Annotated in this window: 54 protein-coding genes and 1 pseudogene (2 of these 55 running past the window's edge); 38 read left to right on the forward strand and 17 right to left on the reverse strand. The window is 61.4% G+C overall.

Going from position 1 to position 56,212, the window contains the following annotated elements; all coding sequences use genetic code 11:
- The 4 genes from ACSQ2W_RS09785 to ACSQ2W_RS09800 all read left to right on the forward strand — a co-directional run.
- On the forward strand, nt 1-675 hold the 3' portion of the coding sequence (locus ACSQ2W_RS09785) for a type II secretion system F family protein (RefSeq protein WP_436087734.1). The gene continues 279 nt to the left of window position 1, outside the view; the window shows 675 of its 954 coding nt (coding positions 280-954); its start codon lies beyond the left edge, outside the window; its stop codon occupies nt 673-675.
- 7 nt (nt 676-682) lie between these two features.
- The gene (locus ACSQ2W_RS09790) at nt 683-1,630 is read left to right on the forward strand and encodes a type II secretion system F family protein (RefSeq protein WP_436079902.1); all 948 of its coding nucleotides are present in this window, start codon (nt 683-685) and stop codon (nt 1,628-1,630) included.
- A 16-nt stretch (nt 1,631-1,646) separates the two neighbouring features.
- Entirely contained in the window at nt 1,647-2,951 is a 1,305-nt protein-coding gene (locus ACSQ2W_RS09795; RefSeq protein WP_436086070.1) for an AAA family ATPase, read from the forward strand.
- Between the two features lie 116 nt (nt 2,952-3,067).
- Nucleotides 3,068-3,637: a hypothetical protein gene (locus ACSQ2W_RS09800; RefSeq protein ID WP_436086071.1), complete on the forward strand. Its 570-nt coding sequence runs from the start codon at nt 3,068-3,070 to the stop codon at nt 3,635-3,637.
- Between the two features lie 231 nt (nt 3,638-3,868).
- Here the strand turns inward: ACSQ2W_RS09800 and ACSQ2W_RS09805 are convergent, their stop codons facing one another.
- Nucleotides 3,869-4,396, reverse strand: a complete 528-nt coding sequence (locus ACSQ2W_RS09805) for a tetratricopeptide repeat protein (RefSeq protein ID WP_436086072.1) — start codon at nt 4,394-4,396, stop codon at nt 3,869-3,871.
- Nucleotides 4,397-4,728: 332 nt separating this feature from the next.
- Here ACSQ2W_RS09805 and ACSQ2W_RS09810 point away from each other — a divergent pair, with 332 nt between their 5' ends.
- On the forward strand, nt 4,729-5,229 hold the full coding sequence (locus ACSQ2W_RS09810; protein ID WP_436086073.1) for a hypothetical protein: 501 nt from the start codon (nt 4,729-4,731) through the stop codon (nt 5,227-5,229).
- 105 nt (nt 5,230-5,334) lie between these two features.
- Here ACSQ2W_RS09810 and ACSQ2W_RS09815 read toward each other — a convergent pair whose 3' ends face one another.
- Entirely contained in the window at nt 5,335-6,141 is an 807-nt protein-coding gene (locus ACSQ2W_RS09815) for a class I SAM-dependent methyltransferase (protein WP_436086074.1), read from the reverse strand.
- A gap of 123 nt (nt 6,142-6,264) precedes the next feature.
- Between ACSQ2W_RS09815 and ACSQ2W_RS09820 the strand changes: the two genes are divergently transcribed.
- The 4 genes from ACSQ2W_RS09820 to ACSQ2W_RS09835 all read left to right on the forward strand — a co-directional run bounded on the left by ACSQ2W_RS09820 (nt 6,265) and on the right by ACSQ2W_RS09835 (nt 10,438).
- Nucleotides 6,265-7,401, forward strand: coding sequence for an ABC transporter substrate-binding protein (locus ACSQ2W_RS09820; protein WP_436086075.1), 1,137 nt, complete (start codon nt 6,265-6,267; stop codon nt 7,399-7,401).
- Between the two features lie 78 nt (nt 7,402-7,479).
- A complete protein-coding gene (locus ACSQ2W_RS09825) occupies nt 7,480-8,622 on the forward strand; it encodes an ABC transporter substrate-binding protein (RefSeq protein ID WP_436086076.1) in 1,143 nt (380 codons plus the stop codon).
- Complete coding sequence (locus tag ACSQ2W_RS09830; RefSeq protein WP_436086077.1) at nt 8,622-9,689, forward strand: FecCD family ABC transporter permease; 1,068 nt, start codon at nt 8,622-8,624, stop codon at nt 9,687-9,689. Before ACSQ2W_RS09825 ends, ACSQ2W_RS09830 begins: the two co-directional genes overlap by 1 nt.
- Complete coding sequence (locus ACSQ2W_RS09835) at nt 9,683-10,438, forward strand: ABC transporter ATP-binding protein (RefSeq protein ID WP_436086078.1); 756 nt, start codon at nt 9,683-9,685, stop codon at nt 10,436-10,438. Before ACSQ2W_RS09830 ends, ACSQ2W_RS09835 begins: the two co-directional genes overlap by 7 nt.
- Nucleotides 10,439-10,661: 223 nt before the next feature.
- On the opposite strand, the gene ACSQ2W_RS09840 is transcribed toward ACSQ2W_RS09835, so the two are convergent.
- Both ACSQ2W_RS09840 and ACSQ2W_RS09845 read right to left on the reverse strand, forming a co-directional pair.
- Nucleotides 10,662-13,895 carry an efflux RND transporter permease subunit gene (locus ACSQ2W_RS09840; RefSeq protein WP_436086079.1) on the reverse strand — a complete coding sequence of 1,078 codons (3,234 nt, stop codon included), beginning with the start codon at nt 13,893-13,895 and terminating at the stop codon, nt 10,662-10,664.
- Between the two features lie 37 nt (nt 13,896-13,932).
- Nucleotides 13,933-15,153 carry an efflux RND transporter periplasmic adaptor subunit gene (locus tag ACSQ2W_RS09845; RefSeq protein ID WP_436086080.1) on the reverse strand — a complete coding sequence of 407 codons (1,221 nt, stop codon included), beginning with the start codon at nt 15,151-15,153 and terminating at the stop codon, nt 13,933-13,935.
- Nucleotides 15,154-15,336: 183 nt separating this feature from the next.
- On the opposite strand from ACSQ2W_RS09845, the gene ACSQ2W_RS09850 reads away from it, so the two are divergent.
- Nucleotides 15,337-15,936 (forward strand): TetR/AcrR family transcriptional regulator, encoded by a 600-nt coding sequence (locus tag ACSQ2W_RS09850; protein ID WP_436086081.1) that lies wholly within the window; start codon nt 15,337-15,339, stop codon nt 15,934-15,936.
- A 55-nt stretch (nt 15,937-15,991) separates the two neighbouring features.
- On the opposite strand, the gene hutC (ACSQ2W_RS09855) is transcribed toward ACSQ2W_RS09850, so the two are convergent.
- Nucleotides 15,992-16,759, reverse strand: a complete 768-nt coding sequence (gene hutC, locus ACSQ2W_RS09855; protein ID WP_436086082.1) for a histidine utilization repressor — start codon at nt 16,757-16,759, stop codon at nt 15,992-15,994.
- Nucleotides 16,760-16,958: 199 nt separating this feature from the next.
- Here hutC (ACSQ2W_RS09855) and ACSQ2W_RS09860 point away from each other — a divergent pair, with 199 nt between their 5' ends.
- The 5 genes from ACSQ2W_RS09860 to ACSQ2W_RS09880 all read left to right on the forward strand — a co-directional run bounded on the left by ACSQ2W_RS09860 (nt 16,959) and on the right by ACSQ2W_RS09880 (nt 21,692).
- Entirely contained in the window at nt 16,959-17,798 is an 840-nt protein-coding gene (locus ACSQ2W_RS09860; RefSeq protein ID WP_436086083.1) for a transporter substrate-binding domain-containing protein, read from the forward strand.
- Between the two features lie 143 nt (nt 17,799-17,941).
- Nucleotides 17,942-18,664: an ABC transporter permease gene (locus tag ACSQ2W_RS09865; RefSeq protein ID WP_436086084.1), complete on the forward strand. Its 723-nt coding sequence runs from the start codon at nt 17,942-17,944 to the stop codon at nt 18,662-18,664.
- Between the two features lie 15 nt (nt 18,665-18,679).
- The gene (locus tag ACSQ2W_RS09870) at nt 18,680-19,390 is read left to right on the forward strand and encodes an ABC transporter permease (RefSeq protein ID WP_436086085.1); all 711 of its coding nucleotides are present in this window, start codon (nt 18,680-18,682) and stop codon (nt 19,388-19,390) included.
- Between the two features lie 32 nt (nt 19,391-19,422).
- A complete protein-coding gene (locus tag ACSQ2W_RS09875; protein WP_436087735.1) occupies nt 19,423-20,193 on the forward strand; it encodes an ABC transporter ATP-binding protein in 771 nt (256 codons plus the stop codon).
- Between the two features lie 14 nt (nt 20,194-20,207).
- Nucleotides 20,208-21,692: an HAL/PAL/TAL family ammonia-lyase gene (locus ACSQ2W_RS09880; RefSeq protein ID WP_436087736.1), complete on the forward strand. Its 1,485-nt coding sequence runs from the start codon at nt 20,208-20,210 to the stop codon at nt 21,690-21,692.
- 108 nt (nt 21,693-21,800) lie between these two features.
- On the opposite strand, the gene ACSQ2W_RS09885 is transcribed toward ACSQ2W_RS09880, so the two are convergent.
- A complete protein-coding gene (locus ACSQ2W_RS09885; protein ID WP_436087737.1) occupies nt 21,801-22,334 on the reverse strand; it encodes a HutD/Ves family protein in 534 nt (177 codons plus the stop codon).
- A 126-nt stretch (nt 22,335-22,460) separates the two neighbouring features.
- Here ACSQ2W_RS09885 and ACSQ2W_RS09890 point away from each other — a divergent pair.
- Nucleotides 22,461-22,532: pseudogene (locus ACSQ2W_RS09890) on the forward strand (type II toxin-antitoxin system Phd/YefM family antitoxin); the annotation flags it as partial.
- A gap of 240 nt (nt 22,533-22,772) precedes the next feature.
- On the opposite strand, the gene hutU reads toward ACSQ2W_RS09890, so the two are convergent.
- From hutU to hutI, 4 genes are read right to left on the reverse strand one after another with little or no spacing between them, the layout of a single operon-like run.
- Complete coding sequence (hutU, locus tag ACSQ2W_RS09895) at nt 22,773-24,446, reverse strand: urocanate hydratase (protein ID WP_436086086.1); 1,674 nt, start codon at nt 24,444-24,446, stop codon at nt 22,773-22,775.
- Complete coding sequence (gene hutG, locus ACSQ2W_RS09900) at nt 24,443-25,261, reverse strand: N-formylglutamate deformylase (protein WP_436086087.1); 819 nt, start codon at nt 25,259-25,261, stop codon at nt 24,443-24,445. Before hutG ends, hutU begins: the two co-directional genes overlap by 4 nt.
- Nucleotides 25,262-26,797, reverse strand: a complete 1,536-nt coding sequence (hutH, locus tag ACSQ2W_RS09905; RefSeq protein ID WP_436086088.1) for a histidine ammonia-lyase — start codon at nt 26,795-26,797, stop codon at nt 25,262-25,264. It lies immediately after the preceding gene.
- Nucleotides 26,798-26,845: 48 nt separating this feature from the next.
- On the reverse strand, nt 26,846-28,096 hold the full coding sequence (hutI, locus tag ACSQ2W_RS09910; protein WP_436086089.1) for an imidazolonepropionase: 1,251 nt from the start codon (nt 28,094-28,096) through the stop codon (nt 26,846-26,848).
- A 97-nt stretch (nt 28,097-28,193) separates the two neighbouring features.
- Here hutI and ACSQ2W_RS09915 point away from each other — a divergent pair, with 97 nt between their 5' ends.
- Nucleotides 28,194-29,543 carry a formimidoylglutamate deiminase gene (locus ACSQ2W_RS09915; RefSeq protein WP_436086090.1) on the forward strand — a complete coding sequence of 450 codons (1,350 nt, stop codon included), beginning with the start codon at nt 28,194-28,196 and terminating at the stop codon, nt 29,541-29,543.
- A gap of 162 nt (nt 29,544-29,705) precedes the next feature.
- Entirely contained in the window at nt 29,706-30,467 is a 762-nt protein-coding gene (gene hutC, locus ACSQ2W_RS09920; RefSeq protein WP_436087738.1) for a histidine utilization repressor, read from the forward strand.
- A gap of 14 nt (nt 30,468-30,481) precedes the next feature.
- Here hutC (ACSQ2W_RS09920) and ACSQ2W_RS09925 read toward each other — a convergent pair whose 3' ends face one another.
- From ACSQ2W_RS09925 to ACSQ2W_RS09945, 5 genes are all read right to left on the reverse strand, one after another.
- On the reverse strand, nt 30,482-30,622 hold the full coding sequence (locus ACSQ2W_RS09925) for a hypothetical protein (protein WP_436079928.1): 141 nt from the start codon (nt 30,620-30,622) through the stop codon (nt 30,482-30,484).
- Nucleotides 30,623-30,761: 139 nt separating this feature from the next.
- Entirely contained in the window at nt 30,762-31,331 is a 570-nt protein-coding gene (locus ACSQ2W_RS09930) for a sarcosine oxidase subunit gamma family protein (protein ID WP_436086091.1), read from the reverse strand.
- Nucleotides 31,324-34,281: a sarcosine oxidase subunit alpha family protein gene (locus ACSQ2W_RS09935; protein ID WP_436086092.1), complete on the reverse strand. Its 2,958-nt coding sequence runs from the start codon at nt 34,279-34,281 to the stop codon at nt 31,324-31,326. The genes ACSQ2W_RS09930 and ACSQ2W_RS09935 overlap by 8 nt, the downstream gene beginning before the upstream one ends.
- Nucleotides 34,278-34,550, reverse strand: a complete 273-nt coding sequence (locus tag ACSQ2W_RS09940; RefSeq protein WP_436086093.1) for a sarcosine oxidase subunit delta — start codon at nt 34,548-34,550, stop codon at nt 34,278-34,280. The genes ACSQ2W_RS09935 and ACSQ2W_RS09940 overlap by 4 nt, the downstream gene beginning before the upstream one ends.
- A gap of 9 nt (nt 34,551-34,559) precedes the next feature.
- Nucleotides 34,560-35,810 (reverse strand): sarcosine oxidase subunit beta family protein, encoded by a 1,251-nt coding sequence (locus ACSQ2W_RS09945; protein ID WP_436086094.1) that lies wholly within the window; start codon nt 35,808-35,810, stop codon nt 34,560-34,562.
- Between the two features lie 90 nt (nt 35,811-35,900).
- On the opposite strand from ACSQ2W_RS09945, the gene ACSQ2W_RS09950 reads away from it, so the two are divergent.
- Together ACSQ2W_RS09950 and ACSQ2W_RS09955 are read left to right on the forward strand one after the other, a co-directional pair.
- Nucleotides 35,901-36,881: a GlxA family transcriptional regulator gene (locus tag ACSQ2W_RS09950; RefSeq protein ID WP_436086095.1), complete on the forward strand. Its 981-nt coding sequence runs from the start codon at nt 35,901-35,903 to the stop codon at nt 36,879-36,881.
- A gap of 80 nt (nt 36,882-36,961) precedes the next feature.
- Nucleotides 36,962-37,657 (forward strand): helix-turn-helix domain-containing protein, encoded by a 696-nt coding sequence (locus ACSQ2W_RS09955; RefSeq protein ID WP_436086096.1) that lies wholly within the window; start codon nt 36,962-36,964, stop codon nt 37,655-37,657.
- Between the two features lie 39 nt (nt 37,658-37,696).
- Here ACSQ2W_RS09955 and ACSQ2W_RS09960 read toward each other — a convergent pair whose 3' ends face one another.
- Nucleotides 37,697-37,906 (reverse strand): type II toxin-antitoxin system prevent-host-death family antitoxin, encoded by a 210-nt coding sequence (locus tag ACSQ2W_RS09960; protein ID WP_436086097.1) that lies wholly within the window; start codon nt 37,904-37,906, stop codon nt 37,697-37,699.
- Nucleotides 37,907-38,052: 146 nt separating this feature from the next.
- On the opposite strand from ACSQ2W_RS09960, the gene ACSQ2W_RS09965 reads away from it, so the two are divergent.
- From ACSQ2W_RS09965 to dhaK, 18 genes are all read left to right on the forward strand, one after another.
- Nucleotides 38,053-38,958 (forward strand): class II glutamine amidotransferase, encoded by a 906-nt coding sequence (locus ACSQ2W_RS09965; RefSeq protein WP_436086098.1) that lies wholly within the window; start codon nt 38,053-38,055, stop codon nt 38,956-38,958.
- 38 nt (nt 38,959-38,996) lie between these two features.
- Nucleotides 38,997-39,683: a protein GlxC gene (locus ACSQ2W_RS09970; RefSeq protein WP_436087739.1), complete on the forward strand. Its 687-nt coding sequence runs from the start codon at nt 38,997-38,999 to the stop codon at nt 39,681-39,683.
- Nucleotides 39,684-39,698: 15 nt separating this feature from the next.
- On the forward strand, nt 39,699-41,027 hold the full coding sequence (locus ACSQ2W_RS09975) for an FMN-binding glutamate synthase family protein (protein ID WP_436086099.1): 1,329 nt from the start codon (nt 39,699-39,701) through the stop codon (nt 41,025-41,027).
- 92 nt (nt 41,028-41,119) lie between these two features.
- Complete coding sequence (gene glnT, locus ACSQ2W_RS09980) at nt 41,120-42,427, forward strand: type III glutamate--ammonia ligase (protein ID WP_436086100.1); 1,308 nt, start codon at nt 41,120-41,122, stop codon at nt 42,425-42,427.
- A gap of 161 nt (nt 42,428-42,588) precedes the next feature.
- Nucleotides 42,589-43,473, forward strand: coding sequence for a formyltetrahydrofolate deformylase (gene purU, locus ACSQ2W_RS09985; protein WP_436086101.1), 885 nt, complete (start codon nt 42,589-42,591; stop codon nt 43,471-43,473).
- Nucleotides 43,474-43,859: 386 nt separating this feature from the next.
- Complete coding sequence (locus ACSQ2W_RS09990; protein WP_436086102.1) at nt 43,860-45,185, forward strand: ABC transporter substrate-binding protein; 1,326 nt, start codon at nt 43,860-43,862, stop codon at nt 45,183-45,185.
- Nucleotides 45,186-45,265: 80 nt separating this feature from the next.
- The gene (locus ACSQ2W_RS09995) at nt 45,266-46,234 is read left to right on the forward strand and encodes a carbohydrate ABC transporter permease (protein ID WP_436086103.1); all 969 of its coding nucleotides are present in this window, start codon (nt 45,266-45,268) and stop codon (nt 46,232-46,234) included.
- On the forward strand, nt 46,231-47,184 hold the full coding sequence (locus tag ACSQ2W_RS10000) for a carbohydrate ABC transporter permease (protein ID WP_436086104.1): 954 nt from the start codon (nt 46,231-46,233) through the stop codon (nt 47,182-47,184). Before ACSQ2W_RS09995 ends, ACSQ2W_RS10000 begins: the two co-directional genes overlap by 4 nt.
- Nucleotides 47,181-47,384 (forward strand): hypothetical protein, encoded by a 204-nt coding sequence (locus tag ACSQ2W_RS10005; RefSeq protein ID WP_436086105.1) that lies wholly within the window; start codon nt 47,181-47,183, stop codon nt 47,382-47,384. The genes ACSQ2W_RS10000 and ACSQ2W_RS10005 overlap by 4 nt, the downstream gene beginning before the upstream one ends.
- 3 nt (nt 47,385-47,387) lie before the next feature.
- Nucleotides 47,388-48,485 carry an ABC transporter ATP-binding protein gene (locus ACSQ2W_RS10010; protein WP_436086106.1) on the forward strand — a complete coding sequence of 366 codons (1,098 nt, stop codon included), beginning with the start codon at nt 47,388-47,390 and terminating at the stop codon, nt 48,483-48,485.
- On the forward strand, nt 48,478-49,488 hold the full coding sequence (locus ACSQ2W_RS10015; protein ID WP_436086107.1) for an ABC transporter ATP-binding protein: 1,011 nt from the start codon (nt 48,478-48,480) through the stop codon (nt 49,486-49,488). The genes ACSQ2W_RS10010 and ACSQ2W_RS10015 overlap by 8 nt, the downstream gene beginning before the upstream one ends.
- A gap of 72 nt (nt 49,489-49,560) precedes the next feature.
- Nucleotides 49,561-51,207: a dihydroxyacetone kinase subunit DhaK gene (locus tag ACSQ2W_RS10020; protein WP_436086108.1), complete on the forward strand. Its 1,647-nt coding sequence runs from the start codon at nt 49,561-49,563 to the stop codon at nt 51,205-51,207.
- Nucleotides 51,204-51,845, forward strand: a complete 642-nt coding sequence (gene dhaL / locus ACSQ2W_RS10025; RefSeq protein WP_436086109.1) for a dihydroxyacetone kinase subunit DhaL — start codon at nt 51,204-51,206, stop codon at nt 51,843-51,845. Before ACSQ2W_RS10020 ends, dhaL begins: the two co-directional genes overlap by 4 nt.
- A complete protein-coding gene (gene dhaM / locus ACSQ2W_RS10030; RefSeq protein WP_436086110.1) occupies nt 51,842-52,243 on the forward strand; it encodes a dihydroxyacetone kinase phosphoryl donor subunit DhaM in 402 nt (133 codons plus the stop codon). Before dhaL ends, dhaM begins: the two co-directional genes overlap by 4 nt.
- Nucleotides 52,243-52,584, forward strand: coding sequence for an HPr family phosphocarrier protein (locus ACSQ2W_RS10035; RefSeq protein ID WP_436087740.1), 342 nt, complete (start codon nt 52,243-52,245; stop codon nt 52,582-52,584). The genes dhaM and ACSQ2W_RS10035 overlap by 1 nt, the downstream gene beginning before the upstream one ends.
- On the forward strand, nt 52,568-54,154 hold the full coding sequence (locus ACSQ2W_RS10040) for a putative PEP-binding protein (protein ID WP_436086111.1): 1,587 nt from the start codon (nt 52,568-52,570) through the stop codon (nt 54,152-54,154). The genes ACSQ2W_RS10035 and ACSQ2W_RS10040 overlap by 17 nt, the downstream gene beginning before the upstream one ends.
- 1 nt (nt 54,155) lies before the next feature.
- On the forward strand, nt 54,156-54,566 hold the full coding sequence (locus ACSQ2W_RS10045) for a hypothetical protein (protein WP_436086112.1): 411 nt from the start codon (nt 54,156-54,158) through the stop codon (nt 54,564-54,566).
- Between the two features lie 90 nt (nt 54,567-54,656).
- Entirely contained in the window at nt 54,657-55,652 is a 996-nt protein-coding gene (dhaK, locus tag ACSQ2W_RS10050; RefSeq protein WP_436086113.1) for a dihydroxyacetone kinase subunit DhaK, read from the forward strand.
- On the opposite strand, the gene ACSQ2W_RS10055 is transcribed toward dhaK, so the two are convergent.
- Nucleotides 55,653-56,212, reverse strand: the 3' end of a protein-coding gene (locus tag ACSQ2W_RS10055) for an NAD(P)/FAD-dependent oxidoreductase (RefSeq protein ID WP_436086114.1). The gene runs 772 nt beyond the window's last position; the window shows 560 of its 1,332 coding nt (coding positions 773-1,332); the start codon falls outside the window, past its right edge; the stop codon is at nt 55,653-55,655. It abuts the gene before it with no gap.

The following is a 56,212-nucleotide window of genomic DNA, read 5'->3' on the forward strand; positions in this document are numbered from 1 at the left end:
GCGATAGCCGGCGCATTGGCTGTCTGGCTGGTCGTTCAGTTTCTGGTGCCGAGCAATCTGATCCGGATTCCGATCTTCGTGGCGGTCTGCTTTCTCACCCCCGTCCTCGTCGTCTGGCGGGTTCGCGCGATCAGGATGCGCAAATTTACCCAAAAACTCCCCGAGGCGCTTGACGTTGCCGTTCGCAGCCTCGCGGCCGGGCATCCGCTGCCTGCGGCGATTTCTCTTGTGGCACGCGAAATGCCCGATCCCGTCGGCTCCGAATTCGGTCTGCTATCGGACGAACTGACCTATGGGGTGGCGCTTGAGGATGCCCTCGTCAACCTTGCGGATCGCGTCGGTGTGGAAGATCTGAACCTGCTGGCGATATCGCTGAGCGTGCAGGCCGGCACCGGCGGCAATCTCGTCGAAATCCTGCAGAATCTCTCGAAGACGCTGCGTGACCGGTTCATGTTGAGGGCGAAGGTCAAGGCGATCTCTTCGGAGGGGCGCATCACGGCGATATTCATGTCGCTCTATCCTTTCCTCCTTTACGGAATGATCAAGGCGCTGTCCCCGACCTACTTCGACCCGGTCTGGGACAGCGGCTACGGACCGACCGTGGTGGCCGTGTTGCTGGCCATTATGACAGTCGGAAACATCATTCTCTACAAGATGGTTAACTTCGAATACTGAGGCTGCGATGTTCGGCGAATACGGAATATACCTCGTCGTGTTTTTTTCGGTGCTGATCTTTTCCGCCGCCGCTTCGGAGTTTGTTTTCCGGCGGCGCGAGGTCGGTGTCCGGCTATCGGAAACGGCGGCGCAGGCGGCGGGCGACGAATCCAATTTTAGCGATGCGTCCATTGCCGACCTTGGCGAGGCGGAAAATCGTCTGATTCGCCGCTATTTCGAGATCACCCGGCGCGACACGAATGTCAATTCCACTCAGAACCGCCTGATTCGCGCCGGATATTTCAGTGCCAGCGCAGTCACGACGTTTCAAATGATCCGCGCGCTCGCCTGCGTCGTGGTGCTGGTCGCAACCGTCTGGGCGGTCGACCATTTCTTTCCTGAGATGTCGCGGCTGTCGACCCTGCTGGTCGCGATGTTTGCCGCAGGCATCACCTTCATCTTGGTCAATATCCATATCGACCGGCGCGGCGCCGCCAAGGAGCGGGAGTACCGGCGTCTGTTTCCTGATTTCATGGATATGCTGATTGTCTGTCTGGACGCCGGCATGAGCGTCGAGGCGGCGGCAAACCGCGTCGCACGGGAATTCGTCAGCAAACGGCAGGATTTCGGCCTTCATCTTTCCATCATGATGCTGGAAGTCCGCGGCGGGCGCCGCCTGCGGGAGGCATTGGCCAATCTTGCGACACGATTGCGGATAGACGAGGCCCGGGCACTTTCCGTGCTGTTCCGCCAATCGGAGGAACTCGGAACGAGCGTTACCCAGACCTTGCGGGTCTACAGCAAGGAAATGCGCGATCTTCGCATCGTGCGGGCCGAAGAAAAGGCCAACGCGCTACCGATCAAGATGTTGCTGCCGCTTGGGGCCTTCCTGTTTCCTGTCAGCCTCATCATCGTGCTCGTGCCCGTTGTCGCCCGTGTCGTCAGTCTTCTCATCGGCTTGACGCCCGGTGGATAAAAACAGCGAGGTCAACATGCAGTATTCCCTGGATCAAGATCGTGAAGACGTCGCCCTGGCGCTCGATCGGCGCATGCCGCTGGCGCCGACAAGCCTCGAGGAGACCGGGCTTGAATTGTCGTTCATGCTGAGACTGGCGGCAAAATGCGCAGCCGAGCAGGATACCGTCACGCCATCGCATCTGGCGGGCCGGATGAAATTGCCGAAAGTGCTGATCAATATTCTGATCAAGGAACTGGTGAAGCTTGCCTTCCTCGAGGCGCGCGGGTTGGCGGGTGAGGACGTCAGGTCCGACATTCGCTACGCGCTTTCGACGAACGGTCTGGCATACGCGCATGAGGCGTCACGGCAGTCGCAATATGTTGGGCCGGCCCCGGTGTCGCTGGGGGCCTTCTGCCGACAGATCCGATTGCAGTCCATCCATGATGAGCGCGTAACGTATGCGCGGTTGATCGAGAGCCTCGAAGGGCTGGTGTTGTCGCAATCCTTGATCGAGAAACTTGGCCCGGCAATGAATTCGGGGCTCTCTATTCTGCTCTACGGCCCGCCCGGCAACGGCAAGACAAGCATTGCCGAACGAACGTCGCGCCTGTTTCTGCAGACGATCTGGGTGCCATATGCCATCGAAGTTGGCGGCCAGGTAATCAGCTTCTATGACGAGGCTGTGCATCAACCCGCCGTCGGGGCGACGGAAAGGCCCTATCCGAAGGCGGATCAGCGATGGATTGAATGCCGCCGTCCGGTCATCAAGACCGGTGGGGAACTCACTCTCGATCTGCTCGACTTGACCTTCAGCGAGGGCTCGACGGTCTATGAAGCACCAATGCATCTCAAGGCGTCAGGCGGCGTTTTCATCATCGACGACTTTGGCCGGCAGCAAGTCGCGCCCCAGGCGCTCATCAACCGCTGGATCGTGCCGCTCGAACGTGGATATGACTTCCTCACGCTGCATACGGGCAGGAAGTTCAAGGTCCCGTTCGACGAACTTGTCGTCTTCTCGACCAATATCGCCCCAAAGGATCTCTCCGATGAGGCAGGTCTGCGGCGTCTCAAGTACAAAATATATGTGAAAAACCCTTCGCGGGACGACTATATCCAGATCTTCCAGGCATATGCGGGCACCGCTTCGGTCGAAATAGTTCATCGTGATTTAGAATTGTTTCATGATAGCAAGTACAATTGCAACTTTCCGGCGTCCTGCTATCATCCCAAGTACCTGCTAGATTTCATCAGGTCCTATTGCGAATTCAACGCAATGCCCAAGGTTGCATCGCTGGAGATGCTGGAACGGGCATGGGATGGGGTGTTCACGTTAGACTAGGGAGGTGCCGATGGGACATGATCATCGCAACGGCATAGGCGGATATTAAGGAATTCCTGAGAAACTGGTGTAGCATACGCGGAGCGCCAAGGTCCGATTCGCGGGGAGTAACGTCGATGACCAGCATTGCAAATGTCGATGTCGAATCAGATGGCCCAAGGCCACGCGAGCAAACGGCTAAGGAGCCGCCTCGCTCGAAAGGCGCGCCGTTCATCGCAATCGCGCTGATGCTTCTGCCGTTGAATGCGGGTATTCTGCTCTACACCGCGAAGAATGCCGCCGACGTGCGAGAGAGCGGCGAGACGCTTGCCGCACTCAAGCTGTCGATCGATGGCCTGAAGGTGCAGATCGACAAGCAAGCGCATAATATCACCAAGGGTGCAAAGGCCGACGACGTGGCGATCATTCGGCAGCGTGTGGACAGCCTGCTGAAAGAAGTGGCGGATCTGGACGGCCGAATGCGTACTGGCCTGTTTGCTTCCGGCGGTGCGCAGATTTTGAGCGCACCCGGCAAGGAGGCGATGCAGCATATCGAACCCTCCTTTGGCGCGGTATCGGTTCCTCGCGGGATTCCGAATGACAGCCTGGCCTCGATCGACGCCCAGGGCGTTTCCGCTTCTGACCTGCCGCGTTATGAACGATCGGTCTCGCCGGAAGGCAAACTGATTCTTCGGAAAGTGCAATAATCGCCGGATTTGCGGCACGGCGCTGCGCGTCTTTTCGGATGCAAGAAGCGATTGCAGCGCCTTTGGTGCCCGATTTTTATCCCCGCATGATGTGAGGGTTCGCAATGCGCCTCCTACGGGGCGCATTTTCGAGGTCACGGCATTTTATTGAGGCTACGACAAAGCCGCAGCGCGAACTCGCTTTCGACGCGCTGACCCGTGTCTTAATACATCGCCGAGCGTCAAGCGTTGCTATCGCTGCGCGACGTTCACGCTGTTCTTCATCAGTTCAAGGTTTCGGGCAGTCGTCTCGTTGGTGGGATCGAGTTCGTAGGCTTTGAGGAAATAACGCCGGGCCTTGGGCAACTCACCGCGCAAGAGGTGGGAGTATCCGATATTGTTGTAATAGACGGGCGTGTTGCCGATCATGCGCGAGAGCTGCAGATAAGCGCGGTCGGAGGTGTCAAACCGGCCGATCATATCAGACGATGCCGCAAAGCCTAGCCATGCCGCCGGATCTTGGGGAAAGACTGTAACGGCACGCTTGTAAATTGCGTATGACTTTCCGTAGTTCTTTTCCTGGAACTGAAGCTTCCCCGTGGTGATCAACTCGTCGTTCTTGTAGAAGGCCACAGCCGAGTCATCTTCGACAGTCTTCGCGCTGTCGCCAAAAGCGGACATGTCTTCGAGACTTGAAGACTGGCATCCGGCCAATGTTGCGAAACCGGCAAGCAACAGCGTAAGGCATCTGACCCTTGATCTGATCTGAAACGCTACCATTCATTCCCCCGACTTTCAGATATCTTAGCGGTGCACAAGCATGGGCTCACGGAAAATTCTGATGAAAAAATGCTAACAAAGAAAGAATTGACCGAGTGAGTCGCATTAAAGAGACACATGACGCACTTGTATAGTGTCACTCTTGCAACATAGCTCGATGACACGGCGATCTCTCGAAGGTGAAACGTGATTTTTTGCGAGAACGTAGCAGGCTTGTGCGATACCTAGTCCTGCCCCAAGTGGGGCCGGTCTGGCAATCCACCGTCAAGCCTCATCTTATATATTGATTCGATCGGTACAGCTGCGGCTTGGGGCGAGAGGAAGCGAAGTAGATGCGAAACCCGGTTCTTGCACTCGTCCGGCTGGGTCCATCAGCCGTCTATGCGTTGGCGGCGATGTTTCTCATCAGTATGATTCTGCTCACGAATTACCCGTCGAGTGCATGGGCATGGTGGCTCCACATGACGATACTCCCGGTGATGCGGGAACCCATCTCTCTGCTCTTGGCTGCTCCCGGCGTCACGTTCTGGGGTGCCCTGACGATATTAACGCTTGCGGCGCTTCTGGGCACCAACCTTGCGATTCGGCCGGAGCGATACCCGAAGACGGGTTTCATTCACGCGCATGTCGCGCTCATCGTTACTGCGCTTGCCATGATCCGGGTGACAAACGCGCAGGCCGGGCTTTCCGGCTTTTCGCTGCCGCAGGTGCTGCGCGGTGATTGGTCGATGCTCCAGATAACGGATTCACTGCTCGGAATGGCGCTGCTCGGTCTCGTTTTCCTTGCTTGTCTTTGTTCTCACATCGCAATGATTCGGCGCATTTGCGCATAATCCGGGCCGAATGCGGGTTTCAATGAACTTGGCGTGATGCGCCATACACCTCCGACGCCTTCGTGCGGATTCTGAAGTCTTTTCATTGCGCCCGGAACGTGTCGTTCAGCCTGCCTTGGTGGCCCTGATCGCGTAGCGGTGCTGAATGCCCCGGGCGAGGCCTTTAAAAAGATTCCAGTGTTTCGCCTGGGCGCGATGGATCCTCGCCAGATCGGTGTCGATGATCACCGTGTCGAAGCCGCTCTGACGAAGGAGATCGGCGACCGCCTCCGCGCGCGCGCCTTGCGAGAAATAGACGCGCGAAAGAATGCTGCGATGCGTATCCATCATTGCCGCCGATGCCTGCACCGCATCGCTCTTCAGGATGCGCAGCCGCTGGCCGAAAACGGCGAGCTTGGAGAGCAGCCGCTCGAGCGGCGTCGAACTGACGAAATCGCCGTCGACGATCAGCAACGTTCCACCCGGTTTCAGGACACGCAGCCATTCGGCGAAAGCCGCCTTGGGATCGATCAGCGTCCAGACCAGATGCCGGTTGGTAATCACGTCATAGGCGTTGTCCGGCTCCATCGTGTTCTCTGCGTCTCCCAGGCGGAAGTTGATTCTGCGTTTGCGGGTCTTTGCCTTGGCGTGGGCGCGCTCCATCATCGGCTCCGCCCAGTCGATGCCCGTCACCCGAAAGCCCAGATCATCCATCAGATGCGAAACGACACCGGTGCCGCTCGCAAGATCAAGCGCGGCGCGACCATTGCCCGGGCCGATGTGCCGCAGAAACAATTGGTGCCAGGCGGCGCGCTCTTCCTCCGAAAAGATCTCGTGGCCGGGCGATTGGTCGAAGGTGGCGGCCCGTTCCGACCAGTATGCCTTGATTTCGGCGCGCAGGTCGTAGTTCGTCAGTCTTTCGATATTGCTCATCTTCATGTCCCGGACTTGCGTGCCAGTTTTGTAACTTCCTGGAATCTTTCTAAAAGATAAAACTTGACTGTCAATATCATGAAATATTAAAAGCCCCGCAGTTTCCCCGATGGAGTGATGGCAATGAATGTGTTCGGTAGGGTGGCCTTGGCCGCTGTGGGTTTCTGCGCGCTTTTTTCCGGCTCGTCTCTTGCTGGTGAGAAAGTCACCATAAAGGATGTCACGGGTCGCGACGTCGAAATCAGCGTGCCGGTCGAGCACGTCATTCTCGGCGAAGGCCGGCAGATCTATTTCGTTGCCGCTCTCGATACGGACGCGCCGTTCAGCCGCGTTGTTGGCTGGCGCGACGATTTCAAGAAGGCCGATCTCGACGGCTACAACGAATATCTCGCCAAGTTTCCGGAAATGGACAAGCTGCCGACCTTTGGCGGCATGAAGGACGGCACATTCGACATCGAGCAGGCCGTCGCCCTGAAGCCCGACGTCATCATCATGAACATCGATGCCAAGACCGCGACCGAAGAGGCCGGCTATATCGAAAAGCTCGGCAAGGTCGGTATTCCGCTCGTCTATGTCGATTTCCGCGAAAAGCCGATGGAAAACACCGAGGCCAGCATGCGTGTCATCGGCACGCTGTTCGGCAAGCAGGATAAGGCCGAGGAATTCATCACGTTCCGGGCCGAGCAGATTGCCCGCGTCACTGACGTGCTCGCCAAGGCCGATGCGAAGAAACCGCTGGTCTTCATGGAGCGCGCAGGCGGCTATTCCGACGATTGCTGCATGTCGTTCGGCAGTGAGAATTTCGGCAAGATGGTCGAGCTTGCCGGCGGCGTCAACATGGCCAAGGACATCATTCCCGGCACGTTCGGCACGGTCAATCCCGAGCAGATCATCGCGTCCAACCCGGACCAGATCATCGTCACCGGCGCCAATTGGGAACTCTATGTGCCCGGCGGCAACTGGGTCGGCGTCGGGCCGGGCGCGGATCCGAAGGAATCGGTTCGCAAGCTTTCCAACCTGATGCAGCGCCCTGCGTTCACCGGCGTCAAGGCCGTCAAGGACAACAATGTCCACGCCATCTGGCACCAGTTCTACAACAATCCCTATCAGTTCGTCGCGGTGCAGCAGATTGCCAAGTGGCTGCATCCGGAGCTGTTCAAGGATCTTGATCCGGAGGCCACCTTCAAGGAACTGCACGAGCGCTTCCTGCCCGTCGCGTACAAGCCTGGGTATTTCGCGTCGCTCGCGGTTGCAGGCTGATCGGAAGGACAGACCGGCACGGGGCGGGCTTTCCGCCCCGGTGTCGTTTGGCCAAACTGCTTTTCGAAGGACCCGACAATGAAAACGCTCAAATTCGCGATCCTTGCCCTCGCAGGTCTTTTTGCTCTTGTCGCCGGGCCGGCTGTGGCCGAAAAGACCGTCATTACCGACGTCACCGGCCGCAAGGTCGAGCTTGACCTGCCGGCGAAACGTGTCCTCCTGGGCGAAGCCCGGCAAGTTCATGTGATCGCGGCGCTGAAAGGCGAAAAAACGTTCGAAACGATTGTCGGCTGGCGTGACGATCTCGTTAAGAAGGACGCGGACACCTATGTGAGCTATCGCGACCGCTTCCCCGACATCGAGAAACTGCCGCGCTTCGGTTATGTTGGCAACGGCACCTTCGATCTGGAAGCCGCAATCGCACTCAAGCTGGATGTATTGACGCTCAATCTGGAATCGGTGAAGGCGGCCGAGGAGGCCTCTCTCGTCGAGAAGGCTGCAGCCGCCGGCATCGCCGTCGTCTATCTCGATTTCCGCGTCGATCCGGAGAAGAACACTGAAAACAGCATTGCCCTGCTCGGCGAGATTTTTGGTGCGGAGGAAAAAGCCAAGGCGCTGACCGACTATCGCCGGGCGCAGATTGCCCGGGTGACGGACCGGCTTGCCGCGGCCAAGCCCGCCTTTCCGAAGGTCTTCATCGAGCGCTCGCCGGGCATTTCCGGCGATGTCGCCTGCTGCCGCACGTTCGGGCCGGTCAATTTCGGCCGGATGGTCGAGCTTGGCGGCGGGCATAATATCGGTTCCGACGTGATCACGGGTACATTCGGCGATCTCAATCCGGAACAGCTCGTCGTGGCAAACCCGGATCATGTCATCGTGACCGGCGCCAACTGGGCAGCGGAATCCGACATCAACCAGTTCGTCAATGTCGGACCGGGGGCCGATCCGGAGGCGGCGCGCCAGAGGCTTGCCGATCTCATGCAACGACCCGCTTTTCCAGGACTGAAGGCAGTGAAGCAGAGCCAGGTCCACGCCGTCTGGCACCAGTTCTACGGCAATCCTTACGACTTCGTGGCAATCCAGCAATTCGCCAAATGGTTCCATCCGCAGCTTTTCGCCGATCTCGACGCGGAGGAAACCTTCAGGAGTTTCCATAAGAAGTTTCTGCCGGTCACCTATCGCACCGGTTATTTCGTTTCCCTTGAAGCGGGAGACATGTGATGACGCTCGTCCTAACGCAGTCCGTTGAAGAAGCTGGCGGCGGGCGTTACCGCGCCCTTGCCTTTCGCCGCATGGTCTTGATCCTGTGTCTTGTTGCGACGCTGTTCCTCAGCGTCGCGGTGGATATGGCGCTGGGACCGGCAAATTACGCGCTTTCGGATGTTCTGAAGGCATTGTTTCAGCCGGCATCGGTCGATGACCAGTTGCGTGTCGTCATCTGGGATATCCGTATGCCGATCGCGCTGATGGCGGTCACGGTCGGTGCTTCGCTTTCGGTCGCGGGCGCGCAGATGCAGACGATCCTCGCCAACCCCTTGGCAAGCCCGTTCACGCTCGGCATCTCGGCGGCTGCAAGTTTCGGCGCGGCGTTGGGGCTTGTCGGGGGAGTGGCGATCTTCCCGATCGCCGTCCACTACATGGTGCCCATCAACGCCTTCCTGATGGCTATGATCGCAGCGCTGTTCATTCATTTCGCCTCAACCATGCGCGGCGTCACTGTCGAGACCATCGTTCTTCTCGGTATCGCCCTTGTCTTCACCTTCAATGCCCTGCTCTCGCTGCTGGAATATCTCGCCTCGGAGCAGGCACTGGCTGCCGTCGTCTTCTGGACCATGGGCAGTCTCACCAAGGCGACCTGGGTCAAGGTCTGGGTGACCGCTGCCATACTCGTCTTTGCCGTTCCGCTGTTTGCCCGCCGCGCCTGGGCGCTGACGGCACTGCGGCTCGGCGACGACAAGGCAGCGAGCTTCGGCATCAACGTGCGCGGGCTTCGCCTCGAAACCATGATGCTGGTCAGCCTTCTCGCGGCGATCCCGGTTTCCTTCGTCGGTACCATCGGATTCATTGGCCTGGTCGGACCGCATATTGCGCGCATGCTGGTCGGCGAGGATCAGCGGTTTTTCCTTCCGGCGTCGCTTGTCTGCGGTGCGCTGCTGTTGTCTGTGACCTCGGTCGTGTCGAAGACGATCATTCCCGGCGCCATTCTGCCGATCGGCGTCATCACCGCACTCGTGGGGGTTCCCTTCTTCTTCGTGCTCATTTTCAGCAACCGGAGGCGGTCATGGTAAGTCTCGCACTGAAGGGGCTTGGCGCCAAGTACGGCAAGGATGTCGTCCTGTCCGGCGTCGATACCGGCGTGCTCGCCGGTGGCGTCATCACCGCCGTCATCGGCCCCAACGCGGCCGGCAAATCCACGCTTTTCAAGCGTATCGCGGGCCTCACCTCCGGGCCGGGGACTGTGTATCTCAGCGATACCGACAAGGGGCCGGAAACGATCTGCTACATGCCGCAGGACACCGGTGCCAATGCGGTCCTGACGGTCTACGAATCGATTTTGCTGGCGGCCAAGCAGGGTTCCGGCTGGAAGGTTCACGACCGGGATCTGACGGACATCGACCATGTTCTGCGGGCACTCCGGATCGACGATCTCGCCTTTCGCGGTCTCGGCGAACTGTCCGGCGGCCAGCGCCAACTGGTGTCGATCGCCCAGGCGCTCGTGCGCAAGCCCGAGGTTCTTCTGATGGACGAGCCGACGTCGGCTCTCGACCTCTTCCGGCAGATCGAGGTGCTGGGTTTCATGAAGACGCTGGCGTCCCGATCGGGAATGGCGGTGCTGATTGCGCTGCACGATCTCAACCATGCGCTTCGCTATTGCGACAACACGATCGTCATCGCCGGCGGCAAAATGGCCGCAAGCGGTCCGACGGCGGATGTCATAACACAGGGCATGCTGCGTGACATCTACCGGGTCGAGGCGCGTATCGAGGCCTGCTCCCAGGGAAAACCGCTGGTGATCGTGGACAATTCCATCATCTGATCGCACCGGGAAGGCGGAAGCCGCGAAGTTGGTGAGTTTCGGCGCCCTTCCGCGGTTGTGCGAGCGCTCAAAGCCCTGACCGAATGCCTGTTTCCGGTCGATCGTTCGGCTCTTACGCCAATAGCACGCACGTCGAAGGCTAGAGGTTACATGGCGACAAAAAGAAGCGGCGCCGCACGATGGCGGCGCCGTTTTTCATGATGGCGAGGTTTCTTCTCCCGGCTTATTCCGCCGCTTCCAGCCCCGGCAACGTCGGCTGGGCGTGCAACTGCGTCACGGTGGCGGGCGTCTCGGCGGGAGCCACATGCGCCCCGGTTATCTTCAATGGCCTGTTGCCGGAAAGTGCGCGGACCAAGACGTAGAACACCGGTGTCAGGAACAGGCCGAACAGCGTCACGCCGATCATGCCGGAGAACACCGCGACACCCATGGCGTGGCGCATTTCCGCGCCTGCACCGGTCGAGGTGACGAGCGGCACTACGCCCATGATGAATGCCATCGAGGTCATCAGGATCGGGCGCAGGCGAAGACGGCTGGCCTTGATCACCGCATCGAAGGGTTTGGCTCCCGCGAACTCCAGTTCACGCGCGAACTCGACGATCAGGATGGCATTCTTCGCCGACAGCCCGACCAACACGATCAGGCCGATCTGGGTGAAGACGTTGTTGTCGCCCGCCGTCAGCCAGACGCCGGCGAGGGCAGCCAGCAATGCCATCGGAATGATCATGATGATCGACAGCGGCAGGGAGAGGCTTTCATACTGCGCCGCCAGCACCAGGAAAACGAGCAGGATCGACAGCGGGAAGATCAGCACGCCGGTATTGCCGGCAATGATCTCCTGATAGGTCAGTTCCGTCCATTCGAAGCTGACGCCTGCGGGCAGGGTTTCAGCGGCGATCCGTTCGACGGCGGCGCGCGCCTGACCGGAGGAATAGCCGGGCGCCGTATTGCCGTTGACATCGGCCGAGAGAAAGCCGTTGTAACGCATGGCCCGCTCCGGCCCGGCGGTGGAACTGACATTCAGGACTGCCGAGAGCGGGATCATCTCGCCGGAGTTCGAGCGGACCTGCAGCTTGCCGATGTCCTCGGCCTGCGCGCGATAAGCCGCATCAGCCTGGACGCGGACGGAGTAGGTACGGCCGAACTTGTTGAAGTCGTTGACATAGACCGAGCCGAGATAGATCTGCAGCGAATTGAAAATCTCCGTCAGCGGAACGTTCAACTGCCGGGCCTTGGCGCGGTCGACGTCGGCATAGAGTTGTGGAACGTTGACCTGGTAGCTCGAGAACATGCCAACCAGTTCGGGCGCGGTATAGGCCTTGGCCATGAAACCCTTTACGGCCGCATCAAGAGCCTCGTATCCGAGCCCCGCCTTGTCCTCCAGCTGCAGCTTGAAGCCGCCGATCGCGCCGAGACCCTGGACGGGCGGTGGCGGGAAGATCGCGCTGAAGGAGTCCTGAATGACGCTCAATTCCTGGTTCAGCCGCCCGGCAATTGCGCCGGCCGAAAGATCCGGCGTCGTGCGCTCCTCGAAGGGCTTCAAGGACAGGAAGACGATGCCGGCGTTGGACGAGTTGGTGAAGCCGTTGATCGACAGACCGGGGAAGGCGATGGCGTCTTCAACCCCCGGCACCTTGAGCGCTATGTCGCTGATGCGGCGGATCACGTCCTCCGTCCGGTCAAGCGAGGCGCCGTCCGGAAGCTGGGTGAAGCCGACCAGATACTGCTTGTCCTGCGGCGGCACGAAACCACCCGGCACGGCCTTGAAGAAGAATACGGTCGCGCCGATGAGGAGCAGATAGACGCCCATCATCAGCGTCTTGCGCGAAATGACACCCTTGACGCCGGTACTGTAGGCTTTCGATCCGCGGGAAAAGACGGCATTGAAACCGCGGAAGAACCAGCCGAACAGGAAATCCATGATCCGGGTCAGACGGTCTTTCGGCGCATCATGTCCACGCAGGAGCAGGGCTGCCAGGGCAGGTGACAGGGTGAGCGAGTTGAAGGCCGAGATAACCGTCGAAATGGCGATGGTCAGGGCGAACTGCTTGTAGAACTGGCCGGTGAGGCCGGAGATGAAGGCAAGCGGCACGAAGACGGCAACCAGCACCAGCGCGATCGCGATGATCGGGCCGGAGACTTCGGCCATCGCCCGGTAGGTCGCTTCGCGGGGGGCAAGGCCGTTTTCGATGTTTCGCTCGACGTTTTCGACGACGACGATCGCGTCGTCGACGACGATGCCGATGGCAAGCACCAGACCGAACAGGCTGAGAGCGTTAATCGAAAATCCGAATAGCTGCATGATCGCGAAGGTGCCGACGATCGATACGGGAACGGCGATCAGCGGGATGATCGAGGCGCGCCATGTCTGCAGGAAGATGATGACGACGATGACGACGAGGGCGATGGCTTCGAGCAGGGTGTGAATGACCGCCTCGATCGAGGCGCGCACGAATTGCGTCGTGTCGTAGACGATCTCGTAATCGACGTCCTGCGGCATCGTCGCCTTGATTTCTTCCATCACAGTGCGGACCTGATCGGCGATCTCGATCGCATTGGAGCCGGGGGCCTGGAAGACGGGTACGGCGACAGCCTGCTTGTTGTTGAGCAGCGAGCGCAGCGAATATTCGGCCGAACCGAGCTCGATGCGGGCGACATCGCGCAATCGCGTGATCGCTCCCGTCGGGCTCGTCTTGATGATGATCTCGCCGAACTCTTCCTCGCTTTGCAGCCGCCCCTGCGCGTTCACGGACAATTGCAGGTCGACGCCCTCGAGATTGGGCGAGGAACCGATGACGCCGGCCGCAGCCTGGATGTTCTGGGCGCGGATTTCGTTGACGACGTCGGAAGCTGAAAGGCCGAGCTCAGCCATCTTCTGCGGGTCGAGCCAGATGCGCATCGAATAATCGCCGGAACCGAACAGTTGCACCTGTCCGACGCCGTCGATGCGGGCGAGCCTGTCCTTGACGTTGATCAGCGCGTAGTTGCGCAGATAGGTCATGTCGTAGCGGCCTTCGGGGGAGGTCAGGTGCACGACCATCATCAGGTCGGGCGAGCTCTTGACGGTGGTGACGCCAAGGCGGCGCACCTCTTCCGGCAGGCGCGGCTCGGCCTGGCTGACGCGGTTCTGCACGAGCTGCTGTGCCTGGTCCGGATCGGTGCCGAGCTTGAAGGTAACGGTCAGCGTCATCAGACCGTCGGTGGTCGCCTGGCTGCTCATATAGAGCATGTCCTGGACGCCGTTGATTGATTCCTCAAGCGGCGTCGCGACCGTTTCGGCGATCACCTTGGGGTTGGCGCCCGGATAGTTGGCGCGCACGACGACGGACGGCGGCACGACATCCGGATATTCCGAGATCGGCAGGATCGTCATGGCGATCAGGCCGCCAAGGAAGATGAGGAAAGACAGAACGCCCGCGAAAACCGGGCGATCGATGAAGAATCTGGAGATATTCATGGCGCGATCGCCCTTGTTCTAAACTGCCGATAACGGCTTATTGTGCGATGGAGGCCTGCAACGCTGTGTTCGCGCCGGCACTCATCGACACCATTTCGGGTGCGACGAGCGAGCCGGGACGGATGCGCTGCAGGCCGTTGACGACGATGCGTTCCTTAGCCTTGAGCCCTGACGTCACCACCCGCAGGCCGCCGGATTTCATGCCGACGGTGATTTCGCGGTATTCGGTGATGTTGTCCGGCTTCACGACCATCACGTATTTCTTGTTCTGGTCGGTGCCGATCGCCCGTTCATGAACGAGTACGGCGTCTTCCGTCTTCGCCTGGCCCAGGCTCAGCCGGGCGAATTGCCCCGGCATCAGCGCACCGTTGGCGTTGTCGAAGACGGCGCGGACCCGGATGGTTCCGCTCGCCGGATCGACGCTGTTGTCGACAAGCTGGAGCTTGCCCTTGATATCCGCATGGCCGGCGACGTCCATGCGCACAGGTACGCGATCGAGGAAGTTACGTGCATTCACGCCCTCCGGCAGTTCGGCAAGGATGCCGGACACGATCTGTTCATCCGCCTCGAAGCTCGCATAAATCGGGCTCAGCGACACCAGCCGCGTAAGGATCGGCGAGGACGGGCCGGCGGCGATGAGGTTGCCGGCTGTGATCTCGATCTTGCCGACGCGACCGGTGATCGGGGCGCGGATTTCCGTATAGCTCAGATTGAGCTCTGCCGATTGCAGCACGGCGCGGGCCGCTTCCAGATCAGCCTCGGCACTTGCCTCGCCATTCAGGCGCTGATCGTAGTCGCTTTGCGATACCGCGTTGGAGGCAAGCAGTTGCTTGCCGCGCTTCAGTTCGGTGCGCGCCAGGGAAGCACGGGCCTCGGCTGCAGTTACGCTCGCCTTGGCGCGGGCGACTTCTGCTTGATAGGGGGCCGGGTCGATGGTGACGAGTAGGTCGCCCTTCGCGACGATCGCGCCTTCCTGGAAGTGGACGGACTGGATCGCTCCGGCCACGCGGGAGCGCAGCTCGACGTGATCGATCGCCTCCAGCCGGCCGGAGAATTCGCTCCACTGGGTCACCGACTTCGCCTCAACGATGGCGACAGAGACAGGAACGGCGACGGGCGCGGAGGCCGTTGCGTCGGCCGCATTGCCGGTGCCGGACGGGCTGCCCTGCAGTTCGAAGACGATCGTCGGTGCAATGGTTGTTGCCGCAAGGACGAGGCCCGTGATGAAAAGTCTGTTTCTAAAAGTTCCAAAAGACATGGCGCTATCCTGAATGTCTGGCCCTAGAAGGGGGCTGGCCGTCATCCTTCGTGGAAAGCGAGGGATTTGGGTGAGGTTGCATTGACGTTCAATACCGGTCGGTATAAAAATAGGTTTCAGAACCGGTCACTGTCAATGGAATAGCATACCGATCGGTATAAAAAAATCGGGAGGGCCCGCCCCGTGGGACGGCCAAGAGAGTTCGACGTCGATGAAGCCCTTGAAACGGCGATGGAGCTGTTTTGGCGAAAGGGCTACGAAGGTACGTCTCTGGCCGATTTAACCGAGGGAATGGGCATCACCAAGCCGAGCCTCTACGGCGTCTTCGGCAACAAGGAAGGGCTCTTCCTGAAGGCGCTTGAGCGCTACGAGCGCACAAAAATGGCCTTTTTTCACAAGGCGCTCGAGGACCCCCGGGCTCGCGTTGTCGCGGAAAAGATCTTGCATGGCTTTGCCGATGCGCAGACGGCGGAAAAGGACCCGAGCGGATGCATGGGCATCAATGGTGCGCTCGCCTGCAGCGAGGCTGCAGCCGAAATCCAGAAGTGCCTGATCGAGAACCGTCATCGCGGCGAGCGGGAATTGGCCAAGCGGTTCGAGCGCGCCGCAGCGGAAGGTGATCTGCCGCCCGGCCACGAGCCCCATGATCTTGCCCGCTATATCATGACGATCTCGCAGGGGACGGCCATTCAGGCGGCGTCGGGTGCGGATCGGTCGGCGCTTTATCGGGTCATCGACATGGCGCTGGAATTCTGGCCCGAACCGGTCGCTCAAGACCGTTGATCACATCCGGTCAATCGAGTTCCATATACAACATCATCAATGTTTTGGCGATTAGTCAGTCGTCGGCCATTTTTCCGCTGCGCGATTCCAGCCGATACCGATTGCCGGGATAGACGAGCCGGGCAAAGGAGACGACGCGCTTGGACGACCAGGTGCGCCGGCGGATGAGCAGGCAGGGCTCGGTGCGCAGGATCACCAGAAGCTTGCATTCCCAAGGTTGCGGCATGGCTGCCTCAACGATGTGCTCCGAGCCGCTCAAGGGTGCCTCGGCAGTCAGGTAGGCGTTCGGCGTCTGTTTGGCGAAATCCTGGTCGAGGTAGCCGGGTGCGGCTTCGGGATTGACGAAACGGTCCTCAATCTGGACCGGGACGCCGTTTTCGCTGTGCACGATCAGCGAATGAAACACCGGTGCGCCGATCGGCAGGCCAAACGCGTCGGCAACGTCGGGCGCAGCCGTTTCCTGCGCAAGAACGATCACGGAAGCCTGATGCGCATGGCCTCGCTCGTTGATCTCGTCGGCAATGTTGCGCACCTCGAATAGTTCTGAATAGCCCTTGCGCTCGGCAACAAAGGAGCCGACGCCCTGGATGCGCACCAGTTCGCCCTCGCTTGCCAGTTCGCGCAGCGCCCGGTTGGCGGTCATCTTGCTGACGCCCAGTTCGGCGACCAGCTCGTTCTCCGAGGGGACGCGGTGTTTGGGCGGCCATTCGCCACTCTGGATCCGGTCGAGGATCATTTGCTTGACGCCGGCATAAAGCGGTGCGCCGTCATTGTCGCCGCTGTCCCACTTCAGTTGAGCGGTCTGCTCGTTGCTGCGTTTCATATGCTCATTCCTTGGGCGAAACTAAATTTGCATCCAAATGCGGCGCCCTCTTGCATACCATAAAAATTTGCATATGGTACCATATACAACATGGATGTTCAGGGTCATTTTCCAAGGCTCACCATCCAACACTGCATTTGTAAAGCCGGCGCAAGATCGGCGGATGTTGTTTGAAGACAAACCTCAGAGGAACCTGAACATGAACCTATCCAAATTTCTGATGGCTGGCGCCGTCGCATTCGCAGCCCTTGCCGCTCCGATGGCTCAGGCCAAGGACTGGAAGACCGTCACTATTACGCTCGAAGGCGCCTATGCACCTTGGAACCTGACCAATCCCGACGGAACGCTCGGCGGCTTCGAGCCGGAGCTTGCCAAATATCTCTGCGATCACATGAAGGTCGAGTGCAATCTCGTCGCTTCCGACTGGGACGGCATGATCCCGGCGCTCAACGCCGGCAAGTTCGACGTGATCATGGATGCGCTGTCGATCACCGAAGAGCGCAAGAAGATCATCGACTTCACCATCCCCTACGCCCATACCCACGCCGCCTTCGCGACGCTGAAGGATAGCCCGCTGGCAAACGCTGCCGGCACCGGCACCGTCGTCAAGCTCGATCCGGGCGCGACCGGCGTCAAGGAAGTCGCTGCGATGAAGGAAGTCTTTGCCGGCAAGACGATCGGCATCCAGGCCGCGACCGTCTATTCCAAGTTCATCTATGACAATTTCGGCGATGTTGCCACCGTGCGCGAGTACAAGACCGGCGCCGAGCGCGACCTCGATCTCGAAACCGGCCGTATCGATCTCGTCTTCGACGACGCCGTCTATCTGATCTCCGCCTTCGAGAAGGCCAACGGCACGCTCGCCTTCACCGGTCCTGAAATCGGCGGCACGATCTTCGGCAGCGGCGAGGGCCTCGGCATCCGCCAGGCTGATGCCGACCTGCGCGACATGTTCAACAAGGCCATCGAGGCAGCACTTGCCGACGGCACGGTGAAGACCTTGTCGATGAAGTGGTTCAAGACCGACGTGACCCCCTGATCCCAAGTTTGCCCGCTTGCTTGCTATTCGCCGGCGGCGGGCACACTTTGCTGCGGCAGGCCGCCCTTTCATTCGTGCGGCCTTCCGAATCCACCTGACGATCGGGAAGCCGGCTTTGCCGGAAACGACGGGACGCCTGCGGCATGGCACTATTTCAAATGATTGGATTTGGCCCCACCGGCTGGGGCGGGCTGCTTCTGGTAGCAGCGTTGATGACGCTTTGCGTCACCGCCGTTGCGCTGCTGATCGGCGCCATCCTCGGCGCGCTGGTCGCCTGGGCCAAGCTGTCGGGCAGCAAGATATCGCGCACGCTTGGCGGCACCTATACCACCGTCTTTCGCGGCGTTCCCGAGCTGCTGATCATCTATCTCGTCTATTTCGGCGGATCGAGTGCAGTCACCGCTATCGGCACAGCCATGGGCTTTGAGGGCTTTCTCGGGCTTCCGTCCTTTGCGGCCGGCGCGCTTGCCGTCGGCATCATCTCCGGCGCCTATCAGGCCGAGGTTTTCCGCGGTGCTTTTCTCGCCATCCCAAAGGGCGAGCTCGAGGCGGCGCAAGCCATTGGCATGAACCGGAGTTTGCGCTTCCGCCGCATCATCGGTCCGCAGGTCTTCCGTTTTGCCATTCCCGGCATCGGCAACGTCTGGCAGCTCAGCCTCAAGGACTCGGCGCTCGTGTCCGTGACCGGTCTTGCCGATTTGATGCGGACCAGCCAGGTCGCCGCCGGTTCGACGCGGCAGCACTTCCTGTTTTTCATCGTCGGCGGCTGCCTTTATCTGATCCTCACCAGCTTCTCGGACCGCTTTTTCACCAGCGCCGAAAAGCGCGCCAATCGCAGCATGCCGACCAGTCTCGGCCAGGCCTGATCAAGGAGCCGCGCGATGGATATCGCCTTCATGTTCGAGACCATGCAAACGCTGCTGGCCGCGCTGCCGGTGACGCTGGCGTTGTTTGTTCTCTCTGTCTTTTTCGGCGGTCTGCTGGCCCTCGTCATCGTCTGGATGCGGGTCAGCGGCAATGCGATCGCCCGCAAGTTTGCCAAGAGCTATATCTTTATCTTCCGCGGTTCACCGCTGTTGATCCAGATGTTCCTGATCTTCTACGGCCTCGGGCAGTTCGGCTTCATCCGCTACAGCTTCCTCTGGCCGGCACTGCGCGAACCCTTCGTCTGCGCGGTGCTGTCCCTGGCGCTCTGCACGGCAGGGTATACGGCCGAAATCTTCCGCTTCGGCCTGCGCGCCATTCCGGCGAAGGAGATCGAGGCGGCCCGGTCGGTCGGCATGTCCGGCTTCCTGCTGACGCGCCGTATCCTTGCCCCCGTCGCCTTCCGGCATGCGCTGCCTGCCTATTCGACGGAAGTGGTGATGATGGTGAAGTCGACGGCGCTCGCCAGCCTCGTCACGGTCTGGGAAGTAACCGGCGTTGCCCAGCGGCTGATCTCGCAGACCTACCGCACGATGGAAGTGTTCCTCTGCGCCGCCGCCATCTATCTCATCCTGAACTTCCTTATCCTGCAGGCCATGGCGCTGCTCGAATACAAGCTGACCCCACACCGCCGCGCGGCTCCCCTGTTTCCGGTGCCGCAGCGATGACCCCGACGACCCTCAACCAGACTGGAACGACCATGGCAGGCACGACCCGGCTTTCCGTCCGCAACATCCGCAAGAGCTTCGGCACGCATGAAGTGCTGCGCGGCATCTCGCTCGATGCCCGTGATGGCGACGTTATTTCGCTTCTCGGCGCCAGCGGCTCGGGCAAGTCGACGTTCCTGCGTTGCATCAACCTTCTGGAAATCGCTGACCACGGCGAGATTTCCGTCGATGGCGAACTGATCCAGATGGAGCAACGCGGCGGCAAGAACGTCCCGGCCGACCGCCGCCAGGTGGACCGCATCCGCTCGGAACTCGGCATGGTCTTCCAGTCGTTCAATCTCTGGTCGCATATGACCATTCTTGAAAACGTCATCGAGGGGCCGGTTCATGTGTTGAAACGGCCACGCGCCAAATGCATCGCCGAGGCGGAAGTCCTCCTGGAAAAGGTCGGCATCGCCGAGAAGCGCAATGCCTATCCCGCGCACCTGTCGGGCGGCCAGCAGCAGCGCGCGGCGATCGCCCGTTCGCTGGCGATGAAGCCGAAGGTGATGCTGTTCGACGAGCCGACCTCGGCGCTCGATCCGGAGCTGGTCGGCGAGGTGCTCCGCGTCATGCGCTCGCTTGCCGAAGAGGGCATGACCATGCTGGTCGTCACCCATGAAATGAGCTTCGCCCGCAACGTCTCCAATCGGGTGATCTTCATGAAGTCCGGCGAGATTGACAGTGATGGTGCGCCGGAGGAATTGTTCGGCTCCGGCGGTTCCCCCAGCTTTCGCCAGTTCATCGGCAATTTCGGAGGTTGATCGTGCAGGATATCATGCTCGAAACGGCACTCGACTGGCGCGCCGTGGCGGCGGTTGCCGATGGTGCGGCTGTTTCCCTGTCCGATAGTGCGCGCCAGCGGGTCGAGACCGCCAGCCGCATCGTTGCGGCGATCGTCGAAAGCGGCGTGCGCGCCTATGGCGTCAATACCGGCGTCGGCGCACTTGCCGATACCGTCGTCGATCGCCCTTGCCAGAGCCGCCTGTCGCGCAACATCGTTCTCAGTCATGCCTGCGGCGTCGGTCCGCTATTGGAGCCACGCGAAGTGCGCGCCATCATCGCGGCTCAGATTGCCAATTTTTCCCATGGTCATTCTGGCGTTCGCCCAGTGATCGTTGAAGTCTTGCAGGCTTTCCTTCGCGAAGACTGTATTCCCGATGTGCCGTCCAAAGGTTCCGCCGGTTATCTCACCCACAACGCCCATATCGCGCTGGTGCTGATCTGTGAGGGCGGGGCGCGGCTGAAGGGGACGTCCGTGACCGGAGCCGAGGCGCTGAAAGTTCTCGGCATCGCGCCGCTTGTATTGCAAGCCAAGGAGGGTTTGAGCCTCGTCAATGGCACGGCCTGCTCCACCGGGCTCGGAGCGGTGGCATTGGCGCGGGCCGAGCGGCTTCTTGAGTGGGCGGATGCCATCGCGGCGCTGACCATCGAAGCGCTCGGCGGCCAGACGGCGGCTTTCGATGCATCGCTGCTGGCGCTTCGCAAGTCGAAAGGAATCGACAAGGTTGGCCAGGTGCTGCGTGACCGCCTCGCGGGCAGCGGTCTGATCGAGGCTGCCAAAGGCGCGCGCACGCAGGATGCCCTGAGCCTTCGTTCCGTCCCGCATGCGCACGGCGCCGGCTGGGATGTATTTGATTTCGCCGGTTCGATCGTCAACCAGGAACTTGCCTCCGTCACGGACAATCCGGCTGTCTCCGGTACGCCGGAAGCGCCGATTGTCTCGTCCGAAGCCCACGCCGTTGCGCCCGCCCTCGGACAGGCTCTGGACAGCCTGGCGGTCGCCGTCGCCCAGATATCGGCGATGAGCGAGCGGCGGATCGATCGGCTGGTCAATCCGCTGGTGAGCGGTCTTCCCGCCTTCCTGGCAGCCGATCCGGGTGCTGGATCCGGCTTCATGATCGCGCAATATACCGCAGCGGCCCTTGCCGCAGAAAATCGGCGGCTGGGTGCGCCGGCTAGCCTCGACGGAGGCGTCACCTCGGCGCTGCAGGAGGATTTTCTCGCGCATCCGACGGCTGCGGCTACCAAGCTGCTTGCAGTCCTAGACAATGCCGAGCAAATCCTCGGCATCGAATTCGCCGCCGCCGCGCAGGCCCAGGATTTCAAAGCCGGTGTTGCGCAGCGGGCAAGCGGCACGGACGTGCTCCATCGCCATATCCGCGCGGCCGTGCCACGCTATGCAGACGACCGGCCGCTCGGCTGGGATCTGGAAAAGGCACGCGATCTCCTGCGCGCATCGCCGCCGCCCGCCAGCGTTTAGACTGCCGCCCATGTCAACGTTGCCGTTACAGGACGCGATGGGCCGGTTTCGGCCTGCGCGAGGCGCAACTGTGACGGCAACCGTAATTACCAGGCGGTTGCGAAAGCCTCAGACGGGCGAAATGTGGATCAGATAGGCCTCCGTCGGCATGTCGGAGGTAATCAATACGACGCCTTCCAGGATGGCGCAGTCCAACCTGGCAACTTCAACCGCGTGATCCCCGCAATCGATCCGTATATTGCCGAGCGACAGAAGCAGGGTGACGCCGCCCTCCGCATCCAGGTGATGCTGCCCCTCGACAATACGCTTTTCGACCTGATGCACCCATTGGCCTCGCCGGGTCATGACGTTGAGATCGATGATCGTACCTGAAACCAACCGCGCGGATGTTGGTGCATCGGCCGGAAAGGCAAGCGGCTTGGATGCTTGCGTCAGAACGACCGGCGCCCTCCCGGCGATCTTGAGTTCCATGCCGTCTCCCTGGAGGATTGACAGGGTGCGGTCGATGCCGGGAAAGACGGAGAAGGGACCGTCAGTCGCCACCGTCGCCATGCTGACGCGCCAGCCGAAAGTGGCGAGATCAGCGTCCTGCGGGAACACGGCGATCTCCGTCGTTTCGCCGCTACCGTTCTTCCAGGGCATGCGCCGATACGTGTCCGCCTTTAAAACCAGCGGGCGGCTGTGTTTGGGCTGTTGTTGCGCGATGGACATTGTAAACCTCTATGGAGTGGACCAAGTTTAAGGGACTAAGTCCGCAGGAGGACGATGATGGAAACCGTCAATATACACGAAGCAAAGACACATCTCTCCCGTTTGATGGAGAAGGTGGCCAAGGGCGAGTCCGATATCGGGATTTCGCGATTGATCCGAGTGTCCTTCGGGAAAACCTGCTAAAAAACGGCTATCAGGAGCTCCCTTTGCTTGGCGAACATGCGGCCGCGGTGGTCCGTCTACCGCCCCTATTCACAAAGATCCCTTCGGTCGTGTTTCGGTTGCTCAGGCCCATGTCGAGGGCGTTCGCTGATCACCGTCGACAAGACCGTCGCAAAATACGACGGCCTTATCCTGCTGGTGTAAGCCTCAGTTCCCGAGAATGCCCGGCAGACGCAGGCCCTTTTCCCTGGCGCAATCGAGGGCGATCTCGTAGCCGGCATCGGCGTGGCGCATGACGCCGGTTGCCGGGTCGTTCCACAGCACGCGGCCGACGCGGGCGGCAGCCTCGTCCGAGCCGTCGCAGCAGATGACGACGCCCGAATGCTGCGAAAAGCCCATGCCGACGCCACCGCCGTGATGCAGCGACACCCAGGTGGCGCCGGACGCGGTGTTGAGGAGCGCGTTGAGCAGCGGCCAGTCGGAGACTGCGTCGGAACCGTCCTTCATCGCTTCGGTCTCGCGATTCGGCGAGGCGACGGAGCCAGAGTCGAGATGGTCGCGACCGATGACGATCGGAGCCGACAATTCGCCGGTCTTGACCATTTCGTTGAAGGCGAGGCCGAGGCGGTGGCGATCGCCGAGACCCACCCAGCAAATGCGCGCCGGCAACCCTTGAAAGGCGATGCGCTCGGCAGCCATGTCGAGCCAGTTGTGCAGGTGCTTGTTGCCAGGGGTGAGTTCCTTCACCTTGGCATCGGTTTTGCGGATATCCTCCGGATCACCCGACAGGGCAGCCCAGCGGAACGGACCGATGCCGCGGCAGAAAAGCGGGCGGATATAGGCCGGCACGAAGCCCGGGAAAGCGAAGGCGTTTTCGAGGCCCTCTTCCTTGGCGACCTGGCGGATGTTGTTGCCGTAGTCGAAAGTCGGAACACCCATGTCCTGGAAGGCGATCATCGCTTCGACATGCTCGCGCATGGAGGCGCGGGCCGCCTTTTCGACGGCCTTCGGATCGCTTTCGCGCTTTGCCTTCCACTCAGCCATCGTCCAGCCCTTCGGCAGGTAGCCGTTGATCGGGTCGTGGGCGGAAGTCTGGTCGGTGACCATGTCCGGGCGGATGCCGCGGCGGACCATTTCCGGCAGGATTTCGGCGGTGTTGCCGAGCAGGCCGACGGACTTCGCCTCGCCGGCGGCGGTCCAACGTTTGATCAGTTCCATCGCTTCGTCGAGGGTTTCGGCACGGGCATCGACGTAGCGGGTGCGCAGGCGGAAATCGATCGAATCCGGATTGCACTCGACAGCCAAGCAGCAGGCGCCGGCCATGACGGCGGCCAGTGGCTGAGCGCCACCCATGCCGCCGAGACCGCCGGTCAGGACCCACTTGGCCTTGAGATCGCCGTTGTAATGCTGGCGGCCGGCTTCGACGAAGGTTTCGTAGGTGCCCTGCACGATGCCCTGGCTGCCGATATAGATCCACGAACCGGCGGTCATCTGGCCATACATGGCGAGACCCTTCTTATCCAGTTCGTTGAAATGATCCCAGGTCGCCCAGTGTGGCACCAGGTTCGAATTGGCGATCAGCACGCGCGGCGCATCCTTGTGGGTGCGGAAGACGCCGACCGGCTTGCCGGACTGCACCATCAGCGTCTCGTCTTCGTTGAGGTCGCGCAACGTTTCGACGATCTTGTCGAAGTCGGCCCAGGTACGGGCGGCGCGGCCGATGCCGCCGTAAACCACCAGTTCGTGCGGGTTCTCGGCCACTTCCGGATCGAGATTGTTCATCAGCATGCGAAGCGGCGCTTCGGTCATCCAGGATTTTGCGGTGAGTTCAGTGCCGCGGGCTGCGCGGACGTCGCGGATGTTGTGACGAGGATTGGTCATTTGGTTGCCCTTGTGGTGTGTGCCAGTGTCAGCGCTGATGCTTCGATGCGCGTGAGAATGTCCTTGAGGTGAATGCGGAGCTTTGCCGCCTTGGCTTGGTCATAGGCGAAGGGCGGTGCTTCCGTGCTTAGATGCGTGGATTGCGCCAGTTCCATCTGGATTGCGTGCACGCCGGTTTCAGGCCGGCCGTAGTGGCGTGTCGTCCAGCCGCCCTTGAAGCGGCCGTTGAGGATGCTGGTGTAATCCTGCGCATTCAGGACGACATCGACAGTTGCGTTCTGGATGGCCGGATCGCAGGTCTTGCCGCTGTCGGTGCCGATGTTGAAATCAGGCAGCGTGCCTTCGAACAGGAACGGAATATCCGAGCGGATAGAATGGCAGTCATAGAGAACTGCGATGCCATGGATCGTCTTGACGCGCTCGATTTCGGCCGCGAGTGCCGCATGATAGGGTGCGTGGAAATCGGCTAGCCGGGCGGTGATATCGGCTTCGGTCGGTTCTTCCCCGTCCTTCCAGATCGCCACGCCGTCGAAATCGGTGCCCGGTATGAGCCCGGTCGTGTTCTGGCCGGGATAAAGGCTGACACCTTCCGGATCGCGATTGGCGTCGATGACGTAGCGATGGAAGGTGGCACGCACGGTCGTGACCTCCGGCAGCAATCCGTCATAGAGGCGATGGATATGCCAGTCGGTGTCGGCGAGGATGCGGCCATTGTCGTTCAGCCGCTCCCAGATAACCGGCGGGACGTCGGTGCCGGTATGCGGAAAGCCGAGGATGACCGGCGAAGTGCCCTGTTTGACTTCAAAGACACTCATTTACGCCTCCAGAACCGGAAGAATGCCGGCGGAAACCGCAGCGTTCAGGGCGCCGGAGCCGATGAGGTCGGTCGCCGCCTTGAGGTCGGTCGCCATGTAGCGGTCGATCTCCAGCGTTGGGACGACGGAGCGGATGGCGGCGATGGCCTTGGTCAGTTCCGGGCTGGTGACGAGCGGTGCGCGGAAGTCAATGCCCTGTGCTGCCGTCAGCGCCTCGATGCCGATGATCGAAAACAGGTTGTCCGTCATCTGCAGAAGACGGCGGGCGCCGTGGCAGGCCATGGAGACATGATCTTCCTGGTTGGCCGAGGTCGGGGTGGAATCGACCGAGGCCGGGTGCGACATCTGCTTGTTTTCCGACATCAGCGCGGCCGAGGTGACTTCGGCGATCATCAGGCCGGAGTTGAGGCCGGGCTTCTTGGCCAAGAATGCCGGCAGGCCATAGGAGAGGGCCGGATCGACCAAGAGCGCGATGCGGCGCTGCGAGATGGCGCCGATTTCGCAGATGGCGAGCGCGATCTGGTCGGCCGCGAAGGCGACCGGCTCGGCATGGAAATTGCCGCCGGAGACGACGGAATTATCCGACAGCACCAGCGGATTGTCGGTGACGGCGTTGGCTTCGATTTCAAGCGTGCGGGCAACGGAGCGCATAAGATCGAGGCAGGCGCCGTCGACCTGCGGCTGGCAGCGGATGCAATAGGGGTCCTGGACGCGCTCGTCACCTTCGATATGGCTCTCGCGGATCACCGAGCCCTTGAGCAGGCGGCGCAGGGCGGCGGCCGCATCGATCTGGCCCTTATGGCCGCGCAGCGTATGGATATCGGGGTGGAAGGGGGCCGAGGAGCCCATGGCGGCGTCGGTCGAAAGTGCGCCCGTGATCAGCGCCGACTGCGCGGCGCGGTGGGCGCGGAACAGGCCGGCGAGGGCGAGTGCAGTGGAGACCTGCGTGCCGTTGATCAGCGCCAGGCCTTCCTTTGCGGCAAGCACGACCGGCGTCAGGCCGGCGCGCTCAAGCGCGGCGCGGCCGTCAAGTTGTTCGCCATTGAAGAAGGCTTCGCCTTCGCCCATCATCACCGCTGCCATATGTGCGAGCGGCGCGAGATCGCCGGAGGCGCCGACGGAGCCCTTTTCCGGGATGACCGGGATGACGCCCTTTTCGAGCATGCCCTCGATCAGACGGACGAGTTCGAGCCGGACACCCGATGCGCCGCGTCCGAGAGAGACAAGTTTCAACGCCATGATCAGGCGGACGATGTTTTCGGCAAGCGGCTGGCCGACGCCGCAGCAGTGCGAGAGGATCAGGTTGCGCTGCAGGGTGGCCACGTCGGCGGCATCGATCTTGATGCTCGCCAGTTTACCGAAACCGGTGTTGATGCCGTAGACCGGCGCATTGCCCGCGGCGATCTCGGCGATGCGGGCGGCGGCCTTCTCAATGCCCTTGTCGAAGGAGGGATCGAGCCGGGCTGCCTCGCCGGTCCAGTAGATGGTTTCAAGCGTCGAAAGCGGGACGGAGCCCGGCTGCAGAATAAGAGTCATCAAGAAGTCCTCACCAATGCGCGGAGCCAGGCTCACGCGTCTCCAATTTCAATGTCCGTTGCGGACGCGCGCATGCAGCGGGTTGAAGCCCATGCGGTAGACGAGTTCAGCCGGTCGCTCGATATTCCAGATGGCGAAATCGGCCCATTTTCCGGGTTCCAGCGTCCCCACCTCGTCGACGAGGCCGAGCGCGCGCGCCGCCTCCCGCGTCACGCCGGCGATGCATTCGGTGATCGTCATGCCGAACAAGGTCGCCGCCATGTTCATGGTCAGAAGCAGCGAAGTGAGCGGCGAGGTGCCGGGATTGCTGTCGGTGGCAATCGCCATCGCAACGCCCGCCTGGCGGAACAGCTCGATCGGCGGCTTCTTGGTTTCACGGATGAAGTAAAAGGCGCCGGGCAGGATGACGGCGATCGTGCCGCTCTTCGCCATGGCTTCGGCGCCGGCTTCGTCGGTATATTCGAGGTGATCGGCCGACAGCGCGCCATACTCGGCGGCAAGGGCGGCGCCGTGCAGATTGGAGAGTTGGTCGGCATGCAGTTTGACAGGCAGGCCATGCGCCTTGGCCGCATCGAAAACCAGGCGCATCTCGTCCGTCGAAAAGGCGATGCCTTCGCAAAAGCCGTCAACGGCGTCGGCCAGCCCTTGCGCCGCGATCGCGGGCAGCATCTCGCCTGCGACCTTGGCGATATAGCCGGCCTTGTCGCCCTTGAATTCCGGCGGCAGCGCATGGGCGCCGAGGAAGGTGGTGCGGATGGCCACATCGCGTTCTTCGCTGAGACGGCGCGCGGCGCGCAGGGTCTTCGCTTCGTTTTCGAGGTCGAGGCCGTAGCCGGACTTGATTTCCACCGTCGTGACGCCCTCGGCCATCAGCGCGTCCAGACGGGGGAGCGTCTGCCGCACGAGTTCGTCTTCGCTGGCTTCACGCAGAGAACGCACGGAGGAGACAATGCCACCGCCGGCGCGCGCCACTTCCTCATAGCTTGCGCCTGAAAGCCGCATTTCGAATTCGTTGGAGCGGTCTCCGGCATGAACCAGATGGGTGTGGCAGTCGATCAGGCCGGGCGTGATCCAGCGGCCGCTGCAATCTATGACGTCGGCGGCATTTTCGATGGAGAAAGGCAGGTCTGCTTCGCTGCCGGCATAGACGATACGACCGTCTTCGACGGCTATGGCGCCATTCTCGACGAGGCCGAGACCCGGCAAGGCAGGGTTCAAGGTCGCGAGCCGCGCGTTTCGCCAAAGGCGATCGCAAGCGGTTGGCCGGGATCCGTCCGGTGCCGATTTTATGGAAGACATCGTTTTCCAGCCTTTCCTTTTCGTGCTATTATGTATAGACATAAAGAAAATGAGCGCAAGTGGTTTTTTGATTTTGTCGAAAACGGGAGAGGGTGCCTTGGACAGCATTCATGTGAAATCGGCCTTGTTGCCGGCAGGGTGGCAGAAGGATGTGCGGATATCGTACGACGGCTGGCGGATTGTCTCGGTCGAAACCGGAGCGGCGGCACAGGCGGGTGACGAGCGCCACGATATCCTCGTATCCGGCATGCCGAACCTCCACAGCCACGCATTCCAGCGCGGCATGGCGGGGCTTGCGGAAACGCGCGGGCCTGGTGCCGACAGTTTCTGGAGCTGGCGCAATGTGATGTATCGCTTCGCCCTGTCGATGACGCCGGATCATGTCGAGGCCGTCGCCAGCCAGCTCTATATGGAAATGCTGGAAGCCGGGTTTTCCCGCGTCGGCGAATTTCATTATCTCCACCACGATATCGACGGCCGCCCCTATGCCGATATTTCCGAGATGGCCCAGCGGATCGCCTCGGCGGCTTTCAAGACAGGCATCAGCCTGACGCTGCTGCCGGTCTTCTATGCGCATTCGACCTTTGGCGGTGCGGCTCCGACCGAGGGCCAGCGGCGCTTCATCAACACGATCGAGAGCTTCGAGCGGCTGCTCGACGGCTGCCATCGGGCGGTCAAGGGTTTGCCGGATGGACGCGTTGGCGTGGCGCCGCATAGCCTGCGGGCGGTGACGCCGGAAGAATTGGCGACCGTCGTTGCAATGGCAAAGGATGGGCCGATCCATATTCATGTGGCCGAGCAGGTCAAGGAAGTGGAGGATTGCATTGCATGGTCCGGCGCGCGACCGGTCGAATGGCTGCTCGATCATGCCGGGCTTGATGGCCGCTGGTGCCTGATTCATGCGACGCATATGACGGATGACGAAACCCGGCGCATGGCTGAAAGCAGGGCCATCGCCGGCCTTTGCCCGGTGACGGAGGCCAATCTTGGCGATGGCACGTTCAACGCGGTCGTGTTCGATGAAGCGGGCGGGAAATTCGGCATCGGCTCGGATTCCAATGTCCTGATCGGACTTCCCGATGAGCTTCGCCAGCTTGAATATTCGCAGCGCTTGTTGCATCGCTCGCGCAATGTGCTGGCCTCGCCGGGTCAATCGACTGGCCGCGCCTTGTTCGACGGCGCGGTCGAAGGCGGCGGTATTGCTTTGGGATCGGGGGCATCGAAGTCGGGCATTGCCGCCGGCAATCCGGCGGATTTCGTCAGCCTGCGGGTGCCGGATGGTGATCTCGCTGATGACGCGGCCCTCGATTCGTGGCTCTTTGCCAACGGGACGAAGCCCGACAGTGTCTGGGTGGCGGGCCGCAAACAGGTCGAGGGCGGGCGGCACCACAGGCGGGACGAGATATCAGCCCGGTTCCGCACCGTGATGCGCGAACTGCTGGCCTGAGCGTTTCGGTTTGGCGCCGCATCGTCTCCGGATATGCGGCGCTGGATAATGTCTGCTGTAGCAAATTGAGACTGCTGCATAATTTTATCCTTAAATCGAATCCGATTTAAGGAATCATGCAGTAGGACCAAACAGTTTGTCGAAGGTGAGCGCGTGGTGAAATTGCAGGATGCCAGCCCGAATGTTGAGACGCCGCCTGCCGACGTGGCAAGCGACCTGTCGCTGCATCAGCGCATTCTCGGCGACATCGAGGATCGGATCCTTTCCGGCGAATGGCAGCCTGGCTTTCGCATTCCGTTCGAGGTCGATCTTGCCGAGCAGTACAAATGCTCGCGGATGACCGTGAACAAAGCGCTGACGCAACTGGCGAAGACAGGGCTGATCGAGCGGCGGCGGAAATCGGGCAGCTACGTGACGCAGCCGCGCGCCCAGTCGGCGGTGCTCGAAATCCGCGACATCAAGCTCGAAGTCCAGTCATTGGGTCTCGCCTATGACTATAAGCTGTCCGCAAAGACACGGCGCCGGAGCAATGCCGAAGATAGATCCAGGCTCGGCCTCGACGCGGCAGCACCCATTCTGGATGTGACTTGCACGCATTTTGCCGGCAACAGGCCATTTTGCGTCGAACAGCGCCTGATCAATCTGGCGGCTGTGCCTGACGCGGCGGCCGAGAGTTTCGAAGAGGTGGCGCCTGGCCCCTGGCTCTTGAACCGGGTGCCGTGGAGTGCGGCCGAACATACGATAAGGGCGGTGGCGGCGGATGAACCGGTCGCCACGGCCCTTGATATTGCCGTTGGAACGCCCTGTCTGACGGTGGAGCGGCGCACCTGGAGCAATGGTTCCTACATCACCCATGTGCGCCTGATCTATCCGGGCGAGCGGCATGCACTGGTTGCCAATTTCACGCCGTCGCAGCCGAAGTGACGGCAAGCTGCCGATTACTTCTTCGGCTTGGCGCCGGATAGTTTGGGAACTTCCTTTTGGGTGGTCGCGCTGAAAGGGGTGGCTGCCTTGGCCGCAACCTTGTCCTTCTTCGGTTTTCTGACTTCCTTGTTGCTCTTTGCTTGTCCCTTGGCCATTGCGTGTTTTCCTCGTGCGAAATGAACTATCCGCGGATGCGAACAGTGCAACGCGGCGGATATCGTGACCATGAACGATGCCGTGGTTCGAGACAATCGGAAAAATTTGAATGGGATCGGCGAAGCGTAAACCTGTTGCTCAGCCAGCCGTTTTGGCATCCACGCCGAATTCGAGGCCCATCTGCACGAGTTCGTCCCATAGGCTTTCCGCGAAGCCGCGCAGGACCATGAGTTCGAAGCAATCCACATCGGTTCGCGTCATCAGCGCCGAGATATGGCCGATCAACGTCATGGCCGAGTGGCCGATGGCGAAGTTCGCCCGGTCGAGATCGACAGCCGTGCCCTTGGCGAGGACGGCTTCGACGGATGCACCACTGATGCCGATCCGGACGCGACCGTGGCTTTGATCGGCAATCGACGCCTTGCCTGCAAGGAGCGTCGCCTTGCCGGCGATATGTGCGGCGGAAAGAGGCGCATCGCCGACAACGAACCACTGTCCGGGGCCGTAAGGGCGCACGGCATGAGGGGCGCCATCGCCGATCTGCAGGATCAAGTTCTGCAGGCCACTTCCATGTGCGGCGAGCACCTGCAGGACATGGCCTTCCGGCAGGGCTCCGAGCGTTATCCTTGCCGTCATCGAGGAGGCGCCGAAAGAACCGGACCTTGCGCCCGCCAGAGCGGAACGATGAAGGAGAGCGAAATCAACCATGGAGTTTTCCGTTTTCCGGATCGAAGAAGACAGGGCTGCAGAGAACGGCCTTGGTGTATTCATTTCTCAGGTCGTTCCAAACCGTGACATGCTCGCCATGCCGCTTCGGCCCATGCTTGACGAGCGCCAGGCCGATGGTTGAGCCGAGGTTGGGCGAATAGCAACTGGAGGTCACATAACCCTGATCGTTTTCCAGCGACGGAGTGGCGCCATCTGAAAGGATGTGCGAGCCGGTCTTGAATGTTGTTGCGGGGTCGAGCGGCTTGACGCCGACGAGCGATGGGCGGTCCTGCGCCACAATGCCCTCGCGCGAAAGCATCGCTTTGCCGATGAAGTCCGGTTTGGTTGGCGAGACCATCTTCGCAAATCCGAGATCGGCCGGAACGACGGTGCCGTTGATCTCGGAATGGGTGACATGACCTTTCTCGATGCGCATGACACCGAGCGCTTCGACGCCATAGGGGCAGATGCCGTGAGGCTTGCCCGTTGCCATGATCGCATCCGCGACGGCTTCGCCATAACCGGCGGGAACTGCCAGCTCATAGGCCAATTCGCCGGAGAAGGAGATGCGGAACAGCCGGCCGGTCAGCTTCCCGTCGAACAGCGAGACTTGCCTGGCGCCGAGGAAGGGGAAGGCCGCATCGGAAATATCCTCGTCGACTAGCGTTTGCAGGATCGTCCGCGACTTCGGTCCGGCGACGGCAATCTGCGCCCACTGGTCCGTGGAGGAGGCAAACTGCACATCGAGGTCGGGCCAGAGTGCCTGGGCGCAGAATTCCAGATGGTTCATCACGCCGGCCGCATAGGCCGTGGTCGTCGTCATGAAGAAGTGATTTTCGCTAAGCCGACTCGTCGTGCCGTCGTCATAGATCAGGCCATCTTCGCGCAGCATCAGGCCGTAACGCGCCTTGCCGACTGGCAGTTTCAGGAAAGCGTTGCAGTAGATGCGGTTCAGGAATTCTGCGGCGTCCTTGCCGAAGATCTCGATCTTGCCGAGCGTCGAGACATCGCAGATGCCGGCATTCTGACGGACATTGAGCACTTCACGATCGACGCTTTCGCGCCACGTCGTTTCGCCCGCCTTCGGAAACCAGGAGGAGCGATACCAGAGCCCGGTCTCGACGAAGACGGCGCCGTTCTTCCTTGCCCAGTCATGCAGCGGCGATTTGCGCACTGGTTGGAAATGGCTGCCCTTTGAAGCGCCGGTCAATGCGCCGAAGGAGAGCGGCGTATAAAACGGGCGGAAAGTCGTGGTGCCGACATCGGCCGGCGAAACCTTGCGCGCTTCCGCCAGAATGCCGATGGCGTTGATGTTGGACAGCTTGCCCTGATCGGTCGCCATGCCGTTGGTGGTGTAGCGCTTGGCAAGCTCCACATGGCCATAGCCTTCGCTGACGGCGAGACCGAGATCCTTCAGATGCACATCGTTCTGGTAGTCGACAAAGGCCTTGCCCTTTGCGCCGCGCACATACCAGAGCGGCTTGGCGACGGTAGCGGTGTCGATTGCGGCGACGAAGGCGGGTGAGGCCTTGGAAAAGCCGAGGGCTTGCAGCGCGCGTGCGGCTTTCTCGGCGCCGTCGGCAAGGCAGGCTTCTGTTGCGCCGAGACCTGCCGCAGAACCGGCTATGGTCAGGTCAGCCTGTGTTTCCGGTGCGAGGAAGGCGGCCTTTGCATCCGACCAGATGGGCTTTGCGCCGCGGTGGCAGGCAAGATGGATGATCGGGCTCCAGCCGCCCGACATGGCAAGAGCGTCGGCCTTGATCGTTACCGGCGCGCCATCCTTGATAACTGTGACGCTGGTGAGGGCTTTGCCGCCTTTGGCGTCCTGCACCACCGCGCCGGGGAAAACGGGTGCGCGCCCGCTCCAGGACGAAGCGGCGCTAGCACGAGCGTCGACAATGGCGGCGACCTCAAGTCCGGCTGCTTCGAGGTCGGTAGCCGTCCTGTAGCCGGATTCGTCGTTGGTGAAAATGACGGTACGCTTGCCCGGCGCGATGGCTTGCCGGTTGAGATAGGAGCGCATGGCGCCTGCCATCATCACGCCCGGAATATCATTGCCACCGAAGACGAGCGGGCGCTCTTCCGCGCCAGACGCGAGGATCGCGTGCTTGGCGGCAATGCGCCACAGACGCTCTACCGGCCGGTTCGGGTCGATGGAGGCCGTGTTCTTTTGAACGCTCTCGACCGCACCGAAGACATTGCCGTCATACCAACCGAAGACGGTGGTGCGCGAAAAGATGCGCACATTGGGGAGGCTGGCCAGTTCGGCAAGCGCTTCCGCAAGGAGGCCGGCCGCGGCTTTCTCGCCGATTGCCGCGGTCTCGGCGAGAAGCGAGCCGCCCGGCTCAAAGCCTTCATCAGCAAGGATGACACGCGCCCCTGCTCGACCGGCAGTCAGCGCGGCGGCAAGACCGGCCGGGCCGGCGCCGATCACCAGCAAGTCGCAATGTGCCCAGCATTTCTCATAAGCGTCCGGATCGGGCTCGTAGGTGGCGCGGCCAAGACCGGCCGCCTTGCGGATAATCGGCTCGTAGACCGTTTCCCAGAAAGCGGCGGGCCACATGAAGGTCTTGTAGTAAAAACCGGCGCCGAGGAAGGGCGAGAGCAGGTTGTTGACGGCGCCAAGGTCGAAATCGACGGAGGGCCAGCGGTTCTGACTCCTGGCCGTCAGGCCGCTGTAGAGTTCGACCAGCGTTGCGCGCGTGTTCGCCTCGGTGCGGCCTCCTTCGCCGATGGTAACCAACGCGTTCGGCTCAGCGGCACCGGCGGTCAGGATGCCGCGGGGACGATGGTATTTGAAGCTGCGGCCGACAAGCTGGCGGCCGTTTGCGAGCAGCGCCGAGGCCAGCGTGTCGCCGGCAAACCCTTGCATCGGCTTGCCGTCGAAGGTGAAGTGCAGCGATTTGGCGCGGTCGATGCGACCACCCCTGGAGAGACGGAAGGAACTCATGCGGTCTCTCCCTGCGCGGCAGCGTCCCTGACGGCATAGACCGCATGGGTCACGGTATCGCGCTCCACGACGAGCCAGCGGCGGCAGCCGGATGTGTGATGCCAATATTCCTTGTGCCTGCCCCGCGGGTTGTCGCGCAGATAGACGTAAGAATACCAGGCTTCCTCGCCGGCATCGGCTGCGGGGCGGGCGATTGCGGCGTCACCCCTAACGGTGAATTCTTCCTTGGGGCGCGGCCCGCAATGGGGGCAGGCGATCAGGCTGGCCATTTAAAGTCCTCAATGCAGATTGGGTTGCGAGCCGACGCCCTTTTCATCGAGCATTCGGCCGCGTGCGAAGCGGTCAAGCCGGAAGGCCTTTGCCGTATCATGCGGTTGGTTCCTGGCGATCAGATGGGCGTAGCAGAAGCCGGACGCGGGCGTGGCCTTGAAGCCGCCGTAACACCAGCCGGCGTTCAGATAGAGATTGTCGATGTGAGTACGATCGATGATCGGCGAGCCGTCCATGCTCATGTCCATCACGCCGCCCCAGGAGCGAAGCACCCGAACACGCGAGAGGGCCGGGATCATCGCGACGCCGGCCTCGGCGACATGTTCGACGGTCGCCAGATTGCCGCGCTGGGCATAGGAATTATAGCCATCGATATCGCCGCCGAAGACGAGGCCGCCCTTGTCGGACTGGGAGACGTAGAAATGGCCGGCGCCGAAGGTGACGACGTTGTCGATGAAGGGTTTCAGCCCTTCCGAGACGAAGGCCTGCAGCACATGGCTTTCGATCGGCAACTTCATGTCGACCATGTCGGCGACGACGGTGGAATTACCCGCCGCTGCCAGCGCCAGCTTGCCACAGCCGATGAAACCCTGGCTGGTTTCGACACCCATGACGCGGCCGTTTTCGCGGCGAATGCCGGTGACCTCGCAATTCTGTATGATATCGACGCCGCGGCTGTCGGCGCCACGGGCATAGCCCCAGGCAACCGCGTCATGCCGCACGGTGCCGCCGCGCTTCTGCATCAGCGCGCCCTGGATCGGGAAGCGGGCATTGTCGAAATCGAGGAACGGCAGCATCTGGCGGACGGTGTTGCGATCGAGCAGATCGGCATCGACGCCGTGCAGGCGCATGGCATTGCCGCGCCGCGTGTAGGCGTCGCGCTGTGCGTCGGAATGATAGAGGTTGAGCACGCCACGTTGCGAGACCATGGCGTTGAAGTTGAAGTCCTGCTCCAGCCCTTCCCAGAGCTTCATCGACAGTTCGTAGAAGGGGTTGTTGCCCTGAAGCAGATAGTTGGAGCGGATGATCGTCGTGTTGCGGCCGATATTGCCCGAGCCGATATAGCCCTTTTCCAGCACCGCTACATTGGTGATGCCGAATTCCCTGGCGAGATAGTAGGCGGTTGAAAGCCCATGCCCGCCACCGCCGACGATGATCACATCATAGTGGTTTTTCGGAACCGGGCTGCGCCAAGCGGGCTGCCAGCTTTTATTGGCGCGCAGCGCGTTCAGAAAAACGGAAAAGGCGGAATAGCGCATGATCGATTCACCGTGAGAACTGGCGGCGATCATGACAGGATTGATTTTCATCACTTGCAGAAAAGAGACGTATTGCGTCATAAATAGGACATGGCCACAGATGACCTCAAAAACGTGCAGAAGATCGGATTTATCCTCGTTCCGGGGTTTGCACTGATGTCCTATGCGTCGGCGATCGAGCCGTTGCGCGCCGCCAATCTTCTGGCTGGTAAAGAAATCTACCACCTGTCGGCTCACGCGCCGGATGGCGACATGGCGCTATCATCGTCGGGAATTCCTGTTCCCTCGCAACCGCTTCCGAGGCGCGGTTCCGGCCTGCACACCGTCTTCGTCTGCGCCGGCGGGTCACCAGTCGATTGGAACGTGCCTGCGGTTCTTGCCTGCCTGCGCCAGCTGACGCGTGACGGCGTTCGTATCGGCGGCATTTCCGGGGGGCCCTATCTGATGGCGGCTGCGGGCCTGCTCAAGGATCGTGACTTCACCATTCACTGGGAGCACGCGCCCGCCCTGATGGAAGCCTTCCCGGATCTCGCCCCGCGCCAGGCCCGTTATGTCCTCGACGGCAATCGCATCACCTGCGGCGGCGGCGTCGCGCCGCTCGACATGATGCACGCCCTGATCTCCGAACGCATGGGATCGGATTTCGCCCGCCGGGTCAGCGACTGGTATCTGCACACCCATGTGGAAGCTCCCGGTGCGCCGCAGCGGGCGTCGATGGCTGAGCGCTACGGTGTCAATCACCCGGGGTTGTTGACAGTCCTTGAAAAGATGGAAGCGACGATCGAGGCGCCACTCGACCGGTTGGCGATGGCGGCTCTGGCCGGAGTGTCGCCACGTCATCTGGACCGCCTGTTCTCGCGTCTCATGCAGTCCTCTTTCCTGGCGGAATATCGCAAGCTCAGGCTCAATCATGCGCGGCGGCTGCTTCTGCAAAGCCCGCTTTCGATTTCTGAAATTGCCTTCGCTACCGGCTTTTCCAGCGCTGGGCACTTTTCACGCAGCTATCGCGCGGCATTCGGAGAGGCGCCGCGGCGAGGGCGACAATCCGCCCTTGGTGCGCCCAGCGACTGATTTTCTTCTCGGTTGAGAAAATTTCACTCTCAGGATAGGCTCCTCTTCCGAAGCGCGTATTGAGGCAAGGGCAGGCGAGCATGGCGAAAAAATCAGCTGAAATCGATATTGGCCGGACGACGGATGACGAACGGCCGGCGCTCAAAGCTGCTTTCTCGCAGGATCCGCATGCGCTGCGCGAGCCGAAGGAAAACAACCTCGAAATCGCCATCGGCCATGAAGTCCGCGCCTTCCGCAAGAAGCTCGGCATTACCGTCACCGACCTTGCCGCCGCCACCGGTATTTCGCTCGGCATGCTGTCGAAGATCGAGAACGGCAACATCTCGCCGTCGCTGACGACGCTGCAGTCCTTGTCCAGGGCGCTGGGTGTTCCTGTGACAGCCTTCTTCCGGCGCTACGAGGAAGTGCGCAACGCCGTTTTCGTCAAAGCGGGCGAAGGCGTGGAACTGGAGCGGCGCGGAACACGCGCCGGGCATCAATACAATCTTCTCGGTCACATCGACAATAACACGGCCGGTGTCATCGTCGAGCCCTATCTGATCACGCTGACGGCTGATTCCGATACGTTCCCGGCCTTTCAGCACGAGGGCATGGAGTTTCTCTATATGTTGGAGGGCGAGGTCGTGTACCGCCACAGTGACCGGCTTTTCACCATGCAGCCGGGTGACAGCCTGTTTTTCGATGCCGACGCACGTCATGGGCCAGAGCAGTTGGTGAAATTGCCGATCCGTTATCTCTCGATCATTTCCTATCCGCAAACGCGGGGTGGGATGTAGCCGCGGCTCGTCTTTAGAGAAGCAACGGATTTCTTGAGGCTAATAACGCTCACCGTCGCGCATTTTGCGCATGAAGTTGCCAGCACCATCGTCCTGGGGCTGCATACCTTCGGTGACAGATACGAGCAGCGCGATCTCGATGGGTTTTCGGGTCGTAGAAATCGCAGTCAACTGCCCGACCGGTTTCCCTTGGCGAAGTATGCGCACGGTTTTGCCGGCCTCTCGTGTCCTGACCAACTGGTTGGTCATATAGCATTTCGGCATAGGATGCATAACGAAATGCCAAGACGCAGCGCAGATATCTTGCCTAAAAAGAAAAAAACTTTCTTCACAGTTGAAATTCGAAAAAGCAGCTGCTATCCATCTTTTCAGCAACGAAACGAAGGATCGTCCCCATGTGCGGAATTGTCGGATTGTTTTTGAAGGACAAAAGTCTGGAGCCGAAATTGGGGGCCATGCTGTCCGATATGCTGGTCATCATGACTGATCGCGGTCCCGATAGCGCCGGCATTGCAATCTATGGCGCGCCGTCCGATGGTCGCGCGAAAATCACCGTTCAATCCGCCAGGCCCGCCGTCGATTTTGCCGGGCTTGAAGCCCTCCTGAAGCCTGTTGATGCCAGCGTCACCGTGGAGCTGAAAAGCACGCATGCGGTGATCGAGGCTGACGCCACACGGGTTGCAGCGGTGCGCGGCCTGCTCGCTGAGGCGCGGCCGGAAATTCGCGTCATGGGCTCGGGCGACAGTGTCGAGATCTACAAGGAAGTCGGCCTGCCGAAGGATGTTGTTGCCCGTTTCGGCATTCGCGCGATGGGCGGCACGCATGGAATCGGTCATACCCGCATGGCGACGGAATCGGCCGTCACAACGCTCGGCGCCCATCCGTTCTCGACTGGCGCCGACCAATGCCTGGTGCATAACGGTTCGCTCTCCAACCACAACAACCTGCGCCGCGAACTGGTTCGCGAAGGCATGACCTTCGAGACGCAGAACGATTCCGAAGTCGCCGCCGCCTATCTCACCGCCGAGATGGCCAAGGGCAAGGATCTGGGGCAGGCGCTGACCAGCGCGCTCGATGATCTCGACGGTTTCTTCACCTTCGTTGTCGGCACCAAATCGGGTTTCGGCGTGGTGCGTGATCCGATCGCCTGCAAGCCTGCGGTCATGGCCGAGACCGATCAATACATCGCCTTCGGATCCGAATACCGCGCGCTCGTCAACCTGCCGGGCATCGAAGACGCGCGTGTCTGGGAACCAGAGCCCGCCACCGTCTATTTCTGGGATCATGAGAAGGCAGCCTAATTGTGGATATCAGCGTAAACCGAGAAAGTCTGGAAGCGATGCGCGTGTTCGATCTTGCCACCACGCCGCTGCGCGCGTTGAACAGTGCGCTGCACGCGATCGCTCCCGGCACCAACGATACGAACTTCGAAGTCGTTAACCCGCGCGGCAGCCATGCCGTTGCCGTCGGAATAGACCAGCCCGTCAGCGTCGATGTACGCGGCAGCGTCGGATACTACTGCGCCGGCATGAATGACGGCGGCACGATCACCGTTCACGGCTCTGCCGGCCCCGGCGTCGCGGAAAACATGATGTCCGGAACCGTTGTCGTCGAAGGCGATGCCAGCCAGTATGCAGGCGCAACCGGCCGCGGCGGCCTGCTGGTCATCAAGGGCAATGCGGCCTCGCGCTGCGGTATCTCGATGAAGGGCATCGACATCGTCGTGCATGGCAGCATCGGCCATATGTCGGCCTTCATGGGGCAGTCCGGCCATCTGGTGGTGCTCGGCGATGCCGGTGATGCGCTCGGGGATTCGCTCTACGAGGCCAAGCTTTTCGTGCGCGGCGAGGTCAAGAGCCTCGGCGCAGACTGCATCGAGAAGGACCTGCGGCCCGAGCATCTGCAGAAGCTTGCCGAACTGCTCGAAAAGGCTGGCGTCACAGACGTCAAGCCGACCGAGTTCAAGCGCTACGGTTCGGCCCGCAAACTCTACAATTTCAACATCGACAACGCCGAAGCGTACTAAGGCAGGGACATAGAGATGAGCTATCACAACCCTTATACCCCGCCGCGCAAGTCAGCGACCTTCGACGATTATACGCTGGCCGAAATCCGCCGGGCGGCGGCGACCGGCATCTATGACATCCGTGGCGCCGGCACCAAGCGCAAGGTTCCGCATTTCGACGATCTGCTCTTCCTCGGCGCTTCGATCTCCCGTTATCCACTCGAAGGCTATCGTGAAAAATGCGACACGACCGTCGTTCTCGGTTCTCGCTTCGCCAAGAAGCCGATCACGTTGAAAACGCCGATCACCATTGCCGGCATGAGCTTCGGCGCGCTGTCGGGCAATGCCAAGGAAGCGCTCGGACGTGGTGCCACGATCGCCGGGACCTCGACCACCACCGGCGACGGCGGCATGACGGACGAGGAACGCGGCCACAGCCAGACGCTCGTCTATCAATATCTCCCCTCGCGCTATGGCATGAACCCGAAGGATCTGCGCCGCGCCGATGCGATCGAAGTCGTGGTCGGCCAGGGTGCAAAGCCGGGTGGCGGCGGCATGTTGCTCGGCCAGAAGATTTCCGATCGCGTCGCCAACATGCGCAACCTGCCGAAGGGCATCGACCAGCGCTCGGCCTGCCGCCATCCCGACTGGACCGGCCCGGACGATCTGGAAATCAAGATCCTCGAACTGCGTGAAATCACCGACTGGGAAAAGCCGATCTATGTGAAGGTCGGCGGCGCGCGGCCTTACTACGATACGGCACTTGCCGTGAAGGCCGGTGCCGACGTGGTGGTGCTCGATGGCATGCAGGGCGGCACGGCGGCAACGCAGGACGTCTTCATCGAGAACGTCGGCATGCCGACGCTCGCCTGCATTCGCCCTGCCGTTCAGGCTCTTCAGGATCTCGGCATGCACCGCAAGGTGCAACTGATCATCTCGGGCGGCGTGCGCTCGGGCGCCGATGTCGCCAAGGCGCTGGCGCTTGGCGCCGATGCGGTTGCCATCGGCACGGCGGCACTTGTTGCCATTGGCGACAACGATCCGCATTGGGAAGAGGAATACCAGAAACTCGGTACCACGGCCGGCGCCTATGACGACTGGCATGAGGGCAAGGATCCCGCCGGCATCACGACCCAGGACCCGGAACTGATGAAGCGCCTCGATCCAATCGCGGCCGGCCGCCGTCTGGCCAATTATCTGAAGGTGATGACGCTGGAGGCGCAGACCATCGCCCGCGCCTGCGGCAAGAACCACCTGCATAACCTGGAACCCGAGGATCTCGTCGCGCTGACGATCGAAGCATCCGCCATGGCGCAGGTGCCGCTTGCCGGCACCAGCTGGATCCCGGGCAAGGGAGGGTTCTGACCCTCCATATCAACGGCCGTCGTCTGATCTCCCAAGCGAGGCGGCGGCCCACTCCATGAAAAAGTGTCTGAAATAATCCAAAGGGGAACACAGTGACACTCGATCTTGCCAGCTTTGCCAAGGACCGCGGCATCAAATATTTCATGATCAGCTATACCGACCTGTTCGGCGGCCAGCGTGCCAAGCTGGTCCCGACTGAGGCGATTGCCGACATGCAGAAGGATGGCGCGGGCTTTGCGGGCTTCGCTACCTGGCTGGACCTCACCCCCGCCCATCCGGACCTCTTTGCGTTGCCGGATGCGTCCTCGGTCATCCAGCTGCCCTGGAAGAAGGACGTCGCCTGGGTGGCGGCCGATTGCGTCATGGAAGACCAGCCGGTCGAACAGGCGCCGCGCGTCGTCTTGAAAAAGCTGATCGCCGAAGCTGCCAAGGAAGGTTTGCGTGTCAAGACCGGCGTCGAACCGGAATTCTTCCTGATCTCGGCCGACGGGTCGAAGATTTCCGACGAGTTCGATACGGCCGAGAAACCTTGCTACGACCAGCAGGCTGTCATGCGCCGTTATGACGTGATCACCGAAATCTGCGACTACATGCTGGAACTCGGCTGGAAGCCCTATCAGAACGACCACGAGGATGCGAACGGCCAGTTCGAAATGAACTGGGAATATGACGATGCGCTCCAGACGGCCGACAAGCACTCGTTCTTCAAATTCATGGTGAAATCGGTCGCCGAGAAACACGGTCTGCGCGCAACCTTCATGCCGAAGCCGTTCAAGGGCCTGACTGGCAACGGCTGCCACGCCCACATCTCCGTCTGGGATATGGAAGGCAAGACCAATGTGTTTGCCGACAAGGAGATGCCGTTCGGTCTTTCGGCCAAGGGCAAGACCTTCCTCGGCGGCATCATGAAGCACGCTTCGGCGCTGGCCGCCATCACCAACCCGACGGTCAATTCCTACAAGCGCATCAACGCACCGCGCACGATTTCCGGCGCGACCTGGGCGCCGAATACGGTGACCTGGACGGGCAACAACCGCACGCACATGGTCCGCGTCCCCGGTCCAGGCCGGTTCGAACTGCGTTTGCCGGATGGCGCGGTCAATCCGTATCTGCTGCAGGCGATCATCATCGCGGCCGGTCTCAGCGGTATCCGGAGCAATGCCGATCCGGGTCGTCACTACGATATCGACATGTACAAGGAAGGCCACACGATCACCGATGCGCCTCGCCTGCCGTTGAACCTCCTCGACGCATTGCGCGAATATGACAAGGACGAGGAGCTGAAGGTCGCGCTCGGGAAGAGCTTCTCCAGCGCCTACCTGAAACTCAAGCACCAGGAATGGAACACCTACACGTCCCATTTCAGCGAATGGGAGCGGCAGACGACGCTCGACATCTGAGCGCCGGGGCTTTTGCGAAGATCAGAAGAGACGGCATGGCCTGTTCCTGCTATCCGATGTCGCTAAACGGATGGACGGGCAGGCCAGTGCCGCGCTAGCTTCCGCTCCACAACGTTGGCCGGGAGGGCCAGCCAATACCTCGAGCCAAGAGACTGACACCGATGAAAAGCTATGTGCTGACTGTTTCCTGCAAATCCACCCGCGGCATCGTTGCGGCGATCACCGGCTATCTTGCGGACGAGGGCTGCTACATCACCGATAGCTCGCAGTTCGACGACATGGAGACCGGTCTGTTCTTCATGCGCCTGACCTTCATCAGCCAGGAAGGTGCTTCGCTCGAAAAGCTCACCGCAGGCTTCGAGGCGGTGAAGACCCGCTTCGGCATGTCGGCAGACATTCGTGACAGCGAGCACCGGATGAAGGTGCTCCTGATGGTGTCGCGCTTTGGCCACTGCCTGAACGACCTGCTCTACCGCTGGAAGATCGGCGCGTTGCCGATCGACATCGTCGGCGTCATCTCCAACCACTTCGACTACCAGAAGGTCGTGGTCAATCACGACATTCCCTTCCACCACATTCCGGTCACCAAGGCGAACAAGGCGCAGGCCGAGGCTCGCATCATGGACGTGGTCGAGCAGACCGGTACCGAACTGATCGTGCTTGCCCGCTACATGCAGATCCTGTCGGATGCGATGTGCCAGAAGATGTCGGGCCAAATCATCAACATCCACCACTCGTTCCTGCCGTCGTTCAAGGGCGCCAACCCCTACAAGCAGGCCTACGAGCGCGGCGTGAAGCTGATCGGTGCGACGGCGCACTACGTGACCGCCGATCTCGATGAAGGCCCGATCATCGAGCAGGATATCGCCCGCATCACCCATGCCCAGAGCGCGGAAGACTATGTCTCGATCGGCCGCGACGTCGAAAGCCAGGTGCTGGCCCGTGCGGTTCATGCGCATATCCACCACCGCACCTTTATCAACGGCAACCGCACCGTGGTCTTCCCGGCAAGCCCGGGCTCCTATGCTTCGGAGCGCATGGGCTGAGCCCGCACCCTTTTCGTTGATACTGTTGGAATTTCGAATCCCCGGTAGCGTGACGCCTCCGGGGATTTTTTGTTTTCGCGCGAGCTCAACACTTTGTTCAGTCATGGCTATTGGCTTTCCTGGCGGGATTTGTCGCGGTCGCTGCATTGCAAAGCGTGCAGCGCAGCAACGATTGCCTCTTGTCATGTTTAGTAAATTGAGTATCACTAAACATATTGCTCAACACGGTTGGAGTGAGACCGGATGAGCGAGGGCGGGGAGCCCGGTAAAAACTCAAATTTGATGGCGCTGGCGCATCCTCCCACCGTGGGGACGGGCGACTGCGCAAAGGCAGTCGGAATTCCCGAAGACGGCGTGGTGCCGGCTTCTGTATCTGGGAGGAATACATGCGGAAAATGACCAAGGCCCTGTTGGGGGCAACAACTGCGCTGACAATCTCCGCGGCTTTGCCGTCCGTGTCGCAGGCGGCGGAGCTGACCTTGTGCTGGGCGGCCTGGGATCCGGCCAATGCATTGGTGGAATTGTCCAAGGATTTCACGGCCCAGACGGGCACCGAGATGAAGTTCGAGTTCGTGCCGTGGCCGAATTTCGCCGATCGCATTCTCAACGAGCTCAACTCCGGCGGCAAGCTCTGCGATCTCTTGATCGGCGACAGCCAGTGGCTCGGCGGCTCGGCCGAGAACGGCTATTACGTCAAGCTCAACGAGTTCTTCGACAAGGAAGGCATCAAGATGAGCGACTTCGCCGAAGCCGCCGTCAACGCCTATGCCACCTGGCCGAAGGCTACGCCGAACTACTGGGCGCTGCCGGCAATGGGCGACGCCAATGCCTGGTTCTATCGCAAGGACTGGTTCGCCAAGCCCGAGCTGCAGGCGGAATTCAAGGCGCAGACTGGCCGCGATCTGACGGTGCCGGCCACGTGGCCCGAACTGATCGAAACGGCGAAGTTCTTCAACGGCAAGGAGATCGACGGCAAGAAGGTTTATGGCGCGGCCATCTTCACCGAACGCGCGTCGGAAGGTATTACCATGGGTGTCACCCAGGCGCTGTATGCCAACGGGTTCAAGTATGAGAACACGCCCGGCAAATACGACATGGAAGGCGCGGTCAATTCGCCGGACGCGGTCAAGGGGCTCGAGGAGTACAAGGAACTCTACAAGTGCTGCACGCCTCCCGGCTACACCGATGCCTACATGGGTGAAACGCTGGACGCCTTCAAGTCCGGTCAGGCGGCGATGGCGATGAACTGGTTCGCCTTCTTCCCCGGCCTCTACAAGGACGAGAATGTCGGCGGCGAGAAGATCGGCTTCTTCGTCAATCCGAAGGGCACGACGGCGGCATCGACGCTCGGCGGGCAGGGGATTTCGGTCGTCGCCAACACCGACAACATGGATGGCGCGCTCGCCTATATCAAATGGTTTGCGCAGCCGGACGTGCAGAAGAAGTGGTGGTCGCTCGGCGGCTATGCCGTTCACAATGCGGTGCTGAACGATCCTTCCTTCAAGGACAGCCAGCCGTTTGCAGCCGACTTCCTCGTTGCGATGAACCAGGTGCAGGACTTCTGGCAGGAGCCGTCCTACGCCATCCTGCTGCAGGCCATGCAGAAGCGCATGCATGACTATGTCGTGGCCGACAAGGGCACGGCCAAGGAAGCGCTCGACGGGCTGGTCAAGGATTGGGCCGAAATCTTCGGGGATGAAGGAAAACTCTGATTTCCTCCCGGTGGGGCCGTCCGGCGCGTGCGCTCGAGCGGCCCTGTTGACGACCGCCATCCCGATTTCAGGTGAAGTCCGTGACCGAGACCAATACCACGATACTGGACAAGGCGACCGAGCGCATGGTGCGCGCAACGCCGGTGCCGCTTGTTCACCGCGTGCGCGGCCTGTCCGACCGGGCGATCGCCTGGCTTTTCATCGCGCCCACCATCCTGTTGCTGCTCGCCATCAACATCTTTCCGCTGATCTGGGCGGTGCGGCTCTCCTTCACCAACTATCGCGCCAACCGGCCGAATGCGGTGGTCGAAGGTGTGGGCCTGACGAACTACCAGCGGGTTCTCAACGACCCCGACATCTGGATCGCCATGCAGACGACGGCCCATTTCGTGTTCTGGACCATCCTGCTGCAGACCCTTATCGGTTTTTCGCTGGCCTATCTGATCGACCGGAAATTCAAAGGACACGCCTTCTGGACGACGGTGATCCTGATCCCGATGATGCTGTCGCCGGCGGTGGTCGGCAATTTCTGGCGGTTCCTCTATCAGCCGCAGATCGGCCTCTTCAATTATGTCGTCTCCTATGCCACCGGCGTGCCGCCATCCTCGTTCGAAATGCTCGGCTCGGTGTCGCTCGCTCCCTGGTCCATCATCGTCGTCGATACCTGGATGTGGACGCCCTATGTGATGCTGATCTGCCTGGCGGGCCTGCGATCGATCCCCGACTATATCTATGAGGCGGCCGAGGTCGATCGGGCATCCGGCTGGCGGCAGTTCTGGTCGATCACCATTCCGATGGCGCTGCCCTTCGTCATGCTCGCCGTGCTTTTCCGCGGCATCGAGAATTTCAAGATGTTCGACATGGTCATGCTGCTGACCGGGGGCGGGCCGGGCTCGACGACGGAGGTCGCCTCGATCACGCTGAAACGCGAGGCCTTCGAAAGCTGGCGGACGGGCCGCGCCTCTTCCTTCGCCATCATCCTCTTCGTCGCGGTCTTTGGCCTTGCCAATATCTACGTCAAAGCGCTGAACAGGGTGAAACAGAGATGAGCAACGCGACCTCCGCCCATTCCGTGGTCGAGCCGAGCATCACCACCAAGCGTATAGCCGGCGCCATCGTCATTCTCTACGCCATCATCACCATGGTGCCGCTGGCCTGGATTTTGCTCACCAGCTTCAAGTCGCCGCCGGATTCCATCAGCTATCCGCCGAAAATCGTCTTCCAGCCAACGCTCGAGGGCTATTGCAACCTGTTCACGACCCGCACCCGGCAGACACCGGAATACATCCAGTCGCTCGGCCCGCCGACCTCGACTTGCGACGAGATCACCCGCAGCCGCAACATGGTGATCGCCGGTTCATCCAACTATTGGCCGCGCTTCACCAATTCGATGGTGATCGCCTTCGGCTCGACGTTCCTAGCGGTCTTTCTCGGGACGATCGCGGCCTATGGCTTTTCGCGCTTCCGGGTGCCGCTGGCCGATGATCTTCTGTTTTTCATCCTCTCGACGCGGATGATGCCGCCGATCGCGGTCGCGATCCCGATCTATCTGATGTACCGCGAGCTTGGCCTGTCCGACACGGCGCTCGGCATGATCCTGCTCTATACGGCGGTCAACGTCTCGCTTGCCGTCTGGCTGCTCAAGGGTTTCATCGATGAAATCCCGCGGGAATACGAGGAGGCGGCGATGATCGACGGCTATACCCGCCTGCAGGCCTTCCGCAAGGTCGTGCTGCCGCAGGCGACGACGGGCATCGCCGCCACCGCGATCTTCTGCCTGATTTTCGCCTGGAACGAATATGCCTTTGCGGTGCTTCTGACCTCGGGTTCGGCGCAGACCGCGCCGCCCTTCATTCCAACGATAATCGGCGAGGGAGGGATGGACTGGCCGGCCGTCGCCGCCGGAACGACGATCTTCCTCGTGCCGATCCTCGTCTTCACCATCCTTCTGCGCAAGCAGTTGCTGCGCGGCATCACCTTCGGAGCGGTGCGGAAATGACCATGGACACGACACATCTCCGCAAGAAGCGCCCCTTTTTCTTTCGGCGCGGCCCGATGGAAAATATCGCGACGGCGCTGATCGCGGTTGGCTTCCTGATGCTGTTCCAGCCGTTCGCCCTCGCGCTCTACACTTATTCGCTGGTGACGCTGCTCGCCGGTACCGTGATGTTCATGATCGTCTCGAAGTTTCCGGAGTGAACCATGGCAGAGATCCGGATCGAAAACCTGCGCAAGCAATTCGCCGATTTCGTCGCCGTGGAGGATTCGAGCTTCACGGTCGGTGACGGCGAATTCCTGGCGCTGCTCGGCCCATCGGGTTGCGGCAAGACGACGACGCTCAGAATGATCGCCGGCCTGGAACTGCCGACCAGCGGCAGGATCTTTCTTGACGGTGAAGACGTGACGTTCAACCGCGCAAGCGCCCGCGACATCGCCTTCGTCTTCCAGCTCTTCGCCCTTTATCCACATATGAATGTACGCAAGAACATCGGCTTTCCGCTGCTGTCGCAGGGCGTCCCGAAGGCGGAGATCCGGTCGCGGGTCGAGGAGACCGCAAGGCTCCTGCAGATCAGCCATATCCTCGACCGCTCCGTTTCCGGCCTTGCCGGCGGTGATCGGCAGCGTGTCGCGCTGGGGCGGGCGATCGTGCGCAGGCCGAAATGCTTCCTGATGGACGAACCGCTCGGCACGCTTGACGCCGAATTTCGCGACGTGATGGTGCACGAGCTGCGCGAGCTGCACAACCGCATCCACGCCACCACCGTCTATGTCACCCATGATCAGCACGAGGCAATGGCGATGGCCGACAAGATTGCGGTGATGAATCACGGCATCATCGAACAGTTCGGAACGCCGCAGGAAATCTACAGTCATCCCGCGTCGATGTATGTCGCCGATTTCATCGGCTCGCCGCCGATGAATTTTCTGAGGTTCACGGCGGGCGTTCAGAAGGGCAGCCGCTCGGTTTTACTGGATGGTGTCGAGATCGCCGTGCCCGAAGTGCGTCAGGATCTCACGGTCAGCGAATTGGCGCTCGGCGTCCGGCCGGAGCACATCCGTTTCAGTGACAGTTCGCATTTGCGCGGCTCGGTCTACGGTGCGGAATATCTCGGCACCAACCAGATCGTCGCCGTCGAAACCGGCAAGGGTCTCGTCAAGGCGCGCGTGCCGGCCGATAGGACGTTTCGGATCGGCGAGACCGTCGGCCTCGAACTCGACAGCGAAAAACTCTCGTTGTTCGAGTGCGCCACCGGCCGCGCCGTCAAATCATCGCTCTATGCGGAGGCCCGTCATGGCTGAGGTAACCCTCCAGAATATCAGCAAGTCGTTCGGCGAATCCAAGGCCGTGCATAACCTGACACTGACAATCCGCGACGGCGAATTCGTCGTGCTGCTCGGGCCGACCGGGGCCGGCAAGACGACGACGTTGCGGCTGATCGCGGGGCTCGAAAGGCCGGACAAGGGTCGCGTGACGATCGGGGGGCAGGATATGGCCGGTGCCGCCCCTGCTGGCCGCGACGTCGCCTTCGTCTTCCAGCAATATTCGCTTTATCCGCATCTGACGGTCTACGAAAACCTGGCATTCCCGCTGCGTTCGCCCGCCCGCCGTCTTTCTGCCGACGAGATCGACCGGCGCGTTCGCGACGTGGCCAAGATGGTGCGGATCGACCACAAGCTCGAAAACCGCTCGACGCGGCTGTCGGGCGGCGAGATGCAGCGTGTTGCCATCGGCCGGGCGCTGGTGCGCAAGCCGGCGATCTATCTGATGGACGAACCGCTATCGTCGCTGGATGCCAAGCTCAGGGCAGAGCTGCGGTTGGAGCTGAAACGCATCCAGAACGAGCTCGGATCGACGCTTCTCTACGTCACCCATGACCAGATCGAGGCGATGACGATGGCGGACCGGATCGGCATCCTCAAGGACGGCGAACTCGTCCAGCTCGGCACGCCGCGCGAGATCTACAGCAATCCGGTCAACCTGCATGTGGCGGCGAGGCTCGGGCAGCCGCACATCAACCTCATTCCGGAAGGGCTTGTCCCCGGCGGGCAACCGCCGAGGGGAACGAAGACGATCGGCGCACGCACCGAGCATCTGGAAATCGGCGCGGCAAACGGCAGTGCCAACGCGCAGATCGACTGGATCGAACATCTCGGCGACCAAAGCCACCTGCATATGCGCATCGGCGGCCACAAGCTGGTAACGCTCGCCAATCCTTACGTGCCGGCAAGCCCCGGCGACAAGATCATGCTGACGCTGAAGGATCCGCTCTATTTCGGTGCCGACGGACAACGGCTTGTATAAACAAAAACGGGAGGTTGCATCGCTTGCGCCATGGCGGAAGGATGCGCAACGAGAAACGGACTGGATGGCCCCATGAAACATTTCTTCAACCGCAGAGAAACCATCGTCACGGAGGCTCTCGACGGTCTGTTGCGGACCGCGGCGCCGGGAATGCTGGCCCGTCTCGACAGCTACCCGGACATCAAGGTGGTCGTCCGCGCCGACTGGGACAGGTCCCGCGTCGCAGTGATTTCCGGCGGCGGGGCAGGGCACGAGCCGTCCCATGCGGGTTTCGTTGGCCGGGGCATGCTGACGGCTGCCGTCTCCGGCGAAATCTTCGCCTCTCCCAGCGTCGATGCCGTTTTGACTGCGATCCGGGCGGTGACCGGCAAACCGGGCTGCCTGCTGGTCGTCAAGAATTATACCGGCGACCGTTTGAATTTCGGCCTGGCGGCGGAAAAGGCCCGGGCGGAAGGTTTCGATGTCGAGATGGTCATCGTCGCCGACGATATCGCGCTGCCGGACATCAACCAGCCGCGTGGCGTCGCGGGCACGCTCCTCGTTCACAAGATCGCCGGTCATCTGGCCGAAAGCGGCGGGAGCCTCGCCTCGGTCGCCGCCACTGCCAAGGCTGCGGCTGCCGATATCGTTTCGCTCGGCGTGTCCTATTCCTCCTGCTCCATTCCCGGACGGCCTTACGAAGATCGCCTGAGAGAGAACCAGGGCGAGCTCGGCTTGGGCATCCACGGCGAGCCGGGGGTGGAAAAGATAGCCGTCCAGCAGGCCGACGGTCTTGTCTCGATCATGACGGAACGGCTATCGGCGGCGACGAAGCCGGCCGGGAAATATGCGCTTCTCATCAACAATCTCGGTGCCGTGCCGCCGCTGGAAATGTCGCTGATCGCCAATGCGGTGCTCTCGTCGCCGTTTGCTGACCGTGTCGCGCTGACGATCGGGCCGGGACCGATGATGACCGCCTTGAACATGAACGGCTTTTCCCTGTCGCTGATCCGGCTTGATCCCGTGCGCGAAACGGCGCTGCTGTCCGATGTCGCGCCGCGTGCGTGGCTGCCGGCGGTCGCGCCGCATGCTGTTGCCATCGTGCCGGCGCCGAGAGCCGAAAGTCTGGCAGAAACGGCTGTGGCGAGCCATGATGGAGGGGCCGAGCGTGTGCTTGCTGCCATCTGCGACCGGCTGATTGCGCTCGAGCCGGAGTTGAACCGGCTGGATGCCAAGGCGGGCGATGGTGACACCGGATCGACGGTTGCCACTGGTGCCCGCAGCATTCTGGCGCAGACGGGTGGCCTGCCCCTTGCCGACAGGGCAACGCTTTTGTCTGTCATCGGCGAAACGCTTTCGACTGCGATGGGTGGTTCGAGCGGCGTCCTCCTGTCGATCTTCTTTACTGCGGCGGGCAGGGCGAGCGGGGACGGGGGGAGCCTTGTCGGGTCCCTGCTCGCCGGGCTCGAGCGGATGACCTTCTACGGCGGCGCCCATCCGGGCGATCGCACCATGGTCGATGCGCTGTCTCCGGCGCTTCATGCAATGGCAGTGGGCGGCGTCCGTGCCGCCGCCGATGCGGCGCGCAAGGGCGCCGATGCGACCAAGGCGATGCGCAAGGCGAATGCCGGCCGATCCGCCTATATCGGCGAGAGCGATCTCGATGGCGTGATGGACCCCGGCGCGCATGCCGTGGCCGAGGTTTTTGCGGCTGTCGCCGGTATCCTGGAGCCCGCATGATCCTTGCGCGCGAGCCGAAGTCTGCCAGCGATCAAGCGGCCCGGATTTGCCGCGTGATCGAGGCGTGCCGGAACGCGATCGCGGCACAGGAAGCCCATCTCTGCGACCTCGATTGCGCGATCGGCGATGGCGATCATGGCACCAATATGCGGCGTGGGCTGGAAGCCTTGGCCGCCGAACGGCAGCAACTCGCCGCGATGCCGGTTCCCGAAGCGATGATCGCGGCCGGGACGATCCTCGTGATGAGCATCGGCGGCGCGGCCGGACCGCTCTATGGCACGCTGCTCTTGGAGATCGGCAAGGGCCTGGCCGCCGAGCCGCCGCCAGCGAAATTTCCAGATGTCTTTCAACAGGCCGTGGCCGCCGTCGCGCGCCGCGGAAAATCGCACCCGGGAGAGAAAACGCTGCTCGACGTTCTTTATCCTTTCAGCGAGGCTGTGATAAGCGACACGCCTCTCCAGCAGCTTGCCGAGCAAGCTCAGGGTTTCGCCGATATGACCATCGACATGAAGGCCATGCGCGGGCGCGCCTCGTTCCTCGGTGACCGGTCGGTGGGGCATATGGACCCGGGTGCTGCCAGCTGCGCGCTTCTTTGTCAGGTCGTCTGCCATGAACTGGCGAAGGCAGGTGCAGCATGACAGGCAAGATCGAGAATGTCGGCATCGTGATCGTCTCCCATTCACCGCTTGTAGCAAAAGGCGCTGCCGACATGGTGCGCCAGATGGTCGGGGACAGCGTGCCGCTCGCCTGGTGCGGCGGCAATCCGGCCGGCGGGCTCGGCACCGATACGGGCGCGATCCTGAAGGCCATCGAGGAAGCCTGGTCGGAGGCCGGAGTGGCGATCTTCGTCGATCTCGGCGGCGCGGAAACCAACAGTGAAATGGCGATCGAAATGATCGGCAAGGGGCGGGCCGCACGCATCGTCATCTGCAACGCGCCGATCGTCGAAGGGGCCGTGATCGCCGCTGCGGAAGCCTCGGGCGGGGCATCGCTGGCAAAGGTGGTGGCAACGGCACAGGAGCTTTCCCCGTCATGATGGACAAGCGCCACGGCAGCTACGGGGGTTCGGGTTCGGCGGGTGGCCATGCCTCCGTCGAATTGCTGATCACCCATGGCGTCGGCTTGCACGCGCGACCCTCCGTAACCTTCACGCGGCTTGCCAGATCCTTTCCCTGCACCATCGAGATCGAGGTCAATCGCTCCGGCCTCTGGCTCAATGCCAAAAGCATCGTCAAGGTCATGGGCGCGCGCATCCGCAAGGGATCGACACTCAGGATAAGGGCGCATGGCCTGAGGGCCGATGAGGCGATCTCGGTTCTCGAAGCGCTGTTCGTCGACGATTTCGGTGAGGAAAGATCCCATGTCCGGGGCGCTTAGGCTGCAGGGCCAGGGCAATGGCCAAGGGTATGCGATCGGTCCGGCGCACGTGCCTTCGGAACCCCGGAGCCCCATGGAGGGCGGCGCGTCGCCTTCGCTGGAATTCGACCTTCTCAGAAGCGCGATCGAGGAGGCGGTCAGCGCCCTCAACGAACTGATGGTGCGAACTGATCCGCCAAGCTCGGACATCCTCGAGTTCCAGGTCGAAATGTTGCGCGATCCGGTGATCGGCGACATGGCCGCCGAGTATATCGGCGAGGGACAGAATGCGGCGCTCGCCTGGGTGACGGCTCTCGAGGAATATATCGCCGGGTTCGAGCTGTCGGAGGATGACGATATTCGGGCGCGGGCGGTCGATGTCATCGATATCCGCGATCGGGTGCTTCGTATCCTTGAAGGCAGGCCACCCGCCAACTTTCCCAGGGGGGCGGTCTTCGCCGGCAGGGACATGGCGCCCAGCCTTTTTCTCGCCCATGACTGGAGCGGCGGCGGCGGCATTGCGCTTGCAGCCGGAAGCTCCGCAAGCCATGTGGCGCTGCTTGCCCGCGCCAAAGGCGTGCCGATGGTCGTCGGTGTCGGCGGGCCTGCCATTGAGCCCGAGGCTCCGGTTCTGGTCGACGGCGGCACCGGTCTCGTCGTCGTTCATCCAAGCGGTGCCGATATTGCAATGGCGGCAATGGGAGAAAAACCGACGCCCGAGATACCCGCGCGATTTGAGCTTCCATCCGCCGGTCTTCCAGCCGGCCGCGTGGAGATATTGGTCAATATCAGCGATATCGCCGAGATTCATAGCCTTGACTCGAATGTCTGCGACGGCATCGGGCTTTCGCGAACGGAGTTTCTCCTGTCGGCGGCCGCGGATCTGGCGAATGAGGAAAAGCAGTTCCGGCTCTACGTCGAAATGCTGGATTGGGCCGCCGGCAAGCCGGTCACCATCCGTCTCTTCGATCTTGGCGGTGACAAGCCGCTAGGTGGGTTTGGCGTCGAGGAGCGCAATCCGTTTCTCGGTCTGCGCGGTATCCGTCTGCTTCTGGCGATGCCGGCGATGCTGCGAATCCAGGCCCGGGCGCTTTTACGGGCTGCGGCATTGGGGCCGCTGAAGGTGCTGCTGCCGATGGTGACCTTCCCTGGCGAGGTTGATCAGACGCGGCGGATTTTCGAGGAGGAAGCGGCAAGCCTTGTCCAGCGGCACATCGACATCGGGGTTCCCGACATAGGCATGATGGTCGAGGTTCCGGCTGCGGCGATCATGCTCGACACATTCGAAACGGCCGACTTCTTTTCGCTCGGCACAAATGACCTGGCGCAGTATCTGACGGCTTGCGCGCGTGACAACGCTTCTGTCGCCAACATGTATGGTCAAGCAACCCCCGTCTTGTTGCGGCTGGTCGCACAGGCGGTAAGGATCGCGCGTGACATGGACAAACCGATCGGTATCTGTGGCGACCTGGCCGGTAACCCGGCATTGCTGCCGTCGCTGATCGCAAGCGGCATACGTCAGATTTCCGTTGCTCCATCGCAGTTGCCTGCCGTAAAGGCGGTGCTGGCGCAGGCAAGGATGGAAGGCTGACATGGCACGCGACGTAAGCGAAGATGCCATCACGGCATACAAGACCATCCTCGCCGCCATCATCGACAACAGGCCTTCCGGTACGCGCCAGCGTCTCGCGGTGGCGCTGGGCAAACATCGCAGCTTCGTCACGCAGATCACCAGCCCGGGCTATACCACGCCGTTACCGGCCAGGCATCTGGCGACGATCTTCCAGGTCTGCCATGTCAGCAACCCCGAGCAGGACCGTTTTCTCGAAGCCTATCAACGGGCGCATCCGGGCAAACTGCCTGATCTCGGCACTGCCGGCGGGCTGCGGCAACTGACGCTGATGGTCGCCGATTTCGGCGACGAGCGGAAGAACCGCATGCTCGACGAGGCCATCCAGGATTTCATCCAGAAGATCGTCGTTCTTTCCGGCGAGGGAGACTGAATTGCGCTCGCCTTCGTTCGACCTTTGCATCCTCACAACGCCACTGGAAAATTCGGCCCGCTCGGATAGCATTGCTGCGGGGAGTGGGAGATGAAGAAATTCATGAACAGCGCCGGGACGCTGGCGCAGGACTGCCTGGAGGGTTTCGTTGCCGCGCATGGCGATATCGTTCTGTTCGGCGAGGGGAAAAAACACGTCCGGCGCCGGGTGCTGACGTCGGGCAAGGTCGCGATCATTTCTGGCGGCGGCGCCGGCCATGAACCGATGCACACCGGCTTTGTCGGTCATGGCATGCTGGACGCCGCCTGCACAGGGCATGTTTTCACGTCGCCAACGCCCGACCAGATTTTGGCAGCAATCCGCGAAACGGATGGTGGCGCAGGCACGCTGCTGATCGTCAAGAATTACGATGGCGACGTGATGAATTTCGAAATGGCGGCCGAAATGGCGATGGCTGGCGGCGCACATCGCATCGAGACGGTCATCGTCAATGACGATATCGCCATCGAGCGATCGGTGCGGGGGACGGGCCGGCGCGGGGTCGCGGGCACGCTGGTTGTCGAGAAGATCGCCGGGGCGGCCGCACAGGCGGGTGCCAATCTGCGGGAGTTGAAAGAACTCGGCGATGCCGTCGTTGCCGCAACCCGCACGATGGGCGTGGCGCTGAAGGGCACGACGGTGCCGCAGACGACGCGCGAGACCTTCGTGCTCGGGCCGGACGAGATGGAAGTCGGCGTCGGCATCCATGGGGAGCCCGGCCGCTCGCGCGATCGGATGACCAACGCGTCGGCGGTCGTCGAGCTGATCTGCAGGCACATTCTTGAGGATTTCGGCTCGCGCGGCGAACAGTCGATCCTGCTCTTCGTCAATGGTCTTGGCGCAACGCCGCTGTCGGAGCTCTACCTTGTCTTCGGTCTGGCGCGGTCATTTTTTGAAGGGCAGGGCGTGACCATCGTGCGCAGCCTTGTCGGGACCTATGTCACGTCACTCGACATGGCAGGCGTATCGATTACTGTGACCATATTGGACGACCGCCTGAGCGGTCTTTGGGACGCCCCGGTTCTGACCGCATCGCTGCGCTGGTAGTCAGACTGGCGGCGCAATTTCGATTGGCGTGCCGTCGGAAAAGCGGGTGAAGCGAAAGGGTGCGGGATCAACGATCGGCATGTTACCGGTGACCAGATCGGCAGCGAGATGCCCGGCACCGGGGCCGATACCGAAGCCGTGGCCGGAAAATCCGGTCGCAATGACCAGTCCGTGAAGACTGTCGAGCGTGGATATGACCGGGACTGCGTCCGGCGTCACGTCGATCAGGCCGGCCCAGATTTGCTCCACTTTCGCATCGCGCAGCACCGGCAGGCCTTCCGTGGCCGCCCGCAGCGCGTTCAGGGCGGCTCTGCCATCCGGATTCGGATCGAGAATCCGGTGCCGTTCGAAAGCGCCGGGCCGGTCGAGGGGGACTGCGGAGATTTCGAACAGTTCCTGCCAGCTTCGAGCGCTAAGACCGAGCTGCACCGATCCGCCCTCGACCTTCCTGGCAGGTTGGAATTCGCGGAAGAAGGCAAAACTGTCCGGCACCAGCGCATGCATGTTGATGCCGCCGTTGGCGATGGTATAGCCGCCGTCCAGCCGCTTCCGATAGGCAT

The organism is Pararhizobium sp. LjRoot255, assembly GCF_964252905.1.
Taxonomy (GTDB): domain Bacteria; phylum Pseudomonadota; class Alphaproteobacteria; order Rhizobiales; family Rhizobiaceae; genus Pararhizobium.

Bases quoted from the DNA above. Each gene is read 5' to 3' on its own strand.
- ACSQ2W_RS09790 (WP_436079902.1), top strand. From the start codon at position 683: ATGTTCGGCGAATACGGAATATACCTCGTCGTGTTTTTTTCGGTGCTG.
- ACSQ2W_RS09795 (WP_436086070.1), top strand. From the start codon at position 1,647: ATGCAGTATTCCCTGGATCAAGATCGTGAAGACGTCGCCCTGGCGCTC.
- ACSQ2W_RS09800 (WP_436086071.1), top strand. From the start codon at position 3,068: ATGACCAGCATTGCAAATGTCGATGTCGAATCAGATGGCCCAAGGCCA.
- ACSQ2W_RS09805 (WP_436086072.1), bottom strand. From the start codon at position 4,396: ATGGTAGCGTTTCAGATCAGATCAAGGGTCAGATGCCTTACGCTGTTG.
- ACSQ2W_RS09810 (WP_436086073.1), top strand. From the start codon at position 4,729: ATGCGAAACCCGGTTCTTGCACTCGTCCGGCTGGGTCCATCAGCCGTC.
- ACSQ2W_RS09815 (WP_436086074.1), bottom strand. From the start codon at position 6,141: ATGAGCAATATCGAAAGACTGACGAACTACGACCTGCGCGCCGAAATC.
- ACSQ2W_RS09820 (WP_436086075.1), top strand. From the start codon at position 6,265: ATGAATGTGTTCGGTAGGGTGGCCTTGGCCGCTGTGGGTTTCTGCGCG.
- ACSQ2W_RS09825 (WP_436086076.1), top strand. From the start codon at position 7,480: ATGAAAACGCTCAAATTCGCGATCCTTGCCCTCGCAGGTCTTTTTGCT.
- ACSQ2W_RS09830 (WP_436086077.1), top strand. From the start codon at position 8,622: ATGACGCTCGTCCTAACGCAGTCCGTTGAAGAAGCTGGCGGCGGGCGT.
- ACSQ2W_RS09835 (WP_436086078.1), top strand. From the start codon at position 9,683: ATGGTAAGTCTCGCACTGAAGGGGCTTGGCGCCAAGTACGGCAAGGAT.
- ACSQ2W_RS09840 (WP_436086079.1), bottom strand. From the start codon at position 13,895: ATGAATATCTCCAGATTCTTCATCGATCGCCCGGTTTTCGCGGGCGTT.
- ACSQ2W_RS09845 (WP_436086080.1), bottom strand. From the start codon at position 15,153: ATGTCTTTTGGAACTTTTAGAAACAGACTTTTCATCACGGGCCTCGTC.
- hutC (WP_436086082.1), bottom strand. From the start codon at position 16,759: ATGAAACGCAGCAACGAGCAGACCGCTCAACTGAAGTGGGACAGCGGC.
- ACSQ2W_RS09860 (WP_436086083.1), top strand. From the start codon at position 16,959: ATGAACCTATCCAAATTTCTGATGGCTGGCGCCGTCGCATTCGCAGCC.
- ACSQ2W_RS09865 (WP_436086084.1), top strand. From the start codon at position 17,942: ATGGCACTATTTCAAATGATTGGATTTGGCCCCACCGGCTGGGGCGGG.
- ACSQ2W_RS09870 (WP_436086085.1), top strand. From the start codon at position 18,680: ATGGATATCGCCTTCATGTTCGAGACCATGCAAACGCTGCTGGCCGCG.
- ACSQ2W_RS09875 (WP_436087735.1), top strand. From the start codon at position 19,423: ATGGCAGGCACGACCCGGCTTTCCGTCCGCAACATCCGCAAGAGCTTC.
- ACSQ2W_RS09880 (WP_436087736.1), top strand. From the start codon at position 20,208: ATGCTCGAAACGGCACTCGACTGGCGCGCCGTGGCGGCGGTTGCCGAT.
- ACSQ2W_RS09885 (WP_436087737.1), bottom strand. From the start codon at position 22,334: ATGCCCTGGAAGAACGGTAGCGGCGAAACGACGGAGATCGCCGTGTTC.
- hutU (WP_436086086.1), bottom strand. From the start codon at position 24,446: ATGACCAATCCTCGTCACAACATCCGCGACGTCCGCGCAGCCCGCGGC.
- hutG (WP_436086087.1), bottom strand. From the start codon at position 25,261: ATGAGTGTCTTTGAAGTCAAACAGGGCACTTCGCCGGTCATCCTCGGC.
- hutH (WP_436086088.1), bottom strand. From the start codon at position 26,797: ATGACTCTTATTCTGCAGCCGGGCTCCGTCCCGCTTTCGACGCTTGAA.
- hutI (WP_436086089.1), bottom strand. From the start codon at position 28,096: ATGTCTTCCATAAAATCGGCACCGGACGGATCCCGGCCAACCGCTTGC.
- ACSQ2W_RS09925 (WP_436079928.1), bottom strand. From the start codon at position 30,622: ATGGCCAAGGGACAAGCAAAGAGCAACAAGGAAGTCAGAAAACCGAAG.
- ACSQ2W_RS09930 (WP_436086091.1), bottom strand. From the start codon at position 31,331: ATGGTTGATTTCGCTCTCCTTCATCGTTCCGCTCTGGCGGGCGCAAGG.
- ACSQ2W_RS09935 (WP_436086092.1), bottom strand. From the start codon at position 34,281: ATGAGTTCCTTCCGTCTCTCCAGGGGTGGTCGCATCGACCGCGCCAAA.
- ACSQ2W_RS09940 (WP_436086093.1), bottom strand. From the start codon at position 34,550: ATGGCCAGCCTGATCGCCTGCCCCCATTGCGGGCCGCGCCCCAAGGAA.
- ACSQ2W_RS09945 (WP_436086094.1), bottom strand. From the start codon at position 35,810: ATGCGCTATTCCGCCTTTTCCGTTTTTCTGAACGCGCTGCGCGCCAAT.
- ACSQ2W_RS09950 (WP_436086095.1), top strand. From the start codon at position 35,901: ATGGCCACAGATGACCTCAAAAACGTGCAGAAGATCGGATTTATCCTC.
- ACSQ2W_RS09955 (WP_436086096.1), top strand. From the start codon at position 36,962: ATGGCGAAAAAATCAGCTGAAATCGATATTGGCCGGACGACGGATGAC.
- ACSQ2W_RS09960 (WP_436086097.1), bottom strand. From the start codon at position 37,906: ATGACCAACCAGTTGGTCAGGACACGAGAGGCCGGCAAAACCGTGCGC.
- ACSQ2W_RS09965 (WP_436086098.1), top strand. From the start codon at position 38,053: ATGTGCGGAATTGTCGGATTGTTTTTGAAGGACAAAAGTCTGGAGCCG.
- ACSQ2W_RS09970 (WP_436087739.1), top strand. From the start codon at position 38,997: ATGCGCGTGTTCGATCTTGCCACCACGCCGCTGCGCGCGTTGAACAGT.
- ACSQ2W_RS09975 (WP_436086099.1), top strand. From the start codon at position 39,699: ATGAGCTATCACAACCCTTATACCCCGCCGCGCAAGTCAGCGACCTTC.
- purU (WP_436086101.1), top strand. From the start codon at position 42,589: ATGAAAAGCTATGTGCTGACTGTTTCCTGCAAATCCACCCGCGGCATC.
- ACSQ2W_RS09990 (WP_436086102.1), top strand. From the start codon at position 43,860: ATGCGGAAAATGACCAAGGCCCTGTTGGGGGCAACAACTGCGCTGACA.
- ACSQ2W_RS10000 (WP_436086104.1), top strand. From the start codon at position 46,231: ATGAGCAACGCGACCTCCGCCCATTCCGTGGTCGAGCCGAGCATCACC.
- ACSQ2W_RS10005 (WP_436086105.1), top strand. From the start codon at position 47,181: ATGACCATGGACACGACACATCTCCGCAAGAAGCGCCCCTTTTTCTTT.
- ACSQ2W_RS10010 (WP_436086106.1), top strand. From the start codon at position 47,388: ATGGCAGAGATCCGGATCGAAAACCTGCGCAAGCAATTCGCCGATTTC.
- ACSQ2W_RS10015 (WP_436086107.1), top strand. From the start codon at position 48,478: ATGGCTGAGGTAACCCTCCAGAATATCAGCAAGTCGTTCGGCGAATCC.
- ACSQ2W_RS10020 (WP_436086108.1), top strand. From the start codon at position 49,561: ATGAAACATTTCTTCAACCGCAGAGAAACCATCGTCACGGAGGCTCTC.
- dhaL (WP_436086109.1), top strand. From the start codon at position 51,204: ATGATCCTTGCGCGCGAGCCGAAGTCTGCCAGCGATCAAGCGGCCCGG.
- dhaM (WP_436086110.1), top strand. From the start codon at position 51,842: ATGACAGGCAAGATCGAGAATGTCGGCATCGTGATCGTCTCCCATTCA.
- ACSQ2W_RS10035 (WP_436087740.1), top strand. From the start codon at position 52,243: ATGGACAAGCGCCACGGCAGCTACGGGGGTTCGGGTTCGGCGGGTGGC.
- ACSQ2W_RS10040 (WP_436086111.1), top strand. From the start codon at position 52,568: ATGTCCGGGGCGCTTAGGCTGCAGGGCCAGGGCAATGGCCAAGGGTAT.
- ACSQ2W_RS10045 (WP_436086112.1), top strand. From the start codon at position 54,156: ATGGCACGCGACGTAAGCGAAGATGCCATCACGGCATACAAGACCATC.
- dhaK (WP_436086113.1), top strand. From the start codon at position 54,657: ATGAAGAAATTCATGAACAGCGCCGGGACGCTGGCGCAGGACTGCCTG.